Raw genomic sequence first — 57,671 nt, 5'->3', positions numbered from 1 at the left:
TTCACTTGCTCTCTGTTTTCTCGATTTCGTTCGTATCTTTGCGGCCGAAACCAAGGGGTGCCCACCCGGAGTCCTTCCGGAACGGCTGAGATCAAACCCTTAGATTACTTAATCAGGAACCTGCCCGGGTAATGCCGGGAAGGGAAAAATTTTCTCGCAATGAAGCGATTCTTACTATGCGCCGTGCTGGCGCTGGCGTGCTGCAGTACGCTAATGGCACAAAAATCTATTACCGGTATTGTTGTTACAGAAGGAGGTGAACCGATGGTTGGCCTGTCTGTGCTGTTACGCGGAACTAAAGTGGGCACTACAACAAATTCAGAAGGATCCTTTGGCCTGGAAATACCAAAAGAGAACCTGAACGGTACGTTGGAATTCAATACCGGTTTTACTCCGGCTTACGCTCAGGTCAGTTCGTTTCTGGATGGCCGGCCGTTGACTTTACAGCTGATCGGTAACGACTTGGTAGCAGCTTACTACTTCGATCAGGTTTCCGTAACGGCCACTGCCGCTACGGCCCTCACTCCGGTCACTTATACTGAAGTATCCGCCGCCGAAATCGCCAAAACCAACCTCGGCCAGGACGCACCCTACCTCCTGAAGTGGACGCCCTCGGTGGTCGTCAATTCCGACGCCGGCACGGGCACGGGCTACACCGGCATCTGGATCCGGGGCTCCGACCCGACGCGGACCAACGTAACCATCAACGGTATACCTTATAATGATAGCGAGAGCCAGGGCGTTTTCTGGGTCAACCTGCCCGATTTTTCCAGCTCAGCCGACAACATCCAGATCCAGCGTGGGGTAGGGACGAGTACTAACGGAGCAGGAGCTTTCGGTGCTACGATCGACTTCAGCACCAACCAGATCGGTGAAGAGCCGAAACTGAGCATCGATGGCAGCGTGGGTAGCTTCGGTACTCGCCGTGGCTCGGTCAACTACACTTCCGGGCTGCTAGACAACGGGCTGAAGATCGATGCACGTTACAGCAAAACGCACTCTGATGGCTACGTTGACCGCGCTTCAGCAGACCTAGACGGTTACTACGCAGGGCTTACATACGTGGGCGATGGCGCAGGTGCAGTGTGGCGTTTCAACGCATTCGGTGGCCATGAAGTCACGTACCAGAGCTGGAACGGCGTTACCCAGGAAGAAATCGACGAATTCGGCCGGACCTACAACTCCGTTGGAACCGAGAAAGAAGGCGAACCTTACGACAACGAAGTCGACAACTACCGCCAGAATCACTACCAACTCCACTACAACAACGAGTTCGGCAGCAAGTGGAAACTCGGCATCAGTGGCCACTACACCCGTGGCCTGGGCTACTTTGAGCAGTACAAAGCCGGCGAAGATGTTGCCGACTACGGCATTGACACCGGTGAGGACGGGCCAGAAGAAACTGATCTGATCCGCCGCCGCTGGCTCGACAACCACTTCTACGGTACTGTTTACAGCCTTCGTTACCTGGCAAGCGACAAACTGGACATTACCTTCGGTGGCTCGGCCAACGAATACCAGGGCGGTCACTACGGCGAAGTTATCTGGGCCCGCAACGCCGGAGACTCCGAAATCCGCGATCGCTACTACGACAACGACGCTACCAAGCGCGACTTCAGCAATTATCTCCGCTCCAATTACAAGTTTACCGGAGCACTGAGCGCTTACCTTGATCTTCAACTGCGCTATGTCGACTACGAGTTCCTTGGCTTCGCCAACGACCTGAGCCGGATCGACGAGACGGCCACGCATACCTTCTTCAACCCGAAGGCGGGCTTATTGTACGAACTGCCCTCCGGCGGGCAGGCCTACGCCAGCTTCGGCGTTGCACAACGCGAGCCTAACCGCAACGACTTTACTGAAAACCCACTCAGCACCCGCCCCCGGGCCGAAAAATTATACAATACCGAGTTGGGCATCCGCCGTCAGCACGGCGATTTCAACTATGGGGCAAACGTGTACCATATGGCCTACAAAGACCAGTTAGTACTCACCGGAGAACTGAACGATGTTGGTGAGTATACCCGCGCCAACGTACCGAACAGTTACCGTCTTGGTCTGGAACTGCAGGCGGGTTACCGTGTTTCCGATAAGTTTCAGGTGGGAGGTAACCTTGCCCTGAGTCGTAACCGGATCAAGTCTTTTACCGAATTTTTGGACAGCTACGACGAAAACTTCGGCTGGCTGGGTCAGGATGAAGTGTTGCGCGAAGACACGCCGCTGGCCTTCAGCCCGAGTGTGGTAGGAGCGCTGGACCTCAACTACCGCGTTGTGAATGAAGGAGCCCACCTCGTTGAAGCCGGTTTACAGACTAAGTATGTTGGTGAGCGCTTCGTGGACAACTCCGGTACTGAAGGAGCTGCCTTGGATGCTTACTACTACAGCGATCTGCGCCTGGCTTACACCTTGCGCCCGCAGGGAGACTCCCGCCTGGGCGCATTGCGGTTTACGCTGTTGGTCCGCAACGTCACCGATCAGTTGTACGTCTCCAACGGGTGGAGTTACCGTTACAACTTTGCCGGCTCAGAGACCGTGCTTAAAGGAATGTACCCTCAGGCAGGAAGAAACGTTTTGGTTGGGCTTGGCCTTGACTTTTAACTGAGTTGCTGTCAATTCATCAGGTTGGTGAATTGGCAGCTGCTGTCTCCGCTTACTTCGCTCCGCTTGTTCGCCTTACGTATTCTCTTTTCCTTTGGAGAGGAGAGCGTGACGAACGAGCGGAGCGAAGTGCTTTAATACCCATACCTGTCCGGTTCACGGACCGCATTTTAATAGTATTATCCTGATTCACGGCCGGGGTAACCGAAAGGCCAACCCAGGTTGAAGGACACAACTAAAAACGCGCAGCGTTTCCAGGAGCCCTTCTTCCCCAGAGGGGAGGGAGGGGTTTCTTACTTCAGTGACTCACTAACTCACCGACTCAGTTCGTATCTTTGCGCCCTTAAATGGATATGGAACTCAAAAACCAAATCGATAAAACCCGTCTCCCGCGCCACATCGGCGTGATCATGGACGGCAACGGCCGCTGGGCAACTGAGCAGGGCAAACCCCGTGTATTCGGCCATCATTCGGCTGTTGAAGCAGTACGTGCTACGGTAGAGGGCTGCGCCGAGTTGGGTGTGGAGTGCCTGTCTCTCTACGCCTTCAGTACAGAGAACTGGAGCCGTCCGGAAATGGAAGTAGGTGCTTTGATGCAACTGCTTGTAGATACGATCGGCTCCGAGATGGACACCTTGCTGAAGAACAACATTCGTCTGCGGGCGGTAGGAGATGTGTCCGGTTTGCCGGAGGCAACCCGCGATGCCCTCAAGTTCGGCATCGCCAATACCGCTCAGAATAAGGGGATGGAACTGATCCTCGCACTCAATTACAGCGGGAAATGGGACCTGACCAACGCAATGCGCCGCATTGCCGGCGAGGTGGCGGCCAACCGCCTGGATCCATCGGCGATCGATGAAGCACTGATCGATCAGCAACTGTCTACCAGAGAGTTTCCCGATACGGAGCTCATCATTCGTACCAGTGGCGAGCACCGCCTGAGTAACTTTTTCCTCTGGCAGGCTGCTTACGCAGAGTTTTACTTCAGCCCGGTCTTCTGGCCTGAGTTCCGGAAGCCTGATTTGTATGCAGCGATCCATGATTTCCAGCAGAGAGAGCGCCGTTTTGGTAAAACAAGTGAACAACTCTCCTGATCCCGACCAACCACCTTAACCCCCACATTGTCTTTTACCCCGGGAGCCCTGTCCTGTTTTACTGCTCCAAACCTTCCATTAGAATGAAATTAAGCGTTTACTTATCCTTCCTGCTCTGTTTGTTCACGGTCGCTTCGGCAACCGCCCAGACAGATTCCCTGAACCTGCCGGTTTACGATTACTCTGATCCGCAGGAGTATGAGATCGGCGCAATCTCCGTTGAGGGAGCCTTTTTTGCCGAGCAGAACGCGATCATCGGCGTTACCGGGCTGAGTGTTGGAGATAAGATCCGCGTTCCCGGCCCTGATATTCCGCGGGCCATTAAGAACCTCTGGCGGCTTCGTCTTTTTACGGATGTTGCCATCGAGCAGGAAAAAGTGATTGGAGACGTAATCTTCCTGCGCCTGAGGGTCGAGGAGCGTCCCCGTTTCCTGCGCCACAGCTACAAAGGAGTGAAGCAGGGTAAGCACGAAGACCTCAACGAGGTAATCAATGGCTACATCGTCCGCGGTGGTATCGTGACCGAAGACGCAAAGGTGAACGCAGCAGAAGGCGTCCGGGAATACTTCGTGGAAAAAGGTTTCCTTGATGCCACCGTACAGGTAGAGGAGATCGTGGATACTTCGCGTGCCAACTCTGTTCGCCTCGTTTTCGACGTCGATAAGAAAGAGCGGGTTAAAATCAAAAAAATTAATTTCGTTGGTGCGGAAGCCGTAAAGGGAAAGAAACTGCGCAAGCGGATGAAGGAAACGAGCCAGAAAGGGCGTTTCCTGAAGAGTTCCAAGTTTCGGCCTGAACTATATGAAGACGATAAAGACGCGGTCATCGCCTACTACAACACCCTCGGCTACCGCGATGCACGCGTACTGAGCGACAGTATGTACCGTGACGAGAACGGTGACCTGGTGATCGATATCAACATGCACGAAGGGAATCAGTACTATTTCCGCAACATCACCTGGAAGGGCAACTCTATTTACGACGAAGAAACCCTGAGTCAGGTACTCGGTATCGAAAAAGGAGATGTATTCAACGAGGAAGAACTCCAGAGCCGGCTTTCTTTCAGCCAGGACAACGCGGATGTTTCCTCGTTATACATGGACAACGGTTACCTGTTCTTTAGTGTAGACCCGATTGAGGTCGCCATCGAGGGCGACTCCATCGACCTCGAAATGCGGATATTCGAAGGCCCGCAGGCTACCATCGATAAGGTGGTGATCAACGGTAACGACCGGACGCACGAGCACGTGATCCGCCGTGAGGTCTTCACCCGCCCGGGGCAGAAATTCTCCCGTTCGGATATCATTCGCTCGCAGCGGCAGATCATCGGCCTGGGCTACTTTAACCAGGAAACCCTCGGCATTGATACCCCGGTCAACCCCGACCGGGGTACGGTAGATATCATCTACACCGTAGAAGAGAAGCCATCCGATCAGCTGGAACTCAGCGCAGGGTGGGGTGGCCAGAGTGGTGTGATTGGTACACTTGGTGTAACCTTCAACAACTTCTCGCTGCGCAACCTTTTCAATAAGGAAGCATGGCACCCACTTCCGCAGGGAGATGGTCAGCGTCTGAGCCTCCGCGCCCAAACCAACGGCCGCTTCTACCAGAGCTACAACGCAAGCCTTACCGAGCCGTGGCTTGGTGGCAAGCGCCCGACATCCCTCACCGTCTCTGCTTTCTATAACAAGTACGACCTCGGTACGGAGGCACTGCCCCGCAAGCTCATCATCCAGCAGGGCTCCGTCAGTTTCGGAACCCGTCTCCGCTGGCCAGATGATAACTTTGTCTTCCGCAGTGGTATCAACCTGCAGACGCTTTCTCTGGACAACTGGAGTAACCTCTTCATCACCGATTCCGGAGAGACCGTTGGTAACGGTAACTTCAACAACTTCAGCTTCCAGTTTACACTGGCCCGCTCTACGGCTACCGACCCGATCTTCCCCAAGCAGGGATCAAACATCGAGCTTACCGTGAAGCTGACACCACCTTACCGTAACCTCGGGCTGCGCAGTGATGACCCCGAAGACCTGGCTGATGTGGAAGAGCGCTTCCGCTATCTGGAGTACCACAAGTGGCGCCTGAACGCCGACTGGTACACTCCGTTGGTGGGTAAGTTCGTACTTAAAACTCAGGCTAAGATCGGTTTCCTTGGTGCTTACGATGACGCAGTGGGTGTTGCCCCATTCGAACGTTTCCAGCTTGGTGGCGATGGTATCAACAACCAGCAGTTTAGCTTTGCCGGGGTAGACATCGTTTCCCTCCGTGGTTACGAGATCGAAGAACTGGAGAACAACATCAACCCGCTTACGGGAGCCAACGGTGCTACACCGATCTTCAGCAAGTACACCATGGAGCTGCGCTACCCGCTCAGCCTCAACCCATCGAGTACCATCTTCGTACTTGCCTTTGCCCAGGCCGGTAACGCCTGGCGGAACGGACGCGATTTCAACCCGTTTGACCTCAAGCGCTCCGCCGGATTCGGTGCCCGTGTATTCCTGCCGATGTTCGGTACTCTCGGTTTCGACTGGGGCGTAGGTTTCGATAAAGATGCAGAGACCTCCGAAAACGGAAACCTCAGTACTTTCAATATTATCCTCGGCTTCGAGCCGGAGTAAATAATCAACAATACTGGTTGATCAAAATCGGGCAATGGGCTCATCCGAAATGTTCGGGTGGGCCCATTGCTTTGGATGGTTCGTCTTTTGCCGGGATTCGGGGCGCACACGCAGGTGCAAGGCAAGTTGTAGGTGCAAGTCGACGCACCGTTTCGGGTATTTATCACTTGTTACTCTCGGCGTTAGCAGCATTGATAAGCTTTGGCAATATTGGCTTCACCTGCGTCTTCCTGCCTTGCCATTTCCGATGGCAACGACACGCTGATTTTTCCAAACCACTTCATTTCAGGTGGTTTTCGAAATCATCCCGGAACGGATTCAATAGAAAGAGTATGCAATGGTTATTCGCTGCAGACGACGTACCGAACCAGCGCTGCACCTGCGGCCGCGCCTCATGAAAAAGCCCCCACCAACAAATTTGTCGGTGGGGGCTAATGCTAGTGGACCAGCCAGCAAGTGTACTAGAAACGAACGTTCAGCGCTGCGCTGAACATAGTGCCAAGCTGGCTGAAGTGATAACCATCATAAGTCATTTGCGAGTAACGCTGGTTGAACGTGATGAGGTTAGACTGATTCATCAGGAACTCGCTATCTTCGAGGCGGCTGTCGCCGTCGATTTCAGACATGAACTCCCATTCGGGCAGTACGTTGAGCAAATTGTTGATATTAAAGGAGAGAGTTGTCTTCTCCGAAATGCCATAATTGAGCGCCAGGTCGGTAACGACCTTAGTGCTGAACTCGGTGAAAATGCCGGCGTCGAGGCCCTGCTGGTAGAAAGTAGTGGGGCCGAATACGGTGTTGTTCAATGAAACTCCGAGTTTGCCGAAATCTGTTCCGAGGCCAAGGATTACTTTGAACTCAGGGCGGGACGTGAAGAAGAGTGCTTCCTGCGTCTGGTTAGCAACCGACTGGCCGGCACTGGCTACGATATCGGGGTTTTTAACGTCACCATCACGTTCGTTCTGGAGCGTGTAGTTGCCGGAGAGGTTTACGTTGAGTGCATTCTCCCCGATGTTCAGGCCACGGTAGTTGGCAACAAAGTCGATGCCCGACGTACGGGTGTCGAGACCATTTACGAAGAAACTGAGGTCAGACAAGTTGTTGTCGGCCAGGATTCCGTCGAGTTCCGTTCCGCCGCCATCGGTACCTCCAATCTCGGTAGAAAGGATGATCCGGTCTTCCACCTTGATGTTGTAGTAGTCGATGGTGATGCTGAGGTCGTCGGATGGCCGCAGGCCCAGCCCCAGTGTGAAGTTGGTGGATTTCTCGGGGTCGAGTGAAGGGAGCCCGAGAAGGCGGGCTTCCCGGCTTACGTTGTTGACGAGGCCGCCAACCTGAATGCCCTGGCCGGGAACAAAGCTGTACTGAGCCTTCTGGGTGAAAATCTGGTGCAGGGTAGGGGCCTTGAAGCCGGTAGAAAAGGAGGCGCGGAGTGTGATCTTATCGTCGTTGAATTTATAACGTGAGCTCACTTTGTACACAAAAGCATTACCGAAGTCGGAGTAGTTCTCAAGGCGAACGGTCGCGTTTACGAGAAAGTCGTCGGTAAAGTCGAACGCTGCATCGGCATAGCCACCAAAGTTGTAGCGGTTGAACTTACCGGAGTTGCGGGGGTCGTTGCCAGCGAAAGAGTCGGCTCCGCCGTCTTCGTAGCTGGCGAGTTCTCCCTCAATGATGGTGAAATTCTCGTTTCTGAACTCGGAACCAAACGCAATGCCTACTTTATCGGACAGGCGGCGGGTAATGTCGATGTTTCCGACAGTATGGGTGAAACGGGTGCCACCGGGATCAAAGGTAATCGGGCTGTTCTCACGGTACTTAAAGGTTCCGTCGGGGTTCAGGGTATTGTTGCGGTTATGCGAGTTGTTGACTTTGTAGGTCTGTTGGTTGCCTCCAACGGTGAAGCTGAGGTCGGCAATCCAGCCGTCTTTTTTAGTTCTGAAGCCCAGGGTACCGTTGTAGTCGTTCAGCAGGCCTTCGAAGGTAGGAACATAGCCGATGTATTCACCGTTAGGTCCGTCGGGGAAGAAATCCGCCAGGTAAGGAAAGTCCTCTTCGGTACGCCAGTAAGGGGTACGGTAGTTAGCAAAGGAATTGACCCGCTTGTAGATGTAAGCAGCGTCGCCGTAAATTTCGGTATTGTCGGTAAGGTTGTTGCCGAAGTTGACCGCAATTTTAGACGCCGTTGTTTCTGGCGAACCGTTGATGTTCCGGGCGTCGGGGTAGGCGGAGAGAAATTCCTGCACGTCGGAGAGTTCTGCGCCGAAGTCACCTGCTTCTCCCGCAGCGTCTACGGTACCCGGGCGGTTAGCGAGGTTCGTTTTGCTGAGGTCGAGGGTGTAGTTGATGAATCCGTCGCGTCCCAGGCTGGAGCCGTTGTTGAGGGCAATACCATACATCTCTCCGTCGCCTTCGCTGGTGATACCGGTACGCAGGGTGAAAGAGCCTGCGTCGTCATCATCCTTAAGAATAATGTTCATTACCCCCGCAATGGCGTCGGAGCCGTACTGAGCTGATGCTCCGTCGCGCAGGATTTCGATGCGCTTGATGGCGTCGACCGGAATGCCGGATATGTCGGCACCGGTTTCACCCCGCCCGGGAGAAGTCTGAGTGTAGAGCAGTGCACTGAGGTTTTTACGTTTACCATTGATGAGGACGAGCGTACGGCTCGGGCCCATGTTCCGGATTTCGTAGGGGTCGAGGAGCGAGGTCGCATCGTTTACCGGTGTCTGTACCGTATTGAAGGAAGGTACACGGTACTGCAGAGCCTTATCGAAAGTGGCCTGCCCGGTTGAAATAAGATCCTTGGCGCGGAAAACATCGACGGGTAGGGGTGAAGTCGTATTTGAACGGGGCGCAGTACGGGAACCTACGATGACGAGCTCTTCAAGGTTGGTCGCTCCGCTCTCCAGATTAACGTTCAGGGTCGCGTTTTCGCCGGCAGCGAGGGTGACTTCACGGGTTTCGGAGTCGTAGCCGATGTAGCTGATCGTGATGGTGTACGTACCTGCCGTCTTGAGGGCAAGAGAGTACTTGCCGTCGACATCGGTTACGGTTCCCGTAGAACCAGCGGAAATCGTGGCGCCAATTACCGGCTCATCGCCGTCGGTGACCATCCCCGAAATAGTTTGGGCTCCCAGCAAGGCGGGAAGCACCAATAAGGAAAAGAAGAATAGAAAATTGAATGATTTCATATACTAAGTTAGTTGATTACTGCTGCCCGGATCAGCGAAGACAATAGAACTTATGACTGTTCGTGGAGAGAACTCCAGACAGCTGCCATGACTTCCGGGAAGAAATGGTATTTAAATCTTATTCAGAAAAATCAGAGAAGGAAGGGGCCTCCGTTGCTTTTGATACTTGTAACAGGAAAAGTTTATAATTGGACGGAAATCCGGATGTGAAACTCGACTCCGATTGTGGCTTGTTACCCGAAAGATACCTTACTGTTACTCAATATATCAAATTTTATATATTTTTTTGTTTGTGTGCGTGCCTGTTTGTGCGAATTTTCGCTTGAGGGTGCGCCTTGGTGCAAAAGGTAAGTTGTGTATTTTGTGGTGGATTGAATTAAAATTTAAGGGGCTGAATTAACCGGGCGTTCGTTGTTGTCTCTCCACAAAAAAACGCCCGCCAGAGCAAGTGCTCTGGCGGGCGGCAGATCAACCCGATAGGTTGAATTTAAAAGATCAGACGCAAGAAGACCTACAGCGTTCCACGGAGTTCCTGTTCCCGCTCGATGGCTTCGAAGAGTGCTTTGAAGTTACCCTTGCCGAAACTGGTAGCTCCTTTGCGCTGAATGATTTCGAAGAAAACAGTCGGACGGGGCTGAACGGGCTTGGTGAAAATCTGGAGAAGATATCCCTCATCGTCACGGTCAACGAGAATTCCGAGCTCGCGCAGCGGGCTGATGTCTTCGTCGATGTCGCCTACACGTTCGAGCAGGGTGTCGTAGTAGCTGTCCGGAACGCGGAGGAACTCCATGCCGCGGGCGCGCAGCGCGCGGACGGTGCCGATCACATCGTCGGTAGCAACGGCGATGTGCTGAATGCCGGGGCCTTTGTGGAAGTCGAGGTATTCCTCGATCTGGCTTTTCTTCAGGCCGGGAGCAGGCTCGTTGATGGGGAATTTGACGCGGCCGTTGCCGTTGCTCATCACCTTACTCATCAGAGCGGTGTACTTGGTAGAGATGTCTTTGTCGTCGAAACTGATGAGCTGCTTGAAGTCCATCACATCGGCGTACCAGTTTACCCACTTGTTCATTTCACCCAGGGCAACGTTACTTACCATGTGGTCGATGAACTTCAGCCCGATTTCCTCGGGGCGGTATTCGGGGTTCCATGCCTCGAAACCGGGCAGGAAGGCTCCGTTGTAGTTTTTGCGCTCCACGAATTCGTGAATGGTATTACCGAAGGTTTGGATTTGGGCACGAATGCAGGTGCCGTGCTCGTCTTCAGAAACAGTGGGAGGAGAGACACTCTCGGCTCCCCGGCTAAGGGCCGTCTCGTAGGCAACCGCAGCATCTTCTACCCAAAGGGCAACGCAGCGGACGGTGTCGCCGTGCAGATCGTGCAAACGGCCAATCTCAGTGCCGTTGGTCAGTGGGCTGGTGAGTACCAGGCGGATTTTATCCTGAACCACAACGTAGCTCTCACGGTCTTTGAGGCCGGTACTCAGACCGGCGTAAGCCAACGGCTGAAAGCCCATGCAAGACTGGTAGAAGTGAGCTGCCTGACGGGAGTTGCCCACGTAGAGCTCTACGTAGTCGGTGCCAAGAAGCGGGAAGGAATCTGTAGTGGTAAATGGCGCACTGGCCGGGGCGGCGGAAGTCATTGTTCTAAATTTAGTTGTCAATGCAATGATTGCAGATGCAAAGATAGGGCTTCCTCGCTTCAGAAACAACGCCGGACGGATTGATTTGCCGGAAAAATTAATCGTTCGGTCCGTAACGCTCAGCAGCGGGGCTGCTCCCCAAAAAACAGACCCTGCACCGGCGGCCCCGCAAAAAATGGAAGTGGGAAGTGAAAATAGCTAACCACTTCACTCTTCCCTGACCTACCTTCACCAAAACAGCACAATTTGTCGTTGTCCCTCATGCATTATGATATGCACGATTGCACCTTGTGATGTACGCGTAGATTGTTACCACTTAGAAAATAAATTAATGCCCCACTCCAAAGACCTGGCGCACATCCTTGACGTGCTGCTGGACGGTGGCACGGAAGAAGAGCTCCTCTCCGAAACCCTTGACCTCTATCAGGATATTTTGCTCTCCGTATCCGGCATCGACCTGGGCGGAGAAGCGGAGTTGGGGTGTTTACACACCGGAGCCGGCGTCGCTATTGGTACTACCTGGGCGGCATTGTGCATCGATGACCTTCTGCGAACCAAGCGCTTCGTGACCGGGCTTTTTCATGCGGTCAGAGCAAAAGCTGAGCGTCGTGCGGGCCCCGTCCATATTCTTTACGCCGGTACCGGGCCGTGGGCGACACTGGCCCTTCCGCTTACGAGTCGTTTCAGCCCCGATGAACTCCGCCTGACGCTGATCGAGATCAACGACAGAAGCTATAACGGTGTGCAAAGAACCATCCGTAACCTCGGATTGGAGGCCTACGTGGAAGAGTACATTCAAACGGATGCCGCTACCCACGTGATTGCAGGTAAACTCCCGGTCGATGTGATGCTTTCTGAAACGATGCAGTACTGCCTCATCGATGAAATGCAGGTGCCCATCGTGTTGAACCTGATGGCGCAGCTGCCAGAAGACGCCATCATGATTCCGGAGCGGGTGACTCTCCATCTCGGGGTCCTGAATGATGATCCGGCCCAGTTGGTGAACCGCAGCCTCGGCAGCATATTTACCCTCGACCGGGAAAGCCTGAAAGCATATGCCCCTAAGGCCGGAACGCTTGACTTTCCCACCTTCCGGCAGTTGATTCCTGCGCTTGGAACAGACGCCTATGGCCCCCTCGCCATCCTGACTACAATTGACGTTTTCGGCCCGCACGGTCTTACCCACTACGAAAGCGGCCTCACTCAGCCCCAGATCATCGGCGATTATCCCGATGCCCAAAATCCCCTCTCGGCTATCGACTTTACCTACCACTTAAAGCCCTCTCCGCTACTGGGGATGCTCTTCCATACATAACCGGCAGGCAGGGGTGTGGCCAGGGCGTGGCCTCCGGATATTATCCGTTGGCTTCCGTTCGCAGGCCGTGGGTAATTTCGGCTCACCTGCGCAATTTGTATCTTCGCAGGCAACGAATCCCAAACTACTGGTATCTACCCTCTACAAACCGGTAATACCACCTGATGCTAAGCATGAAAGAGAAGGACCTGATTGAAGGCGCCCTGCGGGGTGAAGAGGCTGCCAGCCGCGCCCTCTTTGAGCGCTATGCTCCCATGTTGATGGGCGTGTGTCAGCGTTATTGCCGCACGCAGGCGGAAGCTGAAGACGCTCTTCAGGATGCTTTCATACGCTTGTTCGAAAAACTGCCTAAGTATGGTTTTCAGGGGTCGTTTGCCGGTTGGGCCAGGCGCCTTACCGTTAACGTTGCGCTGAAAACTTACCAGCGCAAACGCTTTCAGCTGGAGCAGTCCGGGCTCGAAAATATCCCCGAGAAGGGTGGGGCACCTGCTGCCTACGCCGAGTTGGGAGAGAAAGAACTGCTGGCAATGGTACAGGCTCTGCCGGATGGCTACCGCATTGTTTTCAACCTCTACGCCATCGAGGGGTACAGCCACAAAGAAATTGCCGAGCAACTCGGCATCCAGGAAGCGAGCTCGCGCTCCCAGTTACTCAAGGCGCGCAAAGTATTACAGCGCCAGATTGAAATCCGTCAACGCATCGCAATATGAACCCGATCGACGACATGTTTCGCGACGGCCTCGGCGGTCGTAAAGGGGAAGTTCCCGCAGATATGTGGTCGCGCGTAAGCGCGGGCAAAGCCCCCTTCACGCCCCAGGGCGAAGGCGTCGATCAATATTTTTCCGACGCACTGAAAGATCGCGCAGGAGATGTACCCTCCGATATGTGGAGCCGGATTGCTGCCAGCGGAGTACCCGCTGCCGCCAGCCTTGACCAGGTTTTTGCCGACGGCTTAAAGGACCGGACGGCCGACGTGCCTGCCGGAATGTGGGACCGAATCTGGAAAGCCCGTACCGCGGCTCCTTACTTCACGCCCCGCCGCATTTTTACTGCCGTTGCAGCCATTTTACTATTGCTCAGCCTGGGCTGGTGGTTCGTGTCTGGAAACACAGGAGATCCGGGCCTCGCCCCGGCAAAATCCGAAAAGGTCATCGTTGCTGCCGCTGAACCAACGTCTGCCGATAAGCATACGGGCTCGGCAGCAGGTGCAAAATCGGTTGACGAAGCAACGCCCGACAACGCCTTCTCCGGTACCGCAGCGGGCTCCGGCCTAACGGAAACTCCTTCTGCTGCCCCGGTGAGCACCGAAGCGATTGCTCCTCAGCAATCCTCGTTTTCTGCCGAAACAGTTCCTCCCGCCACCGACGATAATACAAAAGTACCTGGCCAATCTGCTGCGACAGGCATTGAGGCCTCTTTCTCGACTGGTGCCGGTAACGAACGTTCTGACAAGGCAACGAACACCCCTCAGCCTTCCGACTTCACACGTCCTGTGTTGGCGGCCGTACCTGCCATTGAAACAAACCGTGCTATCCCGTCGCTGATTGCCCCCACCGCTGAGTTGGAGGTTAAGAAAAATTACCGTCCTAAGGCCCCCGCCACCAATAGTTTCCGGGCAGCTACCCGTCACCGACTGCAGGCCGAACTGCTGTTCGGTGCATTCTACGCCAACCAACAGTTTTCGGCGGAGACCGAAGATGAACGCGCGCTGCGCAACATCCGCGAAGTCCGGGAGAATCCGGGGCTGAGCTACCAGGTCTCGCTGCGGGGAGCATACAAGCTGAACGAAAGACTGGTGCTGCGCAGCGGTATTACGTATTCCGAGATCCGGAACACGTTCGATTACGAACGGCTGGTAAACGGTACCCCAACGCTTCTGCGCTCCAACAATCAAATCCGTCAGCTGGAAGTCCCCGTATTGCTTGGTTTCCAAATTCCGGGTCGCCGGCTCAATGTTACCCTCAACGCCGGCGCGTTGGTTAACCTGACCACAAGTGTCCAGGGACGTTTCCTTGGCATTGATGCCGTAGAGCCACGTGATCTGGCTACGGAAGGGGAGTACCGTAAGAATGTAGGACTTGGCTTTATGACCTCTCTATCCACCAATTACATTATTGGTAAGAAGCAGCCGTTTGTTCTGATCGTGGAGCCTTTCTTCAAGGCGTACCCCGGTTCGTACACTACAAAAGAGGCTCCGTTGAAGGAAACCTATTGGTCAGCGGGTTTACAGTTAGGGATTCGGAAAAGTTTCTAAACACCGGTTATTCCGTTTGTTGTAGTCCGCCTGGGCCTGTTCTTTATTCAGGTGCTCTGCTCCTTTTGGTGTTTGCCGTTACTGGTCCTTCTTCTTTCTGGGCGACAGCTTGTAAATCAGGAACCCAAACCCCACTACGAAGTGAAGAACGATGATTATCATCACGATTTTCGTTACTATTCCCATTTCCATGACTACCTGATTTTGATTGCGACAAAAATAGGTGAGCCTCCCGGTAGGTTACCATGATGCTCATCACCGGAACAAGTGTTTTTTCGCATTTTCTGGCAGTTTCCTTTAGCTTGTCTTCTTTTGCACTTGCCCGCTATGAACACTTTTTGGTTGGTGACCATTCGGGTTTCAAACGCGGGCAGTCGAGGCACGGGAGGCAATCCTCCGACTTCGTCGCCAAAAGACTTAACAAGAACGTACTTTTTGCGTTATAAGCAACGAAACCAAACGTCTTCCCTTTCGATGAAATACTCAATCTTTTCCTTTGCCTTGCTTCTTTCCCTGCTGTTCGTATCCGCGTCCTGCGACAGCCAGAAGACCAATTCTGCCGCTTCGGCCACTGCCGAAAGCGCACCCATGAAGGCCATGACTAAAGGCAATCCCGAGCCGATTGCCGGCGTAACCATCGAAGAACTGGACTCCGGCTACGAAGGCTTTGAGAAAGCTTACTTTGCGGGTGGTTGCTTTTGGTGTACAGAAGCTTCTTTCTACCGGATCGCCGGGGTTGAAGAGGTGTGGTCTGGCTACGCAGGAGGTGCAGAAGTGAACCCAACCTATAAGGAAGTTGCCTCAGGAACAACGAGCCACGCCGAGGCCATTGTAGTCTACTACGATCCTGAAGTCCGGACCTACGAAGACCTGCTCGATATCTTTTTTGTAGCTCACGACCCCACAACGCTTAACCGCCAGGGACCAGACCGCGGTACGCAGTACCGCAGCGCAATTTTTCCCATCAACGAAGAACAGCGCAAACAGGCGGAAGCAAAGATTGCAGAACTCAACAAATCCACCTTCAGCGACGGCATTGTGACGACTATCGAAGAACCGGGCGAATTCTACATCGCCGAAGCTTATCACCAGGATTACTACGAAGACACTTCCAACCCTAATCAGGGCTACGTTCAGAACGTAAGCCGGCCGAAGGTGGAAAAGGTGATGAAAGTATTCAAGGAATGGCTTAAGCCGGAGTTTTTGAAATAAAAGAGCCGGAGGAATGTGAGTCATCCCAAATCACTATGACTTAGGTATAAGGATAGTTTCTGCCGAAATCAAGGCTTACGCATGTTTGCCTTTATTTCCCTTCTCGCTTTACTTACCTTAGCGGCTAACTAAGCCCTCTGACCTGAATGACCATCCTCCTCGGCCAAACACTCTCTGACGCACTAACCCTGCCCGCCGCACCAGTCAACGTTGCGGACGAGGCGTATATGAACCCTTCCGGGCTGCTACGGTACCTGGAGGGGTTCTATGCTTTGGGGGCTCCGTCCATCAACCGGGAGGCGCTGCGCAATGAGCAGTACCGGCAACTGTTGAGTGCTCACCTGGCGATGAACGAAGCAGAGGCAGGGTTTGCACCTTTTTACCAGGCTTCCTTCGAGGCCGACCAAACTGCTACCGCTGAAGAATTGCTCGGACGGCGCGATGAACTGATCGACGCGGGCTATCCGGTTCATCAGGAGGCCGGTGAAGAAACGCCTGAGCGCATCCGGGTACTGCACGAGCTGGAGGCGCTGCTGCACGACGATCGCTACGAATTAAATCTGTTGCCCGGATTGGCCGATCGCCTGCGTGTATTGCTAAGTGTTTTACCCGAAAACCGTCATCCCCGCCTCACGATCTGGCTGAACGAACCCCGGCACCTTTTCGGGCCAGGTACCCGTCGCTTGCTGGATGTGCTGGGAAATATGGGAGACACTATTAAGCCCTTACCCGATCCTTCGGTACCGGTAACGGATAACGACCTTGGCCGATGGCAAACGATATTGAATAACGCACTAATTTCTCCTTCGGCAGAAAGTAGGAGAAAAGCGTTTCTCAAAGGAGATGGCAGTCTGGTGATCCTCAAGGCCCGGCGCGAAACCCACATTGCCGCATACCTTGCGCGGCTGTTAAAGAAAAACCCCGACTGGCAACCCGGCGTTTTGCTTCCTCTGCGAAACCAGACCCTCGACAATGCCCTGCTGGCGGAAGGGTTGCCGAGTATCGGTGTGCCATCTACAAGTCTGGCCCGGCCAAGTTTACAAGTGCTGAAGCTGGTGACTACTTTCCTCTGGAAACCGATGGAAATTGACCGCGTAATGGAGTTCGTCAGCCTCGTAACGAAGCCATTAAACTGGCGCCTGGCCAACCGCATCGCAGTCTTTTTGGCCGATACGCCGGGGATGTTTGGTCCCCGTTGGTTTGCGATGCTGGAGGGTTTCTTTCGCGAAATGGAGGAAGACCGCAACTGGCCCCAATCAAGGCTGGAAGCTACCCGGAAGCAGTACGAAACCTGGTTTCGGCGACGTACTTACGACCGGGACGCTAAGGTGCCGAAGTTTGATCTGCGCGACCTGTTCAACAGCCTCCGCGAATGGGCGCTGGAGGAATTTGCGGAGCTGAAAAAGAAGAATACTGAAAACAACGGTTTGCTCGTGCTGGCCGCACAGGCGCTGCGCGCGATGGAACTGTTGGACGCTCAGCCTGAAACCGAACTTTCGTACCTGGAAGTTGAAAGACTTGTTCGTACGGTTTATGAGCCGGCGCCAACCCAGTTTCAACACCGGGAGAAGGGCGCTTTGGAAACAATCTTTGCACCCGCGTCCGCGCTGAAAAGACCAGATGGCCCCGAACTGAAGCAGTTGATCTGGTGGGATTTTATCGAGCATGAGCCTGATTACTTTTTCAGCCGCTACTATCCCGAAGAACTACAATTTTTGCGCGAACGCGGGGTGCAAACAAACGGTCCTGAAGAGCAAAATGAGTTATCGGCCTGGACACAACTGCGCCCGGTCCTGCATGTACGGAATCAACTGATACTGTGTCTCCCCGAACTGCTGAACGGAAGCATCGTTGAGGCTCATCCTTTACTCGGTGATCTGGAAGCAGCCTTCCCCGACGGCGCTCTGGACGCCATAACGGTAAACATCGACGCTGCCGGTGAAGCACCTGCGGTACTTGCAGGCAAGGAGGCTCCCCGCTTTGTTCCGGTACCGGTCAAGCCCCTCGCGGGCCCCGTTCCGCAGCTTAAAATTGATCGTCCCGGAGCCATTAAAGAACGTGACCCCGAAACCCCTACTGCACTGGAAGATCTGTTGTACTACCCGTACAAATGGGTATTCCGGCACCAGTTGAAACTTAAAGGAACCCCGATCCTGAGTATTGCGGGAGAAAACCGCTTGCGTGGTAACCTCGGCCACCTTTTCATCGAGCGTTTGCTCAATCAGATCAAGGCGGATGGTAAAGCGTATACCCGGGAAATGGTTGCTGAGTGGATCAACGGCAACTGGCGTAAATTACTGGAAAACGAAGGCGCGGTACTGCTGGAATACGGCCAGGAGCCCGAGCGGGTCCAATTTGTGCGAACGATGCACTACGCCGCCTGGTCATTGGTGCATTACCTGCAGGAAAACGGCTGGAGCATCCGTGGATCTGAGGAAGTACTGGAAGGTGAGTTGGAACCCATGGGCGGGCAACCGGTAAAAGGCCGGGCCGACCTGGTGCTGGAACGCGAACGTAACGGCCGTGCGGAAGTGGCCATCGTTGACCTGAAATGGAGGGGTAAAACCACCTTCAGAAATCTATTGCGAAACGCCAAGGACGTACAGCTTTGCCTGTACGCAGCATTTGCCATTCAGGACAAAGAACGGCCAGCGGACACGGTTCATACTGCATACTTCGTCATCCGCGATGCGCTCATGATTGCCCGCAATGAGCTGGCCTTCGCCAATATTGAGACCGTGAGCGGACCAGACGATGCTGTGGTGGTTCAGCGGGAGACCCTGAAGAAAGTCCGCGCTACTTACAATTGGCGTTGGGAACAGTTCCACGATGGTTTGGTGGAGGTTCGCTGTCAGGAGACCCTCGGAGAGCTGGAAGACCTGTACCTCGATCTCGACCATGACTCCCTTTTGGAGCCAGGGTCGGAAGACGCCCGTTTTGATGATTACCGTTCTCTGATCGGGCTGGTGAGGTAATGGAAAAAGAGGGATTTGCTTCGTTTGGGCGGCCGGTTGAACCCTTGATTTTGGCAAAAACGGGGAATTCGGTTTTACGTGAAATATTGCCTGAAAACGAGATGTAAGGTGAAAAACGGGTGACTGGCGAACATTGCCCCTGAAATCTATGTATTGCATCCCGCGGCAGCGCCCGTAAAGACCTCCTAAAGCCCGTAAGTTTCGTACATTACCAGCCATGCCAGTTCATTCAGAAATCACTCGACAAGACAACGAAACTACCGAGGCGTTGCGGCAAGCCGTGAGCCAAGTAGGGACTTCTGCTGATTCTTTCTCAGAAGACATCAATCACCTTGCAGCCCGTGCCAAAGAATTGGCCGACGCGATCATCCAGCACGGAGACACCTGCCCGGTAGGTGACGCCGAAAATTACGATGATATAGAGTGCCGGCTGACCCATTTTGTTTGGGCAGAGCGGGCCAAGCATTTTCTGGTGCTGTACCGCAACGTGCAACTGCAACTACAAACGGCCGACCTTATGGTGACCGACGGAGCAGCAAGGGCAGAGCTCGTTGAAGACTTACATCAGCGCTCCCGTCAGACGCTCGCTACTGCTCTCGAAGAGTGGGAAGCTGAAGTTGCCCAGACCCGTAAGCGACTGGAAAGCAACGAGAAGTTTCGTCGGAAGACCATGGCAGGCTGGAAACTGCAGCATAACCCCTGGCCCGCCTACCGCCTCCAGATTCTGGAACTCGCCGAACAGGCAGGAGGGCTCGCCGAAGAGTTTACTACTCTGAACAAACAGGTTAGTCTTTTCGCTGATATTCGTAGCCTTTTGCACGAAAGCATTGCCGCTTCCACCTCCGCGATTGCCGAAGCCCGTAAGAAGGCGACTACCATCTCGGACTTCATCATGAAAAGCGAAGATGAAGGCAATGTGAGTCCAAGCCAGATCGTCTCACGGCTGGACGAATACATCGTGGAGGCTAAGCCCCCACAACAAATTCACGATTACACCAACGAGTTGAACGCCCGTATCGGGAAGCTCGTCGAAAACATCAGGGTGACGGTTGGAGCCGATCACGGCCTGATGCAATTCAAAGACATCAATTTCCGCAGGTCTTCTGACCAGTGGATTTCGGCAGAAGTGCTTCCGCAACTCTACGAGCTGTGGGAACTCAGTCAGCAACTCGTCGGCGGACTGGACGTAGCTGTCAACAACGTCCGCAACCGCTCATTACTGATCTCGAACGAGATCAAAGCGGGGCAGGACATCGACTACGAGGTGGAAGACCTCAGTCAGCCGTTTCTCGACTTTCTGGAAAGAGCAGAAAATACCATGACCACCTACGAGCCCATCCGGGAAAATCTGGTGGGGCTGATCGATGCCGACCTTAAACTAACCAGTGTTTACCGGCCGGTTCCCGGCTTTTTACCAGTGCCGTTACAAACAGGGCTCAACGAATTTACCCGGAGGCAGGGCAGGTGGCTTGCACCGGTGAAAGAATGGCTGGGAGCTACCTTCCGGGGTTTCGAACGCTGGCGCGGCGATGCCGCGCGTGAAGACAAGATGAGTGTCTCGGAGAAAGTAGTCCGGGTCATCAATCAGCGGCAGGTTGCCAGCGGCAACGATGGCTACACGAATATCGTGATGACGAAGGGCTACATCGGCGAATCCTTCCTCGTAGGGCGGGAGGCCGAAACAGCGCAACTGAAACGGCTGGTAGAAAACTGGCGTAAAGGCTATCGGGGAGCCGTTATGCTGACCGGTCGGCGACTTTCGGGACGTTCTTTATTCGGAGAGATGATCTCTAACCGGATTTTCCCGAACAACGTCATTCGTTTGGTTTCCAACGGGGTTATTTCCGTAGAGGGCCGCCGGATGCAAACAACCGGAAACCTCGGCGAAGCGCTGTCTTTTGTGCAGAAACACACCATCCAGACCCGCCCGATGATCTGGATTGACGATCTGGAGCTCTGGTGGGACAAGGATACATCGCTGGCGGAAAACGTAGCGGCGCTTTCCGCGCACATCGACAGCTACTCGGCCCGAATTTTTTACCTCGTTTCCACGACGAATGCCGTTTACAGTCACCTCAACCGCTTTCGGGATCTTGACCGGATTTTTCAGGCGGAAGTCAATCTCGATAATTTTTCGGTTGAAGATACCCGTCGGGCAATTCGTATCCGCCACGGGGCTACCCATAAAAAGCTTGTAGACAGTGAAGGTGAGCCGTTGAGCGAAACGGCCTTTAACCACCTGGTTAAACGATTGCACCGGGCCAGCAACGGTAATGTGGGTGATACCCTCAACCGGTGGGCGTACATGATGGAATACTGTGACGAAGAGAGCGTAACACCGAGTCAGGCCCGCCGGTACCGGCTTCCTGCTTTTGTCAATACCGACACCGGCTTGCTGCTTACCACGCTCTTTCTGGAACGGAGATCGAATGAATATCACTTGCGAAAGCTGTTTGGCCAGGCCTTCGACCGGCGCTACCGCAGCGTACTGCAGCGACTGTTGAGGGTAGGCCTCCTGACCCGCTCCAGCGATGGCTGGCTTTCCATAAGGGAGAGTGTCGTGACCGACGTAGGGCGTGCGCTCGAGAACAACGGTTACCTGAACAATGAGCTCTAAAAACTATAAAGCGCTCCTAAAGGAGGGTTTGTAAATACAAAACGTATGGAAGCACTAATGCAACCTTACTTCACCTGGACCAACTTCATAATGGCAGCTCTGCTGCTGTGGGGAGTGTACTGGTTGTTGCTGCTGCTCCGCCGCCGACTGCGAAACGGTGTGCTTTTCGGCAGGTTTCAGCAACCAATCGTGAAAGGAATATCGACCTTTTTGCTGTTGTTCGAGCCCTTCACTATTCTGGTCCTGACCATGGTATTCTTTTTCATCAACCCGGTAATGCACGGTATTTTGTTGCTGCTGCTTACCGTCGGTGCGTTCAGCCGCATTCGTGATTATATGTGCGGACGGATCATCCTTGCCAGTTCTTTGGTTGGAGAAGGGAAACGGATGAAAACTTCTCAGGCGACCGGGGTGATTTCCCGCATTGGTCGCGTCGGTTTGTACCTGCAAACGGGGGATAGTCTCCATTTTGTCAACTATAGCAATCTGCTAACCGACGGCTACTCGCTCTCTACCGGACAGGAGATTGGCGGATACTACCAGCTCAACGTACGGGTGGAAGAGGAGCAACAGAGTAAAGACAACCTTGGCTGGCTGGCGGATAAATTCCTCAGTACACCGTATCTGGACCGGACGTTCAAACCAGAACTGGCCTTCGCCGAAGGCCGAAAAGATAAGATCAACGCCCGGGTTTCGGTGCGGGAAGAGCAGCACCTGCGCGAGTTGCTGGAACTGATGGAAGAGTGGGGTTACCCGGCCACACTGTCGAAACGTTAACCATCAGCAGAGGCAAGGATTTAGCGCCTGAATTAGTGTTTGCAGACCTTCCTGCCAGCGTATTGCCGGAAAGGCCGGTACAAAATTTATAATTTTTCAGTTTTAACGAATGGAACATTTAGACACATACACTTTGCTGATATCAGCATCGGTAATAATAATCCTCTCCTTCATCTTCGGAGAAGTGGCCAAACGGACCAACGTGCCGTCGGTGCTGATGCTCATCATCCTCGGTATCCTGATCAAATTCGGTATGGATGCGCTGGGAATCATGGACAACGTAGACTTTTTGCCGGTTTTGGAAGTGCTGGGGGTCGTTGGCCTGATTATGATTGTCCTCGAAGCTGCGCTTGAATTAAAGCTGGAAAAAGACAAATATCTGGCCATTGGCAAAGCGATGTTGATTGCGTTGCTGGGTCTAGTGTTTTCGACCTGGGCGGCCGCCTGGATTCTCGAGTACTTCGTAGCTGGTATGGATTCAACCACAGCGTGGTTGTACGCAACGCCGCTGTCGATTCTTTCCAGTGCAATCATCATTCCCAGCGTAACCGGACTGAAGGGCGAAAAGAAGGAGTTTCACATCTACGAGAGTACTTTCTCCGACATCCTGGGCATCATGCTGTTTTACTTCCTTACGAGCCAGCTGCACGGAGGAACCGGGGAGTTGAGCCTGGACGGCGAACTCGCGGACACCGCAGAACACTCGAGCGGTGCTCTGGCCTATGGTATCAAAGTGCTCATTACCATCGTGGTATCACTGATTGCGAGTTACGGCATTGTCCTCATTTTTCAACGGATCAAGAGTCACGTGAAGCTGTTTTTGCTCATCGCGGTTCTACTCCTGCTCTACGGAATCGGTAAGAAGTTCCACCTCTCTTCCCTTATCATCATTCTTGTTTTTGGCCTGATGATCGCGAATATGCGCCTCTTCTTTCAGGGGCCGCTCAAGAAGTTACTGAACTACAAACAGGCACTGCATATCTACGAAGGTCTCCACGTGGTTACGATCGAGACTGCGTTCGTGGTTCGTACTTTCTTCTTCGTTATTTTCGGTATTACTATTGTCCTTTCTTCGCTGGCCAGCTGGAATGTAGCCATGGTTAGTTTGCTGATCATACTGAGCATTTACGTGATCCGGTTTGTGATTCTGCGCATCTTTATCGGTGCCGACATCTTGCCGCAGCTCTTTGTGGCGCCACGGGGCCTGATTACCATTCTTCTGTTCTATGCCATCCCCGCCGAGGTACAGGTGGAAGGTTTTGAGCCGGGTATTCTGCTCTTTATCATTATCGGGACTAGCCTGATCATGACCCTGGCAATGGTGGTAGATAAGAAGCGGACATCGGTTGCGATGCGCAAAGTGAACGAAGCTCCGGTGGGCTACGAGAAGTGGCGCGCACCCACCCTGGCCGAAGCAGTAGTGGAGGAAGAAGCAGAAGGGTAGGAGCAGAAGCTGACCTTGCGCATTGGTCCGTTCTTTGCACCTGCGGCCCCGCCTACTTATCCTATCGGCAAAATAACACGGTCTACGCCAGCAGGATCAATCCTCCCCAGAGCCCTGCGACAAGGAGGCAGAGCGGGCTGTAAACTGTACGGTCACGGACAAAGAACAAATCGCCGTGTTGCCGGCTGAATAGCCCGACCTGATTGAAATCTCCGATGGCGCGCACCAGAAACAAGCCCGCAAGTGCCATCGCGAACCAACGTCGGTAGGGGAGAATACCATCGGGAATCCCGCCGGTGAGGTAGGATAGTGCGACTGCACCAGAGAAAATAAGACCAAGGGCAACAAGTACCGTAAGTACCCGGAAACCGGTCTGTTGCTCGGGTTGAGCGACTTTCTCGCGCATCTCCGGGGGCATCGCGCTGGCCAGGGCCCACGTACCGCCGGCAGCCCAGTAAATATGAAGGAGGCCAAGAAAAAGTAAGATCAAACCAAGGAGAAGTGAAAGAGGAACGACCATTTACGGGATATTTTAATTTGACGGGGACAGAGTGCTACCTGAGGGTTAATTTTACCCCCTGAAAACGTGCCAAATCCGGCAAACGATCCTTTTAGAAGACCTTTTGATGCCAATAATTTCCAAGCTCTCCATCATCATTCCCGCTTATAACGAAGAGCGTACGATTCACCTCATTCTCGATAAGGTACGCGACGTACAACTGACGGGGGATATTTCGAAGGAGCTTATCATCGTAAACGACTGCTCTTCGGATGACACCGAAGGCGCCATTCAACGCTACCGTCAGTCGAACCCCGAGCTGAACATCCAGTATCATGCCCACCCGGTGAATCAGGGCAAAGGAGCCGCTTTGCACACCGGTATCAGTAAAGCAACCGGAGAATACCTCATCATTCAGGATGCCGATCTGGAATATGACCCCGAAGAATATAATGACCTGCTGAAGCCCGTTCTGTCGGGCTTTGCGGACGTGGTTTACGGCAGCAGGTTTCAGGGCAGTAAGCCGCACCGTATCCTGTTTTTCTGGCATACGCTCGGGAATAAGTTCCTGACGATGCTCTCCAATATGTTCACTAACCTGAACCTGACGGATATGGAAACCTGCTATAAGCTGTTCCGTACCGACTTGATTCAGGGGCTGAACCTGACCGAAAAACGATTCGGCTTCGAGCCCGAAGTGACGGCAAAGATCAGCCGCATTAAGGATGTCCGGATTTACGAGGTTGGCATCAGTTACTACGGACGGACCTACGAAGAAGGCAAGAAAATTGGTTGGCGCGACGGCGTGCGGGCCATTTACTGCATCGTGAAGTTCGGGCTGCGCTTAGGCTAAGTTTCTGGTAAGGAACGATTCAAATTGCAGTAACGAGATCCACATTTCGGGCGCGGCCGCAGGGTGCAAGGCCCGTTTTATGAGGACAGCGGACCATCGCAGCTATCCGCTCTGCCCACCGGAAGCCAGGTTTCCGCCTAACAAACAAAGTGCCATCAATAAATCGGTAAACTAAAAACCCGGACATCCTTATCAGGATGCCCGGGTTCTGTAAAGGTGGTTAAGCTGGTGCTTATTCCACCTCAAAAAGGCTTTGGTCAATTTCGGTATTGAGTTTCATCTCCTTGGTAACAAACTTCAGGGGGAAGGGCATTGCGCCGGTAATGGTCATCTCGTAAGGGATTTTAACACCACTTACTTCGCGGTAATCGCCGTAGTCGATAGTGGCTGTTACCGGTCCTTGCTTTTGCACCCGACGGATGAGGAGTTTGCTGTCCTGATCGAAGTACATCTGGGCATCGCCTGCACCGGATTCACTCTTCACCGAGAGTACGATTGCTTTCTTGCCGTTCACCGTTTCTGTTCCGTCGATGGAAAGCATATCGGCTTTGTCGAGCAGCGCAACAGTAGGGAAGAGGGTGGCCTGCTCTTTCATTCCGGCGGCCATTTCATCGTTGGCGGGCATTTTCTGCCCTTGCTGCATCATGGAAACTTTGCCGTCGTTGTAGCGCTGGTCGGCCATTGTCATTCCCATCATCTGGGTCTGACTGCTGAATTTGGTTCCACCTTCTTTGTACATTGTCTGTACAACTGTCTGGCCCTGAACGTTGGCTTCCATTACCTGAGACCATGACTTCATGCCCGCAATTGCCGCGGCACCTCCGATCGCTTCGGTGTAGTCCATGATAACCTGTTTTGGGGTTACGTCGGTAGGTGCAGCCATGTCTTCCATGTCGATCATCTCGCCGTTAACGTCGTAGTAGTTTACCTTGCCGCTCGTTGCAAACTTAGCTAGCTTATCAGCTACGGCCTTGTCGCCCACTACGATGATATTGATGTTTTCGGGCGACATGATTTCGCTCGAAACTTCGAGCAGGTCATTGCTGCTGCTGGAGGCTACTTTCTGGAGGTAGCTTGGGTAGTAGTTGCGGTCCAGGCCGTAGCGGATGGTGTTGAGGGCAAAACTCGCGATGCGTTGCGGGCTCTCGAGCGCACGGCCGAAGGAGCCGGTAATCTGGCTCTTGGCACGGTTCAGTTCTTCAGCGGTTACTGGTGCCGTGCTGATTTTCATCAGTTCCGTCATGAATTCTGTCACGGCAGAGTCGGTCACTTCGTTGCGTACATCGGAGCTGGCGGTGAAACTACCCACGAGCTCGTCGGCGTCTACACTAGATCCCGCACCGTAGCTGTAAGCTTTGTCTTCACGGATGTTCTGGTTGAGGCGGCCGTTGAAGCCGGTACCCAGGATACGGTTTACGATACTGGCTCGCAATGCCTTCTTTGTGCCCGGCTTTACGTCTGCCGGCTTGGACAAGATGATGTTAGACTGTACGGCACCGGCACGGGGCACGAAGTTTACCGTTACACCCTTCGGTGCTTCCGGCATTGCGAACGTCGGCGCGGGCACGTCCTTTTTTGCCCAGGAGCCAAAGGCTTTCTTCGCCAGCTTTTCTGCTTCGGCACGGGTGAGGTCGCCCACCATTACCAGGTAGCTGCGGTTGGGGACGAAGTAGGTTTCGTAGTACTTTTTCACAGCGTCGAGCTCAACGTTCTTCAGCGACGCTTCGGTGGTCAGTTCACCGTAAGGGTGATCCGCTCCGTAAGTGAGCCGCTGGCGCAGCCGCGAGGCGATCGCTCCCGGGTTACCGAGTGAAGATTGGAGGCCAGCTTCAGCTTCGGTCTTCACCTTAGCGAATTCTTCTTCGGGGAAGCGGGCATCAAGCACCACTTCGGCCATCATTTCGATGAGCTTCTCCTTGTACTTACTGATGGTGGCGCCGAAGGCACCGCTACCGCCTGCGTTCAGAGATGCACCGATGAAATCGATCTCTTCGTCGATTTGCTCCTTCGTTTTGGTGGAGGTCGCCCGCCGTAGCATTTGGCCCATCATCTGGCCCGTACCTGCGTACTCGCCTTCGAGGTGTGGGGGAACGTCCACAAAGAGTTGGTAACTCACACGGGGGAGCTTATGGTTCTCGACCAGAACGACCTGGAGACCGTTATCGAGTTTAAAGTCCTGAAAGTCTCCGATTTTGATTTCCGGAGCCGGCCCCGCTTCGGGGGCCATGGCGCGGAAGTCATCCTTCATCATTTCAGTAGCGTCCGCGGGCTTTTCGGCCATTTTATCGGTGGTCGCTTGCGGCGTAGAGCAGGCGGCAACCAGAAAGAGGGCGAGAAGGCCCAGTAATAATTTTTGCATTTTTCTTGGGTTGTATATATCCCCGGGAAGAAGGCCGTGCATTGCAACAGACTTGTTCCCGGGCTAATGGGGATTTAATTTTCGCAGAGACTCGGGTTTGCTCCGCAAATTGGCATCATCAGGGTCTCCGTGGTGACACTGTCGCGGCAGAGGTGCCGCGCTACCGGTCGACTTACTTACTCGGCTTTTCGCCCGGCATCCAGTAAAGGATTACCCGGTTGTTCTTAGAGTAGTATTGCTTAGCCACTCGGCGAATGTCTTCGCGCGTTACGTCGAGATAGCGTTCCGTTTCATTGTTGATGAGGTTGGCGTCTCCCTGGTACATCTCGTAGTTGGCAAGGCTTTCGGCAATGCCGGCCATGGTTCCGTATCCGGAGATAGCGTCGGCTTCAACCTGGTTGCGGAGTTTCTGGAATTCCTTTTCGCTGATGAGTTCGGTCTGAACTTTCTCTACTTCCTGATCGAAGATCATTTCAGCTTTCTGGAGGTCGCCTCCGGGTTTAAGTACCGCAAAAGCCATGGAAATGCCCGGGTCCTGACTGCCGGAGGGGAAGGAGCCCACTTGTACGGCAACCTGCTTTTCATCGACGAGGACTTTGTTCAGACGGGAGCTCTGTCCCTGGCTCATCACCTTGTTCAGCATGCTGATGGCGTAGTAGTCCGGGTGGGTGAGGGCTGGGGTACGGTAGCCCATCACAACGGCAGGAAGGGGAGCTTTGGAGTCGTAAACGGTATCACGGATCTCTCCGCCAAGGGCAGGTTCAACGGTAGATACCCGTGGAACTTCTTTGCCGCGGGGGATGCCGGCAAAGTATTTCTCGATCAGCGCTTTGGTCTCATCAATGTCGATGTCGCCGGCGATAGACAGAATGGCGTTGTTGGGGACGTAGTAGGTCTCGTAAAAACGCTTGTAATCGGCTTCCTGAGCACCATTAAGGTCTTCCATGTAGCCGATATTGGGGTCTTTGTAGGGGTGTTCCTTGAAGCCACGGCGGAAGAGCTCGTACTGAAGAGAACCGTAGGGCTGGTTGTCCATCCGCTGGCGGCGTTCTTCCTTTACAACACTGCGCTGGGTCTCGACGCCTTCCTGATCGACGACAGCATGAAGGAGGCGCTCGCTCTCAAGCCAAAGCCCCAGTTCCAGTTTGTTGCTGGGGAGCAATTCGTAGTAGTAGGTGCGGTCCTGGCTGGTATTGGCGTTCAGTACTCCGCCGGCGTCTTCTACGTACTTGGCGTATTCTCCGCGTTTGATGTTCTTGCTGCCTTCGAAGAGCAGATGCTCGAAGAAGTGGGCAAAGCCGGTGCGGCCCTCGAAGGAATCTTTGCCGCCTACTTCGTACATGATCGATACGGCAACAATCGGAGCGGTGGCGTCCTGGTGGAGGATTACTTTTAATCCGTTGTCAAGGGTGTATTTGGTGAAATCAATGTTCGTTTGGGCGCTCAGGCCAAGGGCCAGCAGGCACAGGCTGAAAAGCGCTCCTGTTTTTTTGAAAAGCATAATATGTGGTTTTAAACGGGTGCATATTTAAGAAACCCATCTCTTGAAACCGCATTTTAAACAGATCGTTGGCAAGAAGGGCTGATTTTTCTACTAACAGACGGCTTTGATGGACGTATTGTTAGCCGCATGACTAAAGGTGGGCGCAGACGCAGGTGCAAGGCGAGGGTTTGCCAAAAGGCAGGCCTTTACCCCTCAAAACGTTCGCTGCACCTGCGTTCCCGCCTGATGGCAATAAAGTAGGACCGGAAGCATCCGGAATCAAAAACCCCGCAACGCCTGACCGGCGCGCGGGGTATGAATAATGGGTGGTGTTAATCCGGGATAAATAATCAGGTGTCACACTGTGGGTTTCAGGAGGAGTTTTAAGGTATGTCAAATGCAAAACTTGTAGGTAAGGGTTAAAGGCACCTACTTCTGGTGTAATTAAGGGTCTTAAGTGAAAGGGTAAAGGTGTAATGCAGGGGAACGAGATGGTGTGAATGATGGGTGTTTAGTTCTGGAAACCGGGGTTATTCGTAAAGCTGCTGCAACTGTATGGTGGCAAAGTTAGGAGCCAAACCAATGTAGAAAAAGCCAGCACGTGCTTCTGGTCCTCGTTCGTTGTTTCCGAGGCTCTTGTTCTTAAGAAGTGTTAAGAAATGAAGCTTAAACCGGTTTGCAGGTTGTCGTTTTTATGCAAAAGGAAAGATATTCAAGACAAACGGTCGGTATTGCGTCATCCATGTACTCTGAAAAATCTTAACATTTGGAACTTTTCCCGCCCCGCCGGGGCGGGAATTTCGGCAGAAATGGCCCGTAAACAGCCCGTAAAAAAGGTAACTTAAACATCTGTTAAATCAGAAAATCAAGCTTTACAACGTGCTTTGGCCGGCATCCTGACCGCTTTGGGGGTTTCGGATAAGTCTCTGACTCAGTACCTTTGCCCGCAAAATCATTCACCAATGCGCACCTTATTCATACTCTTACTTGCACTGTCTTTCTTCTCCTGTCAGGAGGCTGCCCGCCCCGAGCGTGTGGTGGAAAAAGCCGTTTTTGACAATGAAGAGTTTGAAACCACCGAGATCGATGGCTCCGAGGCACTCAGGGTAGAACGCCGCGACCCTCAGGGGCGCGTTATCGAGCAGGGCTTCATCCTGAATGGTAACAAACACGGTACCTGGACGACCTACACCATCGACAGCAAGGCTCCGAAAACGATTATGAGCTACATCGAAGGGGCACTGAACGGTCCCTACATCGAGATGGACGATATGGGACGCTTCGCACTCATTGCCAACTATAAGGCCAACGTCCTCGACGGACCCTACGGGAAGTACAAGATCGGCAGACCCGAACTCATCGCCAACTACGTCGACGGTCAACTCGACGGTGTGATGGCCGAGTACGATTACCGCAGCAATAAAATCAAACAGGAGGTGAACTACAAAATGGGCAAAAAGCACGGCCCGATGCGCTACTTCAACGAAGAAGGCAAAATCACCCTGGAGTACGTCTACGAAAACGACGAACGGGTTTCGGGAGGGATTGTGGAGTAGCCTGTTTGTTGCTTTGCTGTGTAGCAGCCCCTGAAAGCGAAGGCCTGAGCCTAAAATATGAGCGTAAAGCCCATTCCTGCAGCTCCGTTGCCGTAAAGTGGCGTAAGCATCGCCATGCTCTTTTCGTGACGCTTCTGCCACCAACGGTGAAACTCGGGGACCATGATTCCGCTGAATGCGCCAACGCCCATTCCTACGGCCGTATCGGTGGGGAAATGTTTCAGGGCTTTCACGCGCAGAATTGAGGTAATCACACCCGGTACTGAGGCCGCACCGTAAATGAGGGCTTTCTGCCCGCCGGTGAGGTCGGGGTTATGGTCCGTGATGATTTTGGCGTAGAAGTACCAGCCGGTAGCGGTGGTGCTTACGTGGCCACTAAACAAACTACTCTGGGCGTTGCCGTTGCGGCGCTCACCATCTTCTACTTCGTCGTAGTAAGACCGGGGGCGGAAGCGATCGACACCCGAAGGACCAAACGGTGCATAGCCATAAAACACGCCCTGTAATGCCTGGGCTTCGAGGTACATCGTGGTGATGTCCAACCATTCATCCCGGTATTTTTTCCAGACGAAGAGGGTGAAAGGCGCAAGCTGCCCGGTAATGAAAAATATGTCAGAGGTTTTAGCGAAGTCTTCGGCCTTTGCGGGGTCCTGGCGGAGGCCCCACTGATCGATGCCCGGCACGTCGTTGTTGGTCAGGGTTGGCAGGGTGCCGGTGAAAGCCGGCTTTTCGCGGAAGTCGACAATTTTCTCCTGACTGAAATAGAATGCGACAGCGGTGAGCGGAAGCTCAATCAGCGGTTTGGTTTTGTACAACTTTGCGGGGGGCATACTGTCGCGGGGTGGCTGGTCGGCATCCCGGGGTTCTTTCTGGGCGCTGGCGCAGGTGCAAAGTGTGAACAGGAGGAGAAACGTGAGTAATCGTGATCGCATAGAGGTGGTATATCTTACCTGGCTGAAACTCCCGTTCCAACACGATAGTTCGGTGGTTATTGTTTATTGGTGGCGTGGCTGGGCCACGCTCATAAAGCTAAGCTTTTAAAACTTGAGGTTGAAACTCATCCCCGCGGCTCCGTTGCCCATGATGGGTTGAAGCATTGCCCGACTGCGGTGGCGCTCCGCCCACCACCGGTGAAAGTTGGGGATCATGATGCCGCTGAAAGCACCAACCCCGAGCCCGATTAAACTGTCGGTAGGGAAGTGCTTGAAGGCCCGAACCCGCAGGTAGCCCGAGAAGAGACCGGGGATACTGGCGGCGCCGTAGAGCATCACTTTTTGTCCGCCCGTCAGATCGGGGTTGTAATCATCGATGATCTTCGCTACGAAGTAGAATCCGGTTGAGGTTGTGCTCACGTGGCCACTGAACATGCTGTTGCGCGTTTGCCCGTTGAATTTATCGTCGGCAGCGTACTCGTCTACGTAAACACGCGGGCGAAAGCGCTCTACGCCGGTAGGCCCGAAGGGGGCGTAACCGTAGAACAAGCCCTGGGTGGCTTGTGCTTCCAGAAACATCAGCCCGATGGGCAGAAAATCTTTCCGGTACTTCTTCCAGATCAGGAGAGTGAGCGGCACCAACTCTCCTGCGGCGAATAGTTGGTCGGAAACAACGCCGGCCCAGTCGTCTTCCCGTACGGGCTGTTCGATGGCCCAACGGTCAAAGCCCGGTACGTCGTCGGGGTTCAGGGTAGCAATTTCTGTGGGTGAGAGGGCCGGCACATCCTGAAGCGTCTTCAGGCGGGTGGCGCTGAGGTAAGTACCCGCAATGATCAGCGGAATGCTTACCCAGGGGTTCACGGCATGGATGTCGTAGTCTTGCGCTGGAAGAGTGTCCTGCACCTGTGCGGACATTACGGTAGAAGCCGCAAGCAATGCGGTGAAAAAAAGTAAACGTAGATTCATCTTGTATTTTGTAGCTGTCGGGTTGTAACTGCTTTAGGGTTGGTAGTGTTCAACGCACACTACCGGAGGTGCCTGATGCTGTCTCCATTAAGACCTTACCCGGACGTAAAAGGTTGTGGCGCAAAAGCCTGATAATTAGCTTCGGTTGCTAACGATTTGTGAACATAGCGTACCTTGTATGCATAAGCGGCTCGCAGTGCATCTACTGTTCAAAATTCATACCCATGTCTGCCAAAAACTTTCTTTGCACCTGCGTTCTCGCCTTATTTCTTTTCGCCTGCGGGCACGACTCGCTGAACGAATACGCCTCCGAAGGAGTGCCTTCGGCCACCATGAGTGCCGAAAAAAGTTACTACGGTGATGACGAGGAAATAGAAATGGACGCGTCACGAACGGCCGAGGCTCCGCTGCCTCCGTCCGGCCAGGATACGGAGACCGACAAGCCACGTCAGCAACGCATCATCTATACCGCTGCCGCCCGTGCCCGCGTAGAATCGCTCGACACGGCCATGGCCCGCATTACCAGCCTGATTACCAGAAACGGTGGCTACATCTCCAACCAGCACCGAACCAACTCTACTTACGAGCACACGGCCCAACTGACCATCCGGCTGCCCGCCGGTGCCTTAGATGGCGCCATGAAGTTCCTGCCTGAGATCGCGACGGAAATAGACTACCAGAACCTCGACAGCCGCGACGTAACCGCACAGTGGCTCGACCTGGAAAGCCGCCTGCAAACCAAACGCGACGTTCGCGATCGTTACATCGATATCTTACGCAACCGGGCTCAGAAAGTAGAAGACATCCTCAATGCCGAAGAGAAGATTCGTGTTATTACCGAAGAGATCGAGGCCAAAGAAGGCCAGCTGCGTTACCTGCGCGATCAGGTCTCGCTTTCAACGCTCACGCTCGAGCTTTACGAAACGGTGGAGTACCGCAACACCGGCCCCACGGTTACCCGTGGGTTTTTCAGCAAGCTCACCGATAGTCTGGCTTTTGGTTGGGGAATGATTCAGGAAATCGTGCTTGGCCTGGTGGCTATCTGGCCACTTCTGATACTTGGTGCTGGCGTGTTCTTTGTGGTGAAGCGCTGGCGTAGCAAGCGATCTGGTAAGTAAATCCGAACTTGTTTACAGACTTAGCTGGCAAAGATCCGCTCCAGCATTCTTACCGTAATCAGGTAGGTGGGGCGCACACCGTCGGCCCCCAGGCTACCGCTTGCGAGGGTGTGCCCGGTCAGTAGTGGGTTGTCACTTGCGTAATACGCATACCGGACCTTGAGGTTGGGGTTAACCGATTTACGAATATGGGTAGCGGCCTGAATTGCTTTCTGGTAATGTGCACCTTCCATTTCCAGGCCAGCGGCTTTCCAGCTGCTGGTCAGGAAGTAATCCAGAATCGGGATGTTCTGCAGGCTCGTACCAAGTACGGTTACCATCGGGCCTTCGAAGACCCCAAGTCCTTCGCCCCGGAAGTCATCGGCGACAAAATCATTCTCGAAAGGATAGTTGTCGGCGGTACCTTCGAAGATATGGGCGTCGGGAACCATAATGTCTCCTTTTTGGCCATCCAGTATCCCGGCCTTGCCCATTATGTTGATGCTCTCGATGGGCATATCGTACACCTGATCAGAGCCGGGGTCATGGAAAGGCCGCAGCAATTCGTCCATACTTTCGTAGGCCTGCTCGCCAAAGGCATAGTCCATTACCAGAATAACGGGAGCCTGGTCCGGGTTTTTAGCCGGTTGGAAATTGAGCTCGGGAGCGATGAGTTTCGGGTCGAATTTGGCCGTGTCGAACAGTTGTACACCGAGGTTTGTCCCGCTCTGGTCGGCAATTTCGATCAACCCGTTTTTACGGGCGAGATCAAAAACGAGAGGGCGGAGGTGCTTGTAATCCGTTTGGCTCATGGCCCGTGCGTATTCGAAGAGGCCTTTGTGTTTTTTCAGCTTAGTGCCAAGAGCTGCTCCACCGAATATGCTGTTAACTACGCTATGGAGGTTGGCGCTGATGATGTGAATGGGGCGTTCGATGAGCTTGTGCTCCAGCAGAACCGTCTTGATGTTGAGCGCCCACATTTCACCGAAGTAATGGTGACCGGTGTTCTCGCGCAGGGTGCTGCTGAAGGTAATCTCCCGGTCTTCGTCCTGGTCGTGCTCCAGTTTAGCCAGCCGGCCAAGCCAGTAGGTGATGTGGAAAAGAGAGTTCACATTGTCGTTGCCCTCAAAGCGCTTGCAGGCAGCTACGACTTCGTCGTAGGTCCGGCCCAGCAAAGTACTGAGATAAGTATAGGCGGTCTCGACTTTGAATTCTTTACCGGTCTGTTCCCAGACAACGATTTCCTCCAGCAACTCCCACTCCCGTTTAGGGCGTCCTTTGCTGTCTACACTGTTGTTGCGGATTTTATTCGCCTCGGCGTAGAGGAAAGTAAGGTGGGTCAGGATGTCATAGATGTCTGACCGCCCACGGGTCATCTCAATGTACATCTCATCGCTGTCGATGCGGTAGGCGCTCCGCCGGCGGGCTGGTGCGATGATGGGCTTGAAATTAGAATTTTCGTAACCTTCCCGTGTTATCAGCTTAATGAAACGGCATTCTTCGATGCCTTTCGGTAGCCGGTTGAAAACGTAATGCAGGCCGTCTACTTCAACTTTTTCTTCGTCTGCAATACTGCCGTAGATCTCTGGGCGCAGCAGCATCAGGTTGTCCATCAGGGTTTTACCGCTGAGTCCGCCTGGCTTATAACTGCCCCGAATCAACAGGTGCCGCATGGCAATATAAAGGCGTTGAACGGCGGTACGGGATTCCTGGGCGCGGGTGCGGCTTTGCATAATGGTACAATCTGGTGGTTGGGAGGAGACAAAGTAAACGAACGTTTGGTTCAGTTTACGTACTTCTTTTTGTTTCACGACGGCGCGGCCGCAGGTGCAAAAAAAAGTTTGAGTCTGGTTTAAGCCCCATGTTACGGTTTTTAAAGCTTGATTTACAGGGGGTAAAACCTTTAGGTGCGTATTTCGTGAAATCTTTAACCAGAAAAAAACATCAGGACATATATACTTAAACTATAACCTGATTCGTACAGTCTCCGGAATTTAGGGGGACACCGGCTTGCACGCCCCCCCAGGTTCTGTTTTATCGCTTTGTTTTTTAAACCAATTTAATCCTTTGAACATGACGTTTAATTATTTGACCCTGCGCAGCCTTGCGCTCCTCCTCCTCGTGTCCGTATGCTTCGCTTGCGAAGACGACGACTCCACGACCCCTTCCGCCTCCGGTAGCTTCACCCTCGAAATCACCGATGCTCCCATCGATGATGCCGACGTGTCCGCCGTTTTCGTAACCATCGCTGATGTAAAGGTCGACGGAGCTTCCATCGAAGGTTTCAGCCGTACCACCGTAGAACTGTCTGCGTTGCAAAACGGAGTGACTGAACTCATCGCGAGTGCTGACCTGGAAGCACGTACCTACAATACCATTGAAGTCGTCCTCGACGATGCACAGGATGCTTCCGGTAATGCTCCGGGGTGCTACGTTCGCCGAACCGACGGTACAACCGTTGCCCTCGATGTCGATGGAGACGGTAGCCTCACCGTTTCTGATGCCTCCTTCACCGTAAACCAGGGCGCTACCGTTGCAGCTGTGATCGATTTCGATCTGCGCAAAGCAATCCAGCGCGGTGAGTCTGCCACCGAGCCTTACCGCTTTGCTGCCGAAGCACGCCTGGAAAGCAGCCTCCGTTTTGTAGAGAAGGAACTCACCGGTACCCTGCAGGGTACCGTTAGCAATGCATCCGGGGAAGACGGAGAAGTTGTGATCTACGCTTACGCTGCCGGAACCTACCAGGCTTCCGAAGCAGAAGGTGAAGAGAACGAAACCTTCCTCAATGCAGTCTCTTCTACCCGCCTGACGGCAGGAGGCAGCTACACCCTCGCTTTCCTCGAAAGCGGTAGTTACGAACTCGTCGCTGTCTCTTACCAGGATGAAGACAACGACGGTGAACTCGAACTGGCCGGACAGTTCGAACTCAACGCTGCGCTCGGGATCAATCTCGGAGGGCTGAGCGTGGACGCGACTTCGCTGACAACAGCCAATTTCACCCTCTCGACCCTGTTGCCATAAAAAAGTTCGAGCATTCAAAACCAGTATCGTAGTTGGTTGCGTAGGTAGTCGTACCTCATAAGTGCTTCTGTTTTATTCCCAACTTTAGATTCTCGTTTGAAATAGTAAGTTGCCCCTTCCGGTTTTTTCCGGGAGGGGCTTTTTTATCAAGATCAGCGTTCAATCAGGGCAGCCACCGTCAATAGGACGGGCTGGCCACAGTAAGCAAAACAACGAGGCCGAAGGTACAAGTGTACCTTCGGCCTCATCAGATAATCAAGATTGCCTCATCGGGAGGTAAGCTTGTAAGTGAAGATTACTTCTGCGTAACCCGTGCCGCGATCCGGCGGTTTTGCGCCTTACACTCAGGAGTGTCGTTGGCTGGGCATGCAGGGTGCTGCTCACCAAAGCCTTCGGCGGCGAGGCGGGAAGCATCGATACCTTTCGCTACCAGAGTGGCCATTACGTTGTCGGCCCGCTTCTGCGAAAGAGCCATGTTGCCATCAGCGCTACCAACGTTATCGGTGTAACCACCGATCTTGAGGTGTACATCAGGGTAGGCATTGAGAACATTCACCATGTTCTCGATCTGGCGCTTGGAGTAATCGGAGTCGAGATCAGCTTTACCGGTCTGGAACTTCAGGGCGTCGAAGTTGAACCAGGTCGTTTTGTCAACCGGCTTGTCGCTGGAGATGAAGTTGATCAGTGAGTACTCAACACCGTCTTTGTTTGCTTCGATGGTTACGCCACCGGGGAGTACGAGTGCCCACAGTCCGTTGGCGGTTTCTTTGAGGCTGGAGAGCGCACTGCTTCCCATTTTAGCGGCATCAACTACCATTTCGCCGGCACCGTCAACAAGGTCACCTGCTGCGGAGCCAGCTTTGCCGGCAACGTCAGACATGGTATCGCCTGCATTTTCCAGGCTGGCCTGGACGCCTCCGGTATCGCAACTGCGCAGGCCGAACCATGCGAGTGCTCCGAGGAGGAGAAGCGGAAGAAGCCATTTCAGAAAGCCCATGCCGCTGCTGGCAGCTGCAGTTGCGGTAGCAGTTGTATTGGCGGCGGCTGTAGAGGCAGCGCGGGTAGCAGTAGTGGTAGCTGCTGCTGCGCGGGTTGATACGGAAGGAGTGGTTTTACCAAAGCCAAGTACCGCACTGAGCACACCGGGGATGGCGGCCATGATGGAACTCTTCTGACCAAGCAGAATAGAAGCCAGTCCGGAAGAGTCGAGTTTCTCGCCCTTGATTTTCTTGGCGAGGAAGCTCATGATGAATGGCGCTGCCATTCCGAGCAGGGAAGACGAGGATTTCTTGTTGATTCCTGCCATTCCGCTGACTGCATCTATCAGTCCGCCGGTCTTATTGCCAAGCAGTGAGCCAAGAAGGCCACCTCCGATGTCCCGGGGATCGTTCTGGGCAAGGTTGCCGCTGCCCATCATCCCGATCAGGTCGCTCAGGTTGAAGTTGTCGGCACCCTTCAACATGTCAAATATGGCACCGAAGTTACCACCTTCTGCTTTTTGAACCATTCCTCCGAGGATGGAGGGGAGAATTCCGCTGAGTGCAGACTCTACGCCGCTGGGGGATTCATTGAGCTTGTTTCCGATGGACCCCATCATTTCCGGGGTAAGCATTCCTGCGATGTTGTCTAAAATATTTGCCATGTGTATTTGAGTAGTTTGAAGGCTGACCAATCAGTTGTTTAGAGCCAGCCGGTAAGAAGCATTTCACTGTTTAGACGCAGATAATTGCTTTTAGCAACCTGTTTTTTTCCATATTTTATTAGAAAAAGAGGTAAAGTGCTGAAAATCAGTGCTGATTTATTTTGTCAATTCTACCCAAAGACCTCAATTGGCTGGCGCTGAGCTTAGTATTTCGAGAACAACCAGCGTCCCATATCTTTCAGGGAACCCTTTTTGCCGTAGTTGAGAATTCCGACCCGGTAGATGCGTCCGGCCAGCCAAACCATGAAGCCGGAAAAGGCAATGGTGATGAACAAACTACCGATAATCTGCCAGGCAGGTGGCCCGAAGGGCAAACGAGCAGGCATCACTATCGGTGCAAACAGTGGTACGAAACTGCTCCCTACGGCAAGACTGGAGTTCGGGGCCTGGAGTGCGGCCATCATTATGTAGAAGCCGAGGATAACGGGAATCATTACTATTAGGGTAAGGCTCTGTCCTTCTCCCATGTCGTCTCCCATTGCGGAGCCAATGGCCGCAAACATTGCGGCGTACATGAAATACCCACAGAGGAAATAGAGTAGAAAGGAAGGTATGATGACCCACCAGTTCATCTCGTCCAGGCCCGCCAGGGTCTTTTCCACGATGCTTTGCAGCTCATCGGGGTCTACCTGCGAGGCGGCAGAGCCCGCCTGAAGTTGCTCGGCTGTCTCGGGGTCGAAGCCAAAGATCAATGAAACAACGAACAGAACGCCCGGAATCAGGATCATCCAGGCTAATACCTGGGTAAGGCCAACACCGCCAACCCCAATGATCTTGCCCAGCAGCAGGGTAGTGGGCTTTACGCTGGAAATTACCACCTCGACAATTCGGTTCATCTTCTCTTCCATTACCGACCGCATCACCATCATTCCGTAGACGAAAATACTGATGTACATCAGAAAGCCCATTACTGAGCCAAGGCCGGCCCCAATGATGCCCGCCATACTGGTGTCGTCGTCTTCTCCTTCTTCAACGGTGATCTTCCGGGTTTTTATGGAAACTTCAGTTTCTAAAGCCGCAATGGCTTTGGCGTCCAGCTCCAGAGCGGTGGTCTTGTATTTTCGCATGGCTTTTTCTACCCGCCTGTTGATGGCCAGTTCAGTATCCAGGGCTAAAGGGTCATCACTGAAGTATTCTACCCTGAAGTTCTTCAGGCGGGGATTCGTTACCGATGGCACCACGAGAATTGCATTGTAAGAGCTGTCGGTAGCCATATTGGCCTTGAGTTCATCCAGAGGATCGCTGCGGAACTTGAAGTAGATATTCTTACTGTCCGGCAGGGTATTGTTGAAAATGTTGGCTTCATCGACGACCACAATTCGCTGTTGTTCATCATTGCCGTAGCTGAAGATAAACTGAACAACAACTACAAAAACAGCCATGCCCAGTGGCATCAGCAGGGTCGCAAGAATAAATGATTTACGACGTACACGGGTTAAATACTCTCTTTGAATTACAAGCCAGAGGTTTTTCATCGGTGGTAGGTTGAGCGCGGGGAGTTTCCGCCGCAGTGAGTTCGTGATTGGTTGAATGTATGCCCGATAGAGAAGAGCATTTTTCTCAGGGGCGCGCGGTGGCGCGAACGCAGGATGCAAAGAAGGTTGAAAAAAGCAGGGCTGTACAGCGCTTGAAGCTTCGTCAAACCTCTAAGGGTTTCGTTTGCCCTCCTCCCGGGTTAGCCCGGCAAGTTGTTACGCCTCTTGCGTGTCAAACGGGTTGGTATTTGTAGGGTCCAGCTGAGTTACCTGCTTTATGAATACTTCATTGAGACTCGGTAGCAGTTCCTGAAACCCGATGATGTGTACGTCGGCATCCAGCAGGAGTCGCAGCAGGTCATTGGCCTTTTGGCCATCCCTCAGTTGAATGTCTACACCGGATGGGGTAGGGTTGATGATTTCGTAGCGCTCTTTTAGTACTGCGGGCAAGTCTCCTTCGTATTCGAGGTGGAATTTATCGTCCTGAAACCGACGACGAATATCGGCAACCTTGCCTTCAAGGATGTTTGCTCCCTGATTGATGAGTACGATGTACTCGCACAGTTCTTCGACCTGCTCCATACGGTGGGTACTGAAGATTACACCCGTTCCTTCGGCGTGAAGACGGAGAATCTCCTGCCGCATTCGGGTTGCGTTTACCGGGTCAAGCCCACTGAAGGGCTCGTCCAGAATCAGAAGTTTCGGGTTGTGGATAACGGTAGCGATGAACTGCACCTGCTGCTGCATCCCTTTCGAGAGTTCCTCGACTTTTTTGTCCCAATGGTTTTCCAGGCCGAATTTTGCGAGCCACTCCTTCGCGGCGGTGGTGGCTTCCTTCTTGTCCATACCTTTCAGGCGGGCAAGGTAGAGGAGGTGCTCCCCGACGTACATTTTTTTGTACAGCCCCCGCTCCTCCGGCAGGTAGCCGATTTGTGTAGGGTGGAAACCGGACAGCGGCTGTCCGTTAAACTCTATATGACCGGAATCTGGCGCCGTAATGGTCGTGATCATCCGGATGAGGCTCGTCTTGCCGGCCCCGTTGGGGCCGAGTAAGCCCAGGATCGCATCGGGTGGCATTGCGAAGGTCACATCGTTTACGGCTACTTTTTCACCGTAGGCTTTACGAACGTTATTTACTGCAATAATTGGTGGTGTCATCAATATGTGGTTTTGAACCATTGAACTTTTGAACATGGGACGGCTGACTAATGTGGTCAGCCTGAACATCGTGTAAACACAGGCATCACGCAACAAAGAGACAATTTAATCATTAGACTCCGTTCGCCCGTTTAGTGATTTCCTGGCCTGTAAGGTGCAAAATAATTTCTCCCCGGCAAGACCCAACCGACCAAATGCTCCGGATAACCGACCTTTAAGCCGTGATAGCGGATCAAACACCATGGCACTTTCTCATCAACCCTGCTGCGGGGCGGGGCAAGGCCCTGCGCCGTTGGGAGAAATGGCTGCCGGCTCTGAGCACTGCACTACCGCAAATGACGGTTGAAGAAAGTACCAGTTCCACAAACTTATCTGAACTGGCCGAAGCTGCCGTCCGGGCGGGCAAAACCCACCTGGTTGGCGTAGGTGGCGACGGAACCCACCACGGCATACTTAACGGAATTGTCAGGGCCGAAGGGCTCAGAAAAGTCGTCTATGTTCCGCTGCCGCTCGGCACGGGCAACGACTGGGTTCGTACCCTGAAAACACCACGCACCATCGGCCCCTGGTTGGAAATGGTGCGTCGGCAAAAAGTATTGGAGCACAACATCGGCCAACTGACCTACCTGCTTCCCGCATTACCCCCCGCAGATCCCGAACGGAGAACGACCTGGTTTCTCAACGTTGCCGGGATGGCCTACGACGCGGAGGTGGTACGACGCAGCGAAAAAGCACGCTGGAAGAGCCAGTGGCTGTATCCTCTGCTGACGCTGCTGTACCTTAAGGGCTTCGTGCCACCTACCGTGAAAATCGAGTACGATGAGCAAACCCTGACTCTGCCCGTTCATACCATAAATATCGGCATCGGACGTTATAGCGGAGGGGGAATGAGGTTGGTCCCTCACGCCGATCCTGCCGCAGCAACTCTCGCCCTGACGGTAGCTCACCAACTTCCGATCTGGAAAATCATAATCTCCTCGTGGCGATTTTACACCGGATCGATAGGGGAGCTTAAAGAGGTTACCACCACGCACGTGAAATCGGTTAAAATCACGCCCGTTGCCGGGAAAACGATGCTTGAAGCCGACGGAGAGTTGCTGGGGGAATTACCGCTGACTGCTTCTATGCTGGACGATCGGTTGCAGGTGCTGGTCCCGTAATCCGGTAAGGATAACGATCAGGCGAGTATCTACTTTGCTCCTTCCTCCCTTTCTTTGCACCTGCGTCCGCGCCACCAATTAAGTATTTCCCATGAAGCATATTCTGTACCTGATCCTGACCGTAACTTTCTTTGCCTGTAACCGTGCTTCCAGCTACAATTTTCCTGTGGATGTGGATACCCGAACGAAGGACATCAGGGTGCAGAAAAAACAGACCTGGTCCTTCCCCGAAACAGGCCTGACGGTAGACAATGAATTCGACGGAGCACGCCTGAATGAGCTGCGCCGCGACGACGATACGTCGTACACTGTCACCATCAATCCGGAGAATGAACCCATAAACCAAAGCCCGTGGTACGCCATGCGCTTCGTTTCAGACCGCGACCAAACGATAACGGTCCGGTTAACTTACCCTCCGGGCGTCCATCATCGTTATTTCCCGAAAGTAAGTACCGATCGGAAAGTGTGGGCTCCGGCAGATAGTACTTCCGTGAAACCGGGCCCCGGGCAGTTCTCCGCCGACGTACGCCTGACGCTCGCCGAAGGAGAGCCCCTTTACCTTGCCGGACAGGAAGTTATCAATTCAGCCGATGTGAAAGAATGGCTGGAAACACTGAGCCGGAAGCACGGCGATGTGATGGCCGGTTTCTACGTAGGAGAAAGCAAACTGGGCCGGAATCTGGAGGCTTACCGGATCGGTGAAGGTGAAATGGATGACCGGCCAACCATTGTTTTACTCAGCCGCCAGCACCCACCCGAAGTAACCGGTTTTCTCTGTCTGCAAGCCTTCCTTGACGGTGTTCTGGAACACCCCCGGCGCGATGAATTCTTTACGAAATACCAACTGCTGGTTTACCCCTTACTTAACCCCGATGGTGTGGATTTGGGCCACTGGAGGCACACGGCTGGTGGCATCGACAGCAACCGGGATTGGGCGAAGTACCGCCAGCCGGAAGTCCGGAAGGTTGCCAACAATATCGTAAAACTGACCAAAGAAAGTCGCAGCGATGTCGTGTTGGGAATCGACTTCCACTCCACCTACAAAGATGTTTACTACACCCACAACGATAAGGTACAGCCACCCACGGCGCTGCCGGGCTTCAAAGACGCCTGGCTCGCTGCCATAGCTCGTGGCATCGGTGGTGGCTTCCGGATCAATGAGGAAGCAGAACCGATCGGTAAGCCCACCTCAATGAGCTGGTTCAGGACACAATTCGGTGCCGAAGGCATCACCTATGAGATAGGAGACGGAACCGACCGGGCGTTCGTCCGGAAGAAAGGAATCGTTTCTGCGGACGCGCTGATCAATGTGCTGCTGGCGAGATAGGCCTGATCTGCAAGCCCTGAGGGAAATGGTTCCGTTTCGTCTGCGGGGGTATACGGCGCGACCGCAGGATGCACAGAATGTTGTGGGGCAAGGCGGACTTAGGTCGGATGCACCATAAACCTGCGGACAAGCGTGAATGCCGCCCCTTTACCCCGCAGGACTGCATCGGCAGACGGCTCATTACGCCAGGAGTCTACGGATGAACCTGTGGGCAGAAACCGTAAAACTTACCCCGCTCAGCGGCGTTATTTTTAACTAACCAAATATATAGTATGATTCGTACTACCTTGCTTCTGGCCGTAGCCTTGTTCTCCGGCAGCCTTTTTTCGCAGATGACCGGCCCCGTTCAGTCGCTCAAAACCACACCGGACCAGGCCCGGGAGTTGGCTTCAACCATCACCGTTGAGGACATGGAGCGCCACCTTTACATCCTCGCCGATGATGATATGGAAGGCCGTGAAACCGGAGAGCCCGGCCAGAAACGGGCTGCAGAATACCTGGCCAAACAATTCGCAGGCCTTGGTCTCCCCGCCATCGGCGAAAACAACGGGTACTACCAACGAATTCTTTTTACCCGCCAGAAATGGGATAACATCGAATTGAAACTGAACGGTGAGCCCCTGCGTCACCTGTGGGAATACGCCAGCGCACCATCGCAAAACACAGACCGGGGAACCACCCGGATTACCGAGCTCACTTTTCTGGGCTACGGAATCGACGATGAAGCTTACAGCGACTACGAGGGGAAAGACGTAAGTGGCAAACATATCCTCATCTTCGCCGGAGAGCCGGTAGGGAAGAAGGGGATCTACCACGTGTCGGGCAAAGACACCATCTCTGACTGGAGCAATAATAACGAGCGTAAGCTGCAAATCGCCAAAGAAAAAGGTGTCGAAACGGTATTCATCATCGATCCGGACTTCAAGACCAATGTTCGCAACATTCGGCAGGAAACGCTGGACGGACGGATGCGGATGGCAGAGCAATCCGAAGCTGAACGCAACACGGCCAACGTCGTCTATCTTACCCCTCAGCTCGCCCGCAAAATGATGGGTAAAGCAGGGAAAAAGGTCATCAAGGCCCGCAAGAAAATGGAGAAGTCCGGTCGCTCTAAATCCGTAACGGTTCCGGTGAACCTGGAATTGACCCAGGCCAAAGCCGTGAAGGAGCTTATCGGAGAAAACGTACTGGGCTTTGTTGAAGGCTCCGATCCTGTGCTGAAGGACGAAGTACTGGTAGTCAGCGCGCACTACGACCACATCGGTAAACGCGGGGACAACGTCTTTAACGGCGCCGACGACAACGGTTCGGGAACGACCACCGTGCTTGAAATCGCAGAAGCATTTGTAACCGCCAAAAAGCAGGGCCTTGGCCCCCGCCGCAGTGTTCTTTTTCTGCTGGTTAGCGGAGAGGAAAAAGGATTGCTCGGCTCGGAATACTACGCCAGTCATCCGGTCTTTCCGTTGGATAAAACCATCGCAGACATCAACGTTGATATGGTAGGCCGTGTGGACGACGAACACGCCGACAACCCCGAGTACATCTATGTGATTGGAAGCGACCGACTGAGTTCTGAGCTCCACCTCATCAATGAGCACGCAAATAAGGAATACACCCAGCTGGAACTGGATTACACCTACAATGCTGAAGACGATCCTAACCGGTACTACTACCGTTCGGATCACTACAACTTTGCGGTGAAGGGTATCCCCAGTGTTTTTTACTTCAACGGCACCCATGCTGATTACCACCAGGCAACCGATACGGTTGATAAGATCAACTTCGAAAAGATGGAGAAAATCGGCCGGCTGGTGTTCCATACAGCGTGGCAACTTGCCAATCAGGATCGTCGCATTGAGGTAGACGTTAAAAAGTAAACCTCTGGTATAAGTTACTTACCCGTTGCCTCCGTTTGAGTTTCCCGCGGGGAACCCGACTGCCTTTCCCGGTTGTTATTTCCTGCTTAGTGTCCGGAAACTCAAGCGGGGGCATTACCAATCATTAATTGAGTATGTACATAATTGACAACATAATCGTTAGCGACGATGTCACCGACGAGCATTTCGCCTGCAACCTTACCGCCTGTAAAGGGGCCTGTTGCTGGGAAGGAGACTTTGGTGCTCCGCTGGAAGAAAAGGAGCTGGACATCCTGAAAGACATATACTCTGCGGTAGAGCCTTACCTGACCGAAGAGGGGAAGGCCGCTATCGCAGCGCAGGGGCTGTACACCAAAAACGATACCGTAGGAGGTTGGGACACCACTCTGGTGGACAATGCAGCCTGTGCGTATATGACCCTCAACGAGCAGGGTATGGCCCTTTGTGGCATCGAACAGGCTCACCGGGACGGAAAGATCGAGTGGAAAAAACCCATCAGTTGTCACCTGTATCCCATCCGGGCCGTCTCCAAACCCGAGGCCAATTTCGAGGCCCTCAACTATGATGTATGGGACATTTGCTCGGCGGCCTGTGTGAAGGGAGATCGGGAAAAGATTAGGGTCTATGAGTTCGCTAAGCCAGCGCTGATCCGCAAGTACGGAGAAGACTGGTACAATGCACTGGTCGCCGCAGTAGAACGGGAAACATCAGATTAAGCAAAACCGCCGCGAACCAAACGGCTGGTTTTGGCTTCCACAAAATGGAATTGCAGGCAAAACAGTTGCTGTAAAGCAAAAAAAGACCGGTCATGCAAAGCACAGCCGGTCCAGAAATAAACACCTAAAACCCTATTAACATCTTTAAAACGTGAGCATTTGCTACGTTTAATATTTTGGAGAATGAAAGTAAAATTTCATTCAGGAACTTAACTCAAGGTAGAGAGTATAGATGTTTATACAACAAAACAGGTAAACATATTTACCTTTGATAAGGCGAATTTAGCTTCAAAAACTCATTCCCCCAAACAACCAGGCGAAAAAATGATTGATTTTCTAATCGGGTTGATACTGGCACTGATCATGTTTAGCATCGGGCTGAGCCTGAAGACGGATAATTTCAGGCAGCTTGCCAGCCATCCACGCGTGCTTTTGCTTGGCCTTGGGCTACAGCTTTTACTTTTGCCTGCTATCGCTTTTTCTGTAGCTTTTCTCTTTAAACTACCTCCGGCCTTTGCGGCCGGAGTCGTCATTCTGTCCGCCTGTCCTGGGGGACTGAGCAGCAACTTCATCAGCTTTCTGCTAAAGGCAAACACTACTTTGGCGGTCAGCCTGACCATTTGTAATACGAGTCTCTCGATGCTTACCATTCCGGTGATCGTCAACCTGGGGCTTGCTACTTTCTGGACGGGAGAGGGCTTGCGGCAGCTGCCGTTGTTGCCCACCGCTGGTCAGATTTTTCTGATCGTTCTGGTTCCCGTTATTTCCGGAATGATTTTCAGAGCCCGCCGCACGGCGCGTGCTGAGTACCTCCAGCCCCGCCTCCGTTGGTTAAGCTTGTTCCTGCTCGGGACGCTTTTTGCCCTCAAGCTTCTCGCTCCCGCAGATGCGGGAGGGAGCAATTTGTTGATCTCCGAGACTTTGACCATCCTGCCAGCCTCGCTGGCGGTGAATGCTTGCGCTCTTTTATCCGGCTTCCTGTTCGGACGCCTTTTTGGGTTTGGGCGTAACGACCAGATCACGCTTGGCGTCGAGGCAGGTATCCAGAATACAAGCCTGGCATTTCTTATTACTTCGGCGCTACTGGAGAACGAGCAAATGCTTAAGCCCGCACTGGTCTACGCAATGTTCACCTTCTTTACCGGACTCGCCTACGGCTTGTGGCTCAAACCGGGGATGTGGAACGCCCTGCGGAAGGAATGGAGATTGCTCAAGTTTTTCGAATGAATACCTTGTTACCCGGTCCGCTGCCCGGGCGATCAGGTCAACCCGGAAGTTATTCTCCGGCGGCGAAAAGCTCTATGTAACCCGACAGGGGCTCAGTCGAAGGGCTGATGCCTTCCAACCGTTGCTCGAAAACCTTCGCTATGTAATGATAGGTACCCGAGGGGAGAGGCTCTCCGCTGAGGTTCCGCCCGTCCCACATAATAGCGGGGTCTTCGGTTTCGAAAACAAGCTGGCCCCAACGGTTGAATACCTGAAAGTCAACCCGCTCAACGAAGCACCTGCTGCGTGGGATGAACAGGTCATTTTGCCCGTCTCCGTTCGGGGTGAAGGCATTGGGAAGTTCGTAAATCGGACAGTTGGTTACGCACACTTCCGTGCTGTTGTTGCCTTCGTTGCCGTTTAGGTCAAAAGCCGTAATGGTGTAACAGCCTGTAATACCATCTTCGGGGAAGTGGTCGTAAGTCAGAATGTCTGCGCCCTGGATTTCCGCTACCTGAAAGCCGGTGCCGGCGCTATCCGGCGAGAAGTAAATCCGGTAGCCGGCAACGTCGTCCTCTCCGCATACGTCTGCCGGAGAAACCCAGTTGAGGGTATTGAATAGGTTGTCGGTGTCAGTACAATCCACCCCGCGGTCACAAACGCTTATTACTTCCAGTTCCGGCGGGCAGGGAGGAACATTGTCTTGCGGCTGCAGGCATAACTCCTGGCTACGGTTGAGGAGCGGGCTGGGAATGTCAGCTACGCTGTACGTTCCTTCAGTAAGGATGTAATAGCAATATTCTTCGCCGTTCTCCAGGCTTTCATCTGTATAGGACGTAGAAGTAGTCGTGGTCAGTAATTCAAAAGTTGTACTGCCGGGAGCCTGCCGGAATACGTCGTAGCTCACGTTGGTCCACGGGGTGACGGCAGTCCAGCTCAGTACGTTGGCATTATCGGTGGGGCTGCCACTCAGGCGTACGGAGGTGGCAGCCTGTCCTTCCCCGATTGCTTCCGTTTCTCCCTCAACGAACAGTTCGATGAGGTAGGAATAAGCCTGGCCTTCGGTGTCGAGCCCGGTATCGGAGAAGCAGGTGTCTATCGGTTCACCGAAGAACTGACGCTGGAAGGTAGCGACCTCGCTGAAGCCGGCAGGATCGGTTGTTTGTCCGTCGGCCCGGCTGAGAACGTAACGGTAAGGGCCTTCATTTTGAGTTGTGTCCAGCGCGAGCGCATTGGGTCTTATCCAGCATACATCGATCCCTCCGGCCGATGCGTCGGTACTGGTGACGTCGACTTTGGTCAGCAGCGGAATATCCCTTGAAAGCTGTACGCAGACTTCTTCGGAGGGAATGGACTCGATTTCTTCGAAGATCAATCCGAGGTTGGCTATTGGCCGGCCAAGTAAGGCAACTACGCGGTAACAATAGGTTTTACCCCGCTCGATATCGTCGTCGATGTAGACATAACGGCCATCCTGCATTTCCATCGTCTCCCGGGGGGTGACAAGGGTGTAACCCTGGCCGGCAAGACCGGTGGTACAGGTGTCGGGTTCAAATGGATTACTCCCTTCCCTTCGCCAGACGGTGAAGCCCAGAAAGGTTGGGTCGGTACTGTCCTCGCAGGCGTAGGGCTTGTCCCAGCTCAGGGTGATGAAGTCATCATCGGCTGCGGCCTGCAGTCCTTCCGGCGGCGGAGCTACCACTTTGATGGATACTACCCGTACGGTAGAGAGCCCGCTGGTAGAGCTGAAGAAATCATCCTCGGCCCTGAAAACAACGAAGTAGGGCTGGTTGCTGATGTGAGAGCAGTTTGTCTGCCAGCTAAAAGCCTTTGTCTCGGGGTCCGGTCGCCATATGCTGTCCGAGGGCGTAAAGCTGGCGGGGCTGTCGGTAAAATCAAACGGGCGACCGCTGGCGGTGAGTTTAACTTCCTGGTCAGAATCGGTAAGAGGCGCGGTTGCGATTACATCGAATTCGATAAGCTCTCCGGCAACAACACAGATTTCTTCGAAGGGCAGATCAACAACCGGAGGGTCGTTGGCACACTCCGCAACGAATATCTGCATGTCACGAACGAGGGTGTCCAGGGGGATACCGTTACGGAAGGATTTGACCAAAAATGCCAGGGTGTACTCACCGGCAATAGCAGGAGCGTCCCAGGTGATCTGACCGGTTTGCTCGTTGATGGAAAGTGCCCCGGTGCCGGCATTTACGGGCGAGTAGTTCGCAATCGGAACACCGGGCGCGCGCTGAGGAGTGGTGAACTCGAAAGCAAGGCTGTCGCCGTCTACGTCGAAAGCACCAGGGTTGTGCGTCCAGACCGAACCGATACAGGCATTCTCGATGGGGGACTGCGTTAACTCAGGAGAACTGTTGCAACCGTTCAGGATCGGGTTGGCCAGGGTGTAAACGGTATAAACACTGAACGGGATGTTTACGGAGCCGCCGCCATCGATGTTCACGATGTTTGCTACCCGGTTTTGGTCCTGAAAGCTGATGAAGTACCGACCGAACCCGGGGAAGCGGTGGCAGAGCGTGTATTCATTTCGTTTGATGCCGTTGCCCAGCAGGATTTCCCGGTCTCTTCTTATGGTGTCCGTCGTGCCATCCCCCCAACTGATCAGCAGTTCTTCGCGATCTACGTCGGTTTGGTCAACTTCGGTGTAAGTAATGATGGTGGCACAGGCCCGCAATTGATTGTTGATATCGTTACAATCACCATCGGCTCTCACTATTATTTCGCCCGCCCGGTTGTGCGTTGCGAGTAGTAGGGTAGGGGAAACAAAGAGGACGAGAACAAGATAGAGATAGCGCATGGGCCGAAAGGTTTGGAAGGCTGCATATCTGATGCAGCTTTCTGCTTTAACGCATAAAATACGATTTTGCTTTCGTTCCTGGCCGGAAACAGGCAGAATTCACTACATATTTGAAGTCAGAGAGAGCATATCTCACATCTTGAGCAAGCTTTGTCAGTTGGGAGACACCGCACTAAGGGGGCTCGGTAGCAGGTGCATGGTGCGTTTGGAGTCGATCTTCGGAACAAACCAGAAGACGGTTTTCTGCGGAGGCGGTTTACGATCTGGCCGTTCAACCTTCCCCGGCACCCGCGATCGCGCATAATAAAACGGCCCTTCGCACTAAGTACGAAGGGCCGCGAGGTCTGATCAGACTGCAATACAGACGGATTGTTGGCTAGCTAAGGAGTCCCTGCAGTTTCATCGCAAGGCCCATATCTCCTTTAATCTTGATTTTGCCACCCATCATAGCCATCATGGGGTTAAGTTCGCCTTTACGCAGTGCGTCGAGGGTGTCGACGGTGGTGGTAACGACGGTGTCGGCTTCAGCATCTTCGTTAGTGATGACGGCCTCGTCTCCTGTCATGTCAATATGGATGATGCCTTCGCCAAGGTCGAGTTTAAGGCTTTTGCCCAGGTTGGGCGCTTTGGCTGCTGCTGCTTTCACGCCAGCGTCGAATTCTTCGAATGTCATTGATCGATGGTTAGTTGAGGACGCAAGTTAGCGAAATTTCGCTCAATAGAAAAAGAATAATCAGCGAACACGGCCCACGGGGGGCTACGTTTGATGGAGTGAGAGCGGACTTGTTCGCTTGTTTAATTTTTGCATTAGTAAACCAATTTATATTATGACTAAGTTTTTTCAAATGCTCCTGCTGGTAACAGCACTGAGCCTCCCCGCTTTTGGCCAACAGGTAACAAAGAAGGCCGTTAACCGAAGTAGTTCACTGGAAACAAAATCTGAAGACGTTGACCGTTACGTAGAAGCCAAGCTCTACGTCGGAACCCGTTCACAGGCCGTTAAAGCCCTGAACCTTACCGAAGAAGAAACCATGGGTTTCACTCCTATCTACGAGGATTACGTAAAAGAGCGCAAAGAGATCGATATGCGTCGTAAAGCGCTCATCGAAGAGTACAGGGATGAGATGAAGGAGGATGACACGGCCCGCGACGAGGAAAACGAAACGGCAGACTTCATCGAGAACTTCTGGGAGCTCGACATCGATATGATGCGACTCAAGAAAAACATGTTTGACCGTTTCGAAGACGTGATGGGCTCACAAAGAGCACTTGACTTCTTTACCATGGAGGACATGTTTACCGCACGTGCTAAGAGGAGTATGATACGGGAGGCCATGCCTTCTATGCGTATCTACGTCCCCGTTAACGTATCTTATGAACAGCCCCTGAATAACTTTTCGGACTGGAAGAAAATAAACATTGACGGTGAGGTTGGCTTGAGCCATGACTTTACTTACAATGGTCTCGAAAAATTACTGACTGCTGCAGAGTCGATGACGACTGCTGAAGGAATCGAAGTGGAGAACTTCGATACCCGTAAGAAGGAAATCATGATGAAGGCTGAAAATCTGAAGCAAAACTGGAAGAGCCTCAAGCACGCTGACATGGCGCGCGAAGCATTCACCATGACTGCTGATGTACTGGGCGAAGTTGCCCGGGATAGTCGTTTTGAAGCCCGTACCCCCTGGATAGAAAAACTATCGAATACCGCTGAGATGATTAAGCCGGATGTGAAGCTTACCGATCAGGCGAATACAGTATATACTTTTTTCGATACCGCCGAGATGATCGTCAATGACCTTGTGAAACAGGCAAATGATATGAAGTAGATTCTTCATCCCTGATGTTCAACAAAAGAAGAACCCCGCTCCGATGGCTATCGGAGCGGGGTTCTTAAATTTCGGTAGAGTAATTTGATTTACTCCACTACTATAAGGTACCGGCGTTTTTTGCCGTTTTCCACCATCAGGAACTTATTGTGGAGAAGATCCTGTGGTTGAACGGTGGCGTTCTCGTCGGTTACCTTGATTTTGTTGATTGCGATGGCGTTGCCCTGAATAGCGCGCTTTGCTTCAGATTTGCTTGATACCACTTCGGTATGTTCTGAGAGGAAGTCCATCAGGTTCGGGGCTGCAGAGATAACCTCTTCGGAAACGGTGAAGGAAGGAAGGGTGTTGCCGAGGAAAGCGAGCGTTTTAGCGTCGAGGGCGTGCAGGTCTTCAGCAGCAGCCTTTCCGTAAAGCAGGTTGGTGACGCGCAGAGCGGTAGCGAGGCCGTCGGCACCGTGAATACGTTCGGTAAGCTCTTCGGCCAGGCGTGTTTTTACAGCGTTTATGTCCCGGAATTCCGCGGTTCCGCTTTCGATGACGGCGCAATCAGCGAGGATTTCTTCCTTTGAGCGCAGGCTGAAGTACTTCAGGTATGTAGGAATGTCGGCATCATCGGAGCGCAGCCAGAACTGGTAGAACTCGTAGGGGCTGGTCAGTTCCGGGTCAAGCCAGATGTTTCCGGCGGTTGACTTACCGAATTTTGATCCATCGGCTTTGGTCAGCAGGGGAGTGGTGACAGCGTAAGCTTTGCCTTCGAGGTTGCGCCGTACGAATTCGGTTCCGGAGGTGATGTTGCCCCATTGATCAGAGCCACCCATCTGGACGGTGACCCCTTCGTCTTCGTAGAGGCGCTGGAAATCGTAACCTTGTAGCAACTGGTAGCTGAATTCAGTGAAAGACATACCCGATTCGAGCCGGTTCTTGACGGAGTCCTTCGTCATCATGTAGCTGATGGTAAGGGTTTTGCCGACGTTGCGGAGGAAGTCGAGCGTATTCATGTTCTTGTAGAAGTCGTAATTGTTTACGACGGAGAACTTCGCCTCATCGGCTTCCATTGCACCTGCGGCCGCGCCCCGAAGACCTGCACTGAGCAGGCGAAGCATTTGCTTACGCTGGAATTCGAGGTTTGAATCCAGCTCTTCGTACGTTTTGAGTTGTCTTTCCCTGTCTTTGCCACTGGGGTCACCGATGCGCCCGGTTGCTCCACCGAACAGGACCACGGGATGGTGACCGGCGCGGGCCCAGAGTGTGAGCATCATGATTTGCACGTAATTACCGATGGTGATGGACGGCGCAGTCGGGTCAAAGCCGATATAAGCCTTGCGGGGGGCTTCAGCGAGGTGTTCTTCAATTCCGGGGGTAAGCTGGTGTAGCATACCGCGCCACGTTAGTTCGGCGATGAAATCCATAATTTTATCTGTAGATTTGGCTACCTCAACAGCACGTCAGGGTATTAAAGTTTGGGGTGGGGTACAAAAAGATGGGCAAATATAGGACGTGCAAATGGTTACTTAGGTGGAATTGGAATCAGATTGAACTGGATGCAGTCAGGCCCCTGACTTTGGGGACGTAACTTCAATTTACGTGCTGATCCTGTTTTTGGAGGGGCTAATGTGCAGATTTTTAGGTGTGTAGCTTCAATTGTATGGGGAATCTGTGTATATTTGGATGAACTTTTATTGGAGTGGCCCTGACCTGCCACCTTTTTTATAATCTCTTGACAAGAAAAGATGGATATACAATTACCACGCATGGCCTATGGCCGCACCCTTTTTTGTGGTGCCCTTCTGTGTCTGCTTGCGCTGAGTTCAGCGACGCTGCACGCACAGGATTTTAATCACCCTACCTCCGGTACTCAAACTGTTTCCCTTGGTACGGGGCTTACCTTTAATTACTACGATTCCGGAGGTGCGGATTGCGACGGCACTGGTGGCGAGTATTCTGCGGATGAAGAGGGAACACTAACGCTCTGTCCTGCTGATGCGGGAAGTGTCATTACCGTCGAATTCTTAGAGGTGGATATCGAATCCCGGTCTTCTCCATCTTGCTGGGATTTTATCACCATCTACGATGGTAATTCTACCGCTAGTCCGACGCTTTTTAACGGATGTGGAGAAGAGGGCTTTCCTCTTTGTTCAGGATTTTCCGGAGATGGAGGCAATGGGGGCGGTACAGATAACGGCCCTGATGACCTTGATGGCTCTAATGCTGATACTCCCTCCAACAATATCTTTACTTCTACCGATGCCAGTGGATGTATCACTGTATTCTTTGATAGTGATGGTACGGTTCAGGAAGGAGGCTGGGTCGCGTTGGTATCTGCGAATGCAGCTGGTTGTGTAGACGCGGCTAACCCCGTCATCGACGATGCCACCGCGCGCCCGCAGTGCGATGAGACGTTCACCCTGATGACTGAAATGGACTATATCTATACCGTAGACCCTCCATCTAATGGAACAAGCAACAGCAGAGACTGTCGCTCGGGACTAATCTGGCGTACGCCCCGGTTTTCTGATGATTGTGGCATAGACTCCATTGCTATTTCTTTCTCTGCTGGCAGCACTCCTGCGCCTACTCAGTTCCCGGCCACCCTTACTTATGGTCCCGGATCTGCCGAAGTGATCGCTGGAGAGGCAGATGGTTTCGTACAGTTTATCACTCCTTCCCAGTACTTCTATGGTAGTGGTGCTTCTGCTTCGACCACGACCACCGTTACTTACGAGGTGTTTGACGGCGAGGGTAACGTTGAAACCTGCTCCTTCTCAATTGAAGTTGTTGACAACGAAGATCCGATTATCGATACTTGCCCTGCGGACTTTACCGCTAATGGCGATGAAACTAATATCGCTGACGGACCTGGGTCAGCTTTGGCTTACTCCGAAACAGCAGTAACTATCACTGAAGCGCAGTTCACCGCCGAAGGTGGTGTTATTGACGAGAACTGTGGCGTTGAGACCATCACTTACGTTGATGTTCAGGCTGGGATGGACCCCATCGTAGTAACCCGGACCTTTACCGTGACGGACTACGCAGGCCTTTCTGCTACCTGTGAGCAGACGATCACTATTGTTGATTGTATCGTAGACCTTACCTGTGCCGACCTTGAGGTATTCCTGGACGAAACAGGAAGCTTCTCTATTACCCCCGAAGATGTTCTGGCACCAGGAGCTTGTGATGATACAAACCTGAGCCTTTCTCAGTCTGACTTTGAATGTGTCGATGCACTGGCCAGCCCGGTAACCGTTACGCTTTTCAGAAACGAAGGTGTTACGGGTGAAGAATCCTGCGACGCTGCCATCACGGTAAGCGACACTTTGGCTCCTGCTATCATGCAGACCAACTTTATCAATGTTTCTATTGCTTCCAGCCAGAACCCAGCCTGCCCTTGTCCCGGAAGTACTTTCCTTGAAGACAACGCACTTGGCCAGGACCTGTTGGTGAGTGACATTGTTGACTTTGGTGCTACTTTCTTCCCGGACCTTGCTCCTTTCTTCCTCGGTATCTTCGAAGATAACTGTACGGCAGATGAGGACATCATCGTTCGTGTTACTGAAGTGAACCACTTCCCACTTGAAAATGGCAACGACAGTATCGTTGTCTACGGTGTTTTGGTTGATGCTGCAGGTAACGAAAGCATTCAGGACACTGCTAACATTATTCTTGTTGATGACATCGACCCGGAACTCACCTGTGAGTCTGAAGTTGAAGTTTTGATTGATGATATGGGTAATGCCAGCGTAACTGACACATCTGCCCTTCTCCTGAGCCTTTCTGACAACTGTACCGATTCTGCTGCCCTTGTAGTAACCCTTGACGCTCCGGTTCTCGGTTGCGACGGTACCACGGGTACCGCTACGTTGACGGTCGCTGATGCTTCCGGCAACACTGCTTCCTGTATGGTTGGCCTTATGCCGGTTGACGAAGTTGCTCCTACCGCTGTTTGTGCGGATGTAACCGTTGAGCTCGACGCTATGGGTCTTGGTTCACTCGACGGTGTAGGTGCTGGTACCGGAACTGCCGCTGTGGTTGTAACCGGCTCACTGGACGATACTGATCCTCAGTTCGCCCGCCCCAATGCTAACGGAACTACTTGTACCACTTCAGTTGGTGATGACCACTACTACGACGTGCTCAATTTCACCATCGATTCAGAAGACATGTACACTATCAGCATGACTCCGAACGCCAATGGTGATTTCTTCTTCGTGCTTTACGAAGGAGGTTTTGACGCTGCTGCACCGTGTGACAACTTCCTCGAAGGTGATGATGATGCTTCGGGCTCACTCGATCCTGAGTTGATGATCCAACTTACTCTCGTTCCGGGTGATTACAGCCTGGTTACTACCACCTTTGCCGGTGGTTTGGCTGTCGGATCTTACGAAATCTCTATCTCCGGAGAAAACGGTGGCATGGCGATCGTTGAAGGAGCAGATGACGATGATGACGACGACGCTACCAGCTCTAACATCGATGGCGGTTCTACCGACAACTGTGGCGACGTAACCTTCTCCGAAGATATCACTGACTTCACTTGTGCTGACATCGGCGAAAATGTAGTTACCCTTACCGTAACTGACGCTGCTGGCAATACGTCTACCTGTACCTCTACAGTAACTGTAGAAGACAACATCGCACCTGAAGTAACCGTAACTGATCAGGTGATCGTACTTAACGACGGCAACCTCAGCCAGACGCTGACTACCGAAGACCTCGTAACTGTAACCGACAACTGTGGAGACGATGATGTAGTGATCGAATTTGATCGTCCGCTGACCTTTGACGGCGACGACATTGGTACCCAAACCATCACGGTTACGGTAACGGATGCCAACGGTAACGAAGTAGAAGTGACCGTTACTGTTGTTGTAACCTTCGACCAGCCGAACCTCGCTTGTATCGGTGAGATCAACCTTACGCTCAACGATGAGTGTCAGGGTCTTGTAATTCCTGAAATGGTACTGGTTGGCAACGTTGGCCTGATCGACGCTTTCCCCTTCGAAATCGTAGTAAATGACAGCGATCCATCCAACGGTCCTATCGTTGACGGTTGTGGTGAGTTCACTTACTCTGTATCTGTACCAACCGCTAATGAAAGCGTGACCGGCTTTGTTGGTAGCTTCGCTGGCAGCAACTGGACGGTTACCGACAACGCCAACGCCGATGAGCAACAGCTTGCATCTGCCACCTTTACTACCGAGACGCTTGTAATGTCTACCACCGGTTCTCCCTTTGGTGTTGGCGGTGGCACAGACTTCGAACTGTCCACATCTATCATGTTCAGCTCTTCTGCTACTGTTTCTTTCGATTACGACCTGAACGGCGTTGACGCTGGTTTCGATGACGTGATTGTTGTTTACAACTTTGAAGGTGCTGTAGTAACGGAAGTGGTTAACACTGACGATCCTGCCACTGGTTCTTCTTCTTTCGACGTTGAAGCTGGTTACACCCTTGAGTTCCGCATCGAAGATGACGGTCTCCAGCCAATCGGCGATATCCTCGCTACGGTCCTTACGATCTCCAACTTCTCGGTTGACGGACTTGGCTCCGAGCTGGCCCTCGACTTCGAGACCTGCTGGGGTATTGTTAACGCCGAAGACAAGACACCACCTGCGGTGGTGACTACTCCGGCCAACATCGACCTGCTTTGTGTAGACCTCGACGGCAACAACCTCGCCACCCTGCCTACCAGCGTCAGCCGCTGCTACACTGTTGACGCCTCTACCGGCGCTACCGTTCCCGGCACCATGGCATCTGCGCTCCGCGCACGCCTGCTGGCTCGTACTACCGCTCCGGTTGTACCGACCTTCACTGATGGTTGTTCCGACGAAATCGAAGTATGTGTGAGCGACGCCGTTGCTTACGGCGACGATCCTGACTGTGACGACGTGGTAATCACGCGCACC

Annotated in this window: 36 protein-coding genes; 22 read left to right on the top strand and 14 right to left on the bottom strand. The window is 53.1% G+C overall.

All coding sequences use genetic code 11. From position 1 onward, the window contains the following. Window positions 1-159 precede the first annotated feature (159 nt). The 3 genes from FUA23_RS17145 (at window position 160) to FUA23_RS17135 (ending at window position 6,310) form a co-directional block, all read left to right on the top strand. On the top strand, window positions 160-2,598 hold the full coding sequence (locus FUA23_RS17145) for a TonB-dependent receptor (RefSeq protein WP_147931993.1): 2,439 nt from the start codon (window positions 160-162) through the stop codon (window positions 2,596-2,598). 353 nt (window positions 2,599-2,951) lie between these two features. Next, on the top strand, window positions 2,952-3,692 hold the full coding sequence (locus FUA23_RS17140; protein WP_147931999.1) for an isoprenyl transferase: 741 nt from the start codon (window positions 2,952-2,954) through the stop codon (window positions 3,690-3,692). An 83-nt stretch (window positions 3,693-3,775) separates the two neighbouring features. Continuing rightward, a complete protein-coding gene (locus FUA23_RS17135) occupies window positions 3,776-6,310 on the top strand; it encodes a BamA/OMP85 family outer membrane protein (RefSeq protein WP_147931992.1) in 2,535 nt (844 codons plus the stop codon). A gap of 461 nt (window positions 6,311-6,771) precedes the next feature. Here FUA23_RS17135 and FUA23_RS17130 read toward each other — a convergent pair whose 3' ends face one another. Next, complete coding sequence (locus tag FUA23_RS17130) at window positions 6,772-9,504, bottom strand: TonB-dependent receptor (RefSeq protein ID WP_147931991.1); 2,733 nt, start codon at window positions 9,502-9,504, stop codon at window positions 6,772-6,774. A gap of 511 nt (window positions 9,505-10,015) precedes the next feature. Further along, entirely contained in the window at window positions 10,016-11,143 is a 1,128-nt protein-coding gene (hppD, locus tag FUA23_RS17125) for a 4-hydroxyphenylpyruvate dioxygenase (protein ID WP_147931990.1), read from the bottom strand. Window positions 11,144-11,474: 331 nt separating this feature from the next. On the opposite strand from hppD, the gene FUA23_RS17120 reads away from it, so the two are divergent. The 8 genes from FUA23_RS17120 (at window position 11,475) to FUA23_RS17085 (ending at window position 23,737) form a co-directional block, all read left to right on the top strand. After that, window positions 11,475-12,458 (top strand): SAM-dependent methyltransferase, encoded by a 984-nt coding sequence (locus FUA23_RS17120; RefSeq protein ID WP_147931989.1) that lies wholly within the window; start codon window positions 11,475-11,477, stop codon window positions 12,456-12,458. Between the two features lie 164 nt (window positions 12,459-12,622). After that, window positions 12,623-13,168 (top strand): RNA polymerase sigma factor, encoded by a 546-nt coding sequence (locus FUA23_RS17115; RefSeq protein WP_246144311.1) that lies wholly within the window; start codon window positions 12,623-12,625, stop codon window positions 13,166-13,168. Further along, a complete protein-coding gene (locus FUA23_RS17110) occupies window positions 13,165-14,712 on the top strand; it encodes a hypothetical protein (RefSeq protein ID WP_147931988.1) in 1,548 nt (515 codons plus the stop codon). The genes FUA23_RS17115 and FUA23_RS17110 overlap by 4 nt, the downstream gene beginning before the upstream one ends. A gap of 474 nt (window positions 14,713-15,186) precedes the next feature. Further along, window positions 15,187-15,924 (top strand): peptide-methionine (S)-S-oxide reductase MsrA, encoded by a 738-nt coding sequence (msrA, locus tag FUA23_RS17105; protein WP_147931987.1) that lies wholly within the window; start codon window positions 15,187-15,189, stop codon window positions 15,922-15,924. 146 nt (window positions 15,925-16,070) lie between these two features. Beyond that, complete coding sequence (locus FUA23_RS17100; protein ID WP_147931986.1) at window positions 16,071-18,899, top strand: PD-(D/E)XK nuclease family protein; 2,829 nt, start codon at window positions 16,071-16,073, stop codon at window positions 18,897-18,899. Window positions 18,900-19,116: 217 nt separating this feature from the next. Further along, the gene (locus FUA23_RS17095; protein WP_147931985.1) at window positions 19,117-21,516 is read left to right on the top strand and encodes an ATP-binding protein; all 2,400 of its coding nucleotides are present in this window, start codon (window positions 19,117-19,119) and stop codon (window positions 21,514-21,516) included. A gap of 45 nt (window positions 21,517-21,561) precedes the next feature. Beyond that, entirely contained in the window at window positions 21,562-22,293 is a 732-nt protein-coding gene (locus tag FUA23_RS17090; protein ID WP_147931984.1) for a hypothetical protein, read from the top strand. Window positions 22,294-22,402: 109 nt separating this feature from the next. Continuing rightward, a complete protein-coding gene (locus FUA23_RS17085; protein WP_147931983.1) occupies window positions 22,403-23,737 on the top strand; it encodes a cation:proton antiporter domain-containing protein in 1,335 nt (444 codons plus the stop codon). Between the two features lie 82 nt (window positions 23,738-23,819). Here FUA23_RS17085 and FUA23_RS17080 read toward each other — a convergent pair whose 3' ends face one another. Further along, on the bottom strand, window positions 23,820-24,257 hold the full coding sequence (locus FUA23_RS17080) for a DUF3995 domain-containing protein (protein WP_147931982.1): 438 nt from the start codon (window positions 24,255-24,257) through the stop codon (window positions 23,820-23,822). 106 nt (window positions 24,258-24,363) lie between these two features. Between FUA23_RS17080 and FUA23_RS17075 the strand changes: the two genes are divergently transcribed. After that, window positions 24,364-25,089, top strand: a complete 726-nt coding sequence (locus tag FUA23_RS17075) for a glycosyltransferase family 2 protein (protein ID WP_147931981.1) — start codon at window positions 24,364-24,366, stop codon at window positions 25,087-25,089. A gap of 232 nt (window positions 25,090-25,321) precedes the next feature. Here the strand turns inward: FUA23_RS17075 and FUA23_RS17070 are convergent, their stop codons facing one another. Together FUA23_RS17070 and FUA23_RS17065 are read right to left on the bottom strand one after the other, a co-directional pair. Then, window positions 25,322-27,448 (bottom strand): insulinase family protein, encoded by a 2,127-nt coding sequence (locus tag FUA23_RS17070; protein WP_187271109.1) that lies wholly within the window; start codon window positions 27,446-27,448, stop codon window positions 25,322-25,324. 172 nt (window positions 27,449-27,620) lie between these two features. Continuing rightward, complete coding sequence (locus FUA23_RS17065; RefSeq protein WP_147931979.1) at window positions 27,621-28,949, bottom strand: M16 family metallopeptidase; 1,329 nt, start codon at window positions 28,947-28,949, stop codon at window positions 27,621-27,623. A gap of 944 nt (window positions 28,950-29,893) precedes the next feature. Here FUA23_RS17065 and FUA23_RS17060 point away from each other — a divergent pair. Beyond that, window positions 29,894-30,487 (top strand): toxin-antitoxin system YwqK family antitoxin, encoded by a 594-nt coding sequence (locus FUA23_RS17060; RefSeq protein WP_147931978.1) that lies wholly within the window; start codon window positions 29,894-29,896, stop codon window positions 30,485-30,487. Between the two features lie 50 nt (window positions 30,488-30,537). On the opposite strand, the gene FUA23_RS17055 is transcribed toward FUA23_RS17060, so the two are convergent. Beyond that, the gene (locus tag FUA23_RS17055; RefSeq protein ID WP_147931977.1) at window positions 30,538-31,419 is read right to left on the bottom strand and encodes a phosphatase PAP2 family protein; all 882 of its coding nucleotides are present in this window, start codon (window positions 31,417-31,419) and stop codon (window positions 30,538-30,540) included. A gap of 105 nt (window positions 31,420-31,524) precedes the next feature. Then, window positions 31,525-32,385, bottom strand: coding sequence for a phosphatase PAP2 family protein (locus tag FUA23_RS17050; protein ID WP_147931976.1), 861 nt, complete (start codon window positions 32,383-32,385; stop codon window positions 31,525-31,527). Between the two features lie 224 nt (window positions 32,386-32,609). Here FUA23_RS17050 and FUA23_RS17045 point away from each other — a divergent pair, with 224 nt between their 5' ends. Further along, window positions 32,610-33,503 (top strand): DUF4349 domain-containing protein, encoded by an 894-nt coding sequence (locus FUA23_RS17045; RefSeq protein WP_147931975.1) that lies wholly within the window; start codon window positions 32,610-32,612, stop codon window positions 33,501-33,503. A 20-nt stretch (window positions 33,504-33,523) separates the two neighbouring features. Here the strand turns inward: FUA23_RS17045 and FUA23_RS17040 are convergent, their stop codons facing one another. Then, window positions 33,524-35,215, bottom strand: a complete 1,692-nt coding sequence (locus FUA23_RS17040; RefSeq protein ID WP_147931974.1) for a DUF6909 family protein — start codon at window positions 35,213-35,215, stop codon at window positions 33,524-33,526. Between the two features lie 340 nt (window positions 35,216-35,555). On the opposite strand from FUA23_RS17040, the gene FUA23_RS17035 reads away from it, so the two are divergent. Further along, window positions 35,556-36,503, top strand: coding sequence for a DUF4382 domain-containing protein (locus FUA23_RS17035; protein WP_147931973.1), 948 nt, complete (start codon window positions 35,556-35,558; stop codon window positions 36,501-36,503). 295 nt (window positions 36,504-36,798) lie between these two features. Here FUA23_RS17035 and FUA23_RS17030 read toward each other — a convergent pair whose 3' ends face one another. The 3 genes from FUA23_RS17030 to FUA23_RS17020 form a co-directional block, all read right to left on the bottom strand. After that, complete coding sequence (locus FUA23_RS17030) at window positions 36,799-38,145, bottom strand: OmpA family protein (protein ID WP_147931972.1); 1,347 nt, start codon at window positions 38,143-38,145, stop codon at window positions 36,799-36,801. A 203-nt stretch (window positions 38,146-38,348) separates the two neighbouring features. Continuing rightward, a complete protein-coding gene (locus FUA23_RS17025; RefSeq protein WP_147931971.1) occupies window positions 38,349-39,680 on the bottom strand; it encodes an ABC transporter permease in 1,332 nt (443 codons plus the stop codon). Between the two features lie 216 nt (window positions 39,681-39,896). Then, window positions 39,897-40,838 (bottom strand): ABC transporter ATP-binding protein, encoded by a 942-nt coding sequence (locus FUA23_RS17020; protein WP_147931970.1) that lies wholly within the window; start codon window positions 40,836-40,838, stop codon window positions 39,897-39,899. A gap of 221 nt (window positions 40,839-41,059) precedes the next feature. Between FUA23_RS17020 and FUA23_RS17015 the strand changes: the two genes are divergently transcribed. The 5 genes from FUA23_RS17015 (at window position 41,060) to FUA23_RS16995 (ending at window position 47,145) form a co-directional block, all read left to right on the top strand. Beyond that, window positions 41,060-41,998: a diacylglycerol/lipid kinase family protein gene (locus FUA23_RS17015; protein WP_147931969.1), complete on the top strand. Its 939-nt coding sequence runs from the start codon at window positions 41,060-41,062 to the stop codon at window positions 41,996-41,998. 91 nt (window positions 41,999-42,089) lie between these two features. After that, on the top strand, window positions 42,090-43,325 hold the full coding sequence (locus FUA23_RS17010; RefSeq protein ID WP_147931968.1) for a M14 family metallopeptidase: 1,236 nt from the start codon (window positions 42,090-42,092) through the stop codon (window positions 43,323-43,325). Between the two features lie 272 nt (window positions 43,326-43,597). Beyond that, entirely contained in the window at window positions 43,598-45,202 is a 1,605-nt protein-coding gene (locus FUA23_RS17005) for a M28 family peptidase (RefSeq protein ID WP_147931967.1), read from the top strand. A 134-nt stretch (window positions 45,203-45,336) separates the two neighbouring features. Beyond that, window positions 45,337-45,918, top strand: a complete 582-nt coding sequence (locus tag FUA23_RS17000) for a DUF3109 family protein (protein ID WP_147931966.1) — start codon at window positions 45,337-45,339, stop codon at window positions 45,916-45,918. 324 nt (window positions 45,919-46,242) lie between these two features. Further along, window positions 46,243-47,145 (top strand): bile acid:sodium symporter family protein, encoded by a 903-nt coding sequence (locus tag FUA23_RS16995; protein WP_147931965.1) that lies wholly within the window; start codon window positions 46,243-46,245, stop codon window positions 47,143-47,145. Between the two features lie 49 nt (window positions 47,146-47,194). On the opposite strand, the gene FUA23_RS16990 is transcribed toward FUA23_RS16995, so the two are convergent. After that, entirely contained in the window at window positions 47,195-49,939 is a 2,745-nt protein-coding gene (locus FUA23_RS16990; RefSeq protein ID WP_147931964.1) for a T9SS type B sorting domain-containing protein, read from the bottom strand. 376 nt (window positions 49,940-50,315) lie between these two features. After that, window positions 50,316-50,612 (bottom strand): SCP2 sterol-binding domain-containing protein, encoded by a 297-nt coding sequence (locus FUA23_RS16985; protein ID WP_147931963.1) that lies wholly within the window; start codon window positions 50,610-50,612, stop codon window positions 50,316-50,318. A gap of 154 nt (window positions 50,613-50,766) precedes the next feature. On the opposite strand from FUA23_RS16985, the gene FUA23_RS16980 reads away from it, so the two are divergent. Further along, window positions 50,767-51,768: a hypothetical protein gene (locus FUA23_RS16980; protein ID WP_147931962.1), complete on the top strand. Its 1,002-nt coding sequence runs from the start codon at window positions 50,767-50,769 to the stop codon at window positions 51,766-51,768. 89 nt (window positions 51,769-51,857) lie between these two features. Here the strand turns inward: FUA23_RS16980 and tyrS are convergent, their stop codons facing one another. After that, the gene (gene tyrS, locus FUA23_RS16975; protein WP_147931961.1) at window positions 51,858-53,177 is read right to left on the bottom strand and encodes a tyrosine--tRNA ligase; all 1,320 of its coding nucleotides are present in this window, start codon (window positions 53,175-53,177) and stop codon (window positions 51,858-51,860) included. Between the two features lie 321 nt (window positions 53,178-53,498). Here tyrS and FUA23_RS16970 point away from each other — a divergent pair. Next, window positions 53,499-57,671: CUB domain-containing protein (locus FUA23_RS16970; protein WP_147931960.1), on the top strand; the 4,173-nt coding region annotated here is incomplete at its 3' end.

Origin of the sequence: Neolewinella aurantiaca, from assembly GCF_008014675.1 — a bacterium.
Lineage (GTDB): Bacteria > Bacteroidota > Bacteroidia > Chitinophagales > Saprospiraceae > Neolewinella > Neolewinella aurantiaca.
The sequence above is the reverse complement of the archived record's forward strand: the minus strand, read 5'-3'. Positions and strand labels throughout refer to the sequence as shown.

Bases quoted from the DNA above. Each gene is read 5' to 3' on its own strand.
- FUA23_RS17145 (WP_147931993.1), top strand. From the start codon at position 160: ATGAAGCGATTCTTACTATGCGCCGTGCTGGCGCTGGCGTGCTGCAGT.
- FUA23_RS17140 (WP_147931999.1), top strand. From the start codon at position 2,952: ATGGAACTCAAAAACCAAATCGATAAAACCCGTCTCCCGCGCCACATC.
- FUA23_RS17135 (WP_147931992.1), top strand. From the start codon at position 3,776: ATGAAATTAAGCGTTTACTTATCCTTCCTGCTCTGTTTGTTCACGGTC.
- FUA23_RS17130 (WP_147931991.1), bottom strand. From the start codon at position 9,504: ATGAAATCATTCAATTTTCTATTCTTCTTTTCCTTATTGGTGCTTCCC.
- hppD (WP_147931990.1), bottom strand. From the start codon at position 11,143: ATGACTTCCGCCGCCCCGGCCAGTGCGCCATTTACCACTACAGATTCC.
- FUA23_RS17120 (WP_147931989.1), top strand. From the start codon at position 11,475: ATGCCCCACTCCAAAGACCTGGCGCACATCCTTGACGTGCTGCTGGAC.
- FUA23_RS17115 (WP_246144311.1), top strand. From the start codon at position 12,623: ATGCTAAGCATGAAAGAGAAGGACCTGATTGAAGGCGCCCTGCGGGGT.
- FUA23_RS17110 (WP_147931988.1), top strand. From the start codon at position 13,165: ATGAACCCGATCGACGACATGTTTCGCGACGGCCTCGGCGGTCGTAAA.
- msrA (WP_147931987.1), top strand. From the start codon at position 15,187: ATGAAATACTCAATCTTTTCCTTTGCCTTGCTTCTTTCCCTGCTGTTC.
- FUA23_RS17100 (WP_147931986.1), top strand. From the start codon at position 16,071: ATGACCATCCTCCTCGGCCAAACACTCTCTGACGCACTAACCCTGCCC.
- FUA23_RS17095 (WP_147931985.1), top strand. From the start codon at position 19,117: ATGCCAGTTCATTCAGAAATCACTCGACAAGACAACGAAACTACCGAG.
- FUA23_RS17090 (WP_147931984.1), top strand. From the start codon at position 21,562: ATGGAAGCACTAATGCAACCTTACTTCACCTGGACCAACTTCATAATG.
- FUA23_RS17085 (WP_147931983.1), top strand. From the start codon at position 22,403: ATGGAACATTTAGACACATACACTTTGCTGATATCAGCATCGGTAATA.
- FUA23_RS17080 (WP_147931982.1), bottom strand. From the start codon at position 24,257: ATGGTCGTTCCTCTTTCACTTCTCCTTGGTTTGATCTTACTTTTTCTT.
- FUA23_RS17075 (WP_147931981.1), top strand. From the start codon at position 24,364: ATGCCAATAATTTCCAAGCTCTCCATCATCATTCCCGCTTATAACGAA.
- FUA23_RS17070 (WP_187271109.1), bottom strand. From the start codon at position 27,448: ATGCAAAAATTATTACTGGGCCTTCTCGCCCTCTTTCTGGTTGCCGCC.
- FUA23_RS17065 (WP_147931979.1), bottom strand. From the start codon at position 28,949: ATGCTTTTCAAAAAAACAGGAGCGCTTTTCAGCCTGTGCCTGCTGGCC.
- FUA23_RS17060 (WP_147931978.1), top strand. From the start codon at position 29,894: ATGCGCACCTTATTCATACTCTTACTTGCACTGTCTTTCTTCTCCTGT.
- FUA23_RS17055 (WP_147931977.1), bottom strand. From the start codon at position 31,419: ATGCGATCACGATTACTCACGTTTCTCCTCCTGTTCACACTTTGCACC.
- FUA23_RS17050 (WP_147931976.1), bottom strand. From the start codon at position 32,385: ATGAATCTACGTTTACTTTTTTTCACCGCATTGCTTGCGGCTTCTACC.
- FUA23_RS17045 (WP_147931975.1), top strand. From the start codon at position 32,610: ATGTCTGCCAAAAACTTTCTTTGCACCTGCGTTCTCGCCTTATTTCTT.
- FUA23_RS17040 (WP_147931974.1), bottom strand. From the start codon at position 35,215: ATGCAAAGCCGCACCCGCGCCCAGGAATCCCGTACCGCCGTTCAACGC.
- FUA23_RS17035 (WP_147931973.1), top strand. From the start codon at position 35,556: ATGACGTTTAATTATTTGACCCTGCGCAGCCTTGCGCTCCTCCTCCTC.
- FUA23_RS17030 (WP_147931972.1), bottom strand. From the start codon at position 38,145: ATGGCAAATATTTTAGACAACATCGCAGGAATGCTTACCCCGGAAATG.
- FUA23_RS17025 (WP_147931971.1), bottom strand. From the start codon at position 39,680: ATGAAAAACCTCTGGCTTGTAATTCAAAGAGAGTATTTAACCCGTGTA.
- FUA23_RS17020 (WP_147931970.1), bottom strand. From the start codon at position 40,838: ATGACACCACCAATTATTGCAGTAAATAACGTTCGTAAAGCCTACGGT.
- FUA23_RS17010 (WP_147931968.1), top strand. From the start codon at position 42,090: ATGAAGCATATTCTGTACCTGATCCTGACCGTAACTTTCTTTGCCTGT.
- FUA23_RS17005 (WP_147931967.1), top strand. From the start codon at position 43,598: ATGATTCGTACTACCTTGCTTCTGGCCGTAGCCTTGTTCTCCGGCAGC.
- FUA23_RS17000 (WP_147931966.1), top strand. From the start codon at position 45,337: ATGTACATAATTGACAACATAATCGTTAGCGACGATGTCACCGACGAG.
- FUA23_RS16995 (WP_147931965.1), top strand. From the start codon at position 46,243: ATGATTGATTTTCTAATCGGGTTGATACTGGCACTGATCATGTTTAGC.
- FUA23_RS16990 (WP_147931964.1), bottom strand. From the start codon at position 49,939: ATGCGCTATCTCTATCTTGTTCTCGTCCTCTTTGTTTCCCCTACCCTA.
- FUA23_RS16985 (WP_147931963.1), bottom strand. From the start codon at position 50,612: ATGACATTCGAAGAATTCGACGCTGGCGTGAAAGCAGCAGCAGCCAAA.
- FUA23_RS16980 (WP_147931962.1), top strand. From the start codon at position 50,767: ATGACTAAGTTTTTTCAAATGCTCCTGCTGGTAACAGCACTGAGCCTC.
- tyrS (WP_147931961.1), bottom strand. From the start codon at position 53,177: ATGGATTTCATCGCCGAACTAACGTGGCGCGGTATGCTACACCAGCTT.